Here is a 44,676-nt window from a genome sequence, read left to right as displayed (position 1 = left end):
CTGAGCTAACGAGACAATCAAAAAATGAAATTATGCCAAAAGAATATTTTTTTGTCAAGATCTAAAATAAAAATTTAAGCATATTCTTAAATATGCTTAAATTTAAACGATTAAGCTAAGTCCAATGACACTTTTCCATTTTTAATTTCTGCCACCTTAACCTTAACCTCGTTACCAATTTCTAACTTTTCCTTGAATTTAGAATTATGCAATAAACCATCTACGCCATCTCTAAGTTCTACAAAAACTCCAAATTCTACAACTTTTTGAACTTTTCCTATAAATTCTTCTCCGATATCAAATTTAGGCACTTCTTTTCTATCGCGCTTTTTATTAGAACCTTTAGAATGAACTAAATTTAATATATATTCTTTGCTTTGAGAAATAAAATCATGATTAATTCCTGCTATTTTAACCTCACCTTTATCTCTATCTAAGTCAATATTAACTTCAAATTTTTCTATAATCTCTTTTATAGTTTTACCACCTTGGCCAATAATATCAGGGATTTTACTTGGATCTACATTAAAAATTTCAATCTTTGGTAAAATTGTTTCATTAACAACTATGTTTTGATTAGCCTCTTCCATTAATTGTAAAATGTGCTCCCTAGCTTCTTTTGCTTGATATAAAGCCTCTTTTAAAACTTGTTGCTCTATACCGCCAAGTTTTATATCCATCTGCAAAGCAGTGATTCCCTCGTAACTCCCTGCTACTTTAAAATCCATATCTCCATCATGATCCTCAAGACCCATAATATCTGTTAAAATAGCATATTTTTCATCTTCAAAAACAAGTCCCATTGCCACACCTGCCACTAGTTTTTCACTTTTTACCCCTGCGGCTCTTAAAGCCAAAGCACCACCACAAACAGTAGCCATGGAACTAGAACCGTTGCTTTCTAAAATTTCAGACACTAAACGAATAGTATGAATATAATCCGTATCAATACTAGGATGTAAAGCTCTTTTTGCTAAATTTCCATGCCCTAACTCTCTTCTACCTGGAGCTTTTATAGGAGTAGCCTCACCTACAGAAAAACCTGGAAAATTATAATTTACCATAAATTTTTCGCATATTGGATTTTTCTCTGTTAACAAATCTGACATTTGCGCATCATTATCACTTCCCAAAGTAGCTATAACTAAAGCTTGAGTTTGTCCTCTAGTAAAAAGACACGATCCATGTGCATTTGGCAGAATATTTGTCTCTATATCTATCTTTCTAACATCTTTAAAACCTCTACCATCTGCCCTTTTATTTTCATTAAGAATTTGACTTCTAACAAGCTCTCTTTTGCACAAATATAAAGCTTTCTCAATATCTTCAATTTTCCATTCATTTTCAATAGCACTAGCTTCATTTTCAATCTCTTTTGCTATTTGTGAGATTTCACTTGCTCTTTCACTTTTCGCCATTTGGTTAATTGCAATTTTAAGCTTTGAGATATAAGAATTTTTAATAAAATCAACAATTTTACCACCATCTGTTTCTATTTTAAATTCAAGTTTGGAATTTTTTCTATAAGCAGCAAAAACTCTTTCATATTCATTAGAGCCACGCAAAATCGCATTACCTGCAAATTCCAAAGCCTTTAAAACATCATCCTCATTAAGCTCATTCATATAATGTTGACCATTTTGTTTGTTTGCTAAAGCTCTCATTTCTATCATTAAAAGCTCATCTTTAACACCCGCCACATAAAGGTCTAAGGTGCTATTTTTTAATTCACTATTGCTTGGATTTAAAACAAATTCATTATTCATACGACCTATTCTTACACCACAAACTGGCGCTTTTATAGGAATATCACTTAAATATAAAGCAATGCTTGCGGCATTTAAACTCATCACTTGCAGATCTACTTCAGGATCAGCAGAAAGAACCATTACTACAATTTGAGTTGGATAGGCATAGCCTTTTGGGAAAAGAGGTCTTAAACTTCTATCTATAATCCTTGCACTTAAAGTTTCATTATCACCTGGTTTAGTTTCTCTTTTTACATAACCACCTGGAATTCTTCCTGCTGCATAAGCTTTTTCTATATATTGTACCGTAAGAGGTAAAAAATCCTCTTCTACCATTTTTTCTTCTCTAGCAACAGTTGCCAAAACTACAGCATTTTTTTCTTGCATTAAAACTGCACCTGCTGCTTGTTTTGCAACCTTATTAGTCTCAAATATTTCAAGATGATTATTAATATTTATTTCATGTCGCATGATTTTTCCTTTAATATTTTCATCATAGGCAAAAACCAAATAAGCTTTTTAAATTTTAAAAATTAAAACTTAAAAAGCCTGTTTTTGTTTTGCCTATAAATTTATATCTAAACAACCGATTGTTTAGATATAAATTTATCTCTTTAATGGAAGATAATATTTACTTTCTTCTAAAATATCTAAAATTTCATGAGCTTGCAAAATCGTTTTATTTTTAAAATAAAACTCAATATTCACAAAATGATCAATTTTTTGCACACAATAAACCTCATCTACAAAAACACCGATATATTCATATACATCACTTGGCATTAAAGCAGTAGCATAAACAATACTATTTACTTCTTCTTTTAACAAACTTTTAATACATGAAGAAGCAGTAATTCCACTTTCGCAACCTTCATGCAATATTAAAATATTTCTCCCTTTTAAATCCTTTAAAAGATTTCCTTTTCTATAACGATACACATTTTTTAAAATTTTTTCTTCGTAGGTTCTATTGGCTTCACCATAAATATAATCTAAACTTATATCAAAAGCTTTAATTAAAGCCTCATTATAAACCAACTCCTTTGTTTCACTAATCATAGCTATTTGACATTCATCATTATTAGGAGCTTTAATTTGTTCTGTAAATAAAAAATCATATGGAATTTCTAATTTTTGTGCTAGTGTATCAACAAAAACTATCGATTTTAAAGAAGGTGTAATAATAATATAATCTTTTAGTTTGTTTAATGGTAATATATCATATAATTTCTCAAGTGCATCTTTTTCATCTTCAAAAAATATCATATCGACCTTTCATTTTCCTCTAAAGAAAAATCATAAGATACTCCGCCTAATGGATAAAAATTAAACATAAAATATACACCACTTTGATCTTTAGCACTAATACCACCACTTGTAAGTTTAGGTGAAATATCTTTGCGATACATCAAAGAATAATTCCAACATTTTCTTTGATAAGTATAACCTATCTCCCATTTTTCAGGATCTTTGTTCAAATCAAACCACAATCCACCAAAAATTTGATAATTAGTATTTATATCATATTGGGCTTTAGTCCCTATAAAATTATATTTTTCATTCTCATACATTCTATAAGCATGGTTTAAACTAATCTTCCATTCACCATAATCAAACAAAGCTTCACTAAAAACCTTATCAAAACGATTATCAGCTCCAGAATATTCAGCTTCATTTCTTAAACTTATATAATCATTGTAAAAATATTCTACAACATTATCAAAAGCACCAAAGCTACCTTCTTTAGTAAAGTATTTAACCTTCAAGTTATGATATAATTTTTTTTTGCCTAAAGTATTATAAAAATACTGATACATTGAAAAATTAAGTTGCTCAGGATCATTTTTTAACTCTACAAAATCTTCAGTGATTTCACCCGATTTAGCTCCAGGTAGAAAATAATTAACCCCTAAATATAGAGTATGATAAAAATTTTCATATGGCTTTGAAAGATCTGTATATAAAGAAAAATTATGAGAATTTCTAAATAAATGTTCTTGATTTTTAACATCTGTATTAGAATAATCTACAAAATTTGCATATATCCTTTCTGTGAAAGCAAAATTTAAAAAATCATCAAAAAAACTCGTATGATAAATTAAAGGTAAATCAAAATCTAAAGTTTTAGCATAAATACCCGTATGTCTATAATACCTATGAAAAGAAGCATCCAAGCTATATTGTATATAATTATCAAAAAATCCATTTAAATATCTATGATATTGAAAAGATGGATATTCTTGTAAAGTATCTTTATTGCTAATTTTAGAAGTGTCTATATAATACTTTGCATAAGCACCATAATAATTATCATCATCTGATAAAAAATAATTTATTTTAGAAGTAACTAAAGAAGCTTCGGTTTTTGTACTAGAACTTAAATTCATATAATCAACATCATTTAAATAAGTAGCATCAACCCATAAACCCTCTTGAAATTCTTCACCTAAAAGACTTTTAAATAAAGATTCATTGGAATATTTAACCCCTAAACCATAGTGTTCTTTATTTTTTAAATTTTCTTCTCTTTTATAACTTGATTTTTCACCAAAAATACCACCGCTAATTTCACCTTGAGAATAAGGGGTATCAATAAATCTTAAAGTTGAGTATAAGCCATAACCTCTTTTTGTTCTAATCTGAGGTTCAAATTGAATGTCCACATTATCATCAATAACATAATAAATTGGCTGATTATAATATAGCCCCTCACTTTGTTTTAAAACTACTTGGGGAATTAACAATCCGCTTTTTCTTTTAGTGTCTACACTAAAACCAAAATAAGGTAAATACATTACCGGAACATTTTTTACATATAATCTTGCATTATAAAGATGTAAAAAATTACTCTCTTTGTTTAATTTGCCTTCATCAAAACGAATTTCCCAATCAGGATTTTCAACATTACAACTAGATACAACAGACTTTTTACTCATTACAAATTTGTCATCAATTTTAGCTTGATGACATTGTAGCCAAACCTCCAAATCATTATTTGAAAAAAATAAATTTTTAAAAGCTGTAGTGTTATCTTTTAAGTTAATCTTCGTATAAGTAGAATTAGTTCTTTCTTTTTGCCCCCTTAAGATATTAACATCTCCAAAAAGCTCCAAATCTTTTGTTGTTTCATTAAATTTAGCCTCGCTTGCAGTTATCAAATAAAAATCAGATACTACAACTACATTATTTTTTGCCTCTATGATATCATTTTTTTTGACAACATCCAAAGCATAAATATCTACTTTGGAAGCATATAAACTTCCTATGCAAGCCAAAGAAAGTAATATTTTACGCAAGATCTATCACCACTGTTTTGGCCGCATAATCATGCCAAGTTTTTAAAACGATATTACTTAAAGCCCAAGCAAAACCCAAACCATACAACATATCACTAATTTGCCTTACACCTGCTCTTAAAGCACTTTGAATGAAATTTGGTTTATCTAATAAGTTTTGATCAATAACCATAATCTTCAAAAGCATTTTTCCTAAAGTTGCGCCATATAAATATGTAAATAAACTATGATATGTAAATTGCAAAATTAAAGTTCCACCAGCAAAACGTATTAAAAGATTGTGAATTTCATCATAAGTTTGCATAGAACTAATCTTATCAAATAAAATAATACTCACAATAGCTAAAATCACAAAACTATCAACAATATAAGCTAAAAATCTTTTTTTAAAACTTGCTATTTTTAGCTCTTCTTTTTCTAGTTTGTCAAATAATTCTTGATTTGCACTCATTTAAGAACCTGAAAAGCAATATCTTTTCTATGTTGTTTTCCTTTAAAATGAACATTATCACAAAGCATATAAGCGTTTTTTTGCGCTTCTTCAATACTTTTTCCAATTCCTACACAAACTAATACACGACCACCACTAGCATATAGTTTGTTATTTTCTAAAATTACTCCAGCATAAGAAATATGAGAATTTTGCGGAATTTCTCCTATATCAATTAATGCTTTTGGAGAATCTTTATAAGGATAGTTTTTACTTGCACAAACCACACCTACTGCAAATTCATCTTTGATTTTTATACGAGTATTTGCAAGATTTTTATTCACACATGCTAAAAATAAATCCAAAGGATTTTCTATCAAAGGCATCAAAACTTCACACTCAGGATCACCAAAACGCACATTGTATTCTAAAACATAAGGTTTATTATTTACAACCATCAAACCTATAAACAATACTCCAACAAATTCAGCACCCTCTTCTTTCATACCTTTAAGAGTTGGTACTACTATATCTTTTTTTACTTGCTCTAATAAATTTTCACTTGCTAAAATACTTGGAGCATATGCACCCATTCCTCCTGTGTTTGGTCCCTTATCATTATCCAGTAATCTTTTATGATCTTGTGCAGCAGGTAACAATATAAAATCATCTCCATCACAAACTGCAAATACACTTAATTCAAATCCGTTGAGATATTCTTCTATAACAACAATCTTACCAGCTTCACCAAAACTCTCTCCGCTAAGCATATTTTTAGTAGCCTCTAAAGCTTCTTCATGGCTTTGAGCAATAATCACACCTTTGCCCGCACACAAACCATCTGCTTTTACCACTATAGGAGGAGTTAAACTCATAATAAATTTCTTAGCTTTCTCATAATCTGTTGTATTTAAAAATTTAGCTGTTTTAATTTTATATTTTTTTAAAAAACTCTTCATATAAGATTTTGAAGCTTCAAGCATAGCAGCAGCTTTAGTAGGACCAAAAATAGCAATATTATTTTCTTTAAAAAGATCTACTATACCCTCTGCTAGAAAATTTTCACTTCCAACTATGCAAAGATCAATCTCAGATGCCTTTGCATAAGCTGTAATAACCTTAGGATCTTTCATATTAAGATTTGTTCCTATTTTAGCGGTAGCACCATTTCCTGGTGCAAAATAAAATTCCAAATTATCATTTGTTTTTTGAAGAGCCAAAGCGATAGAATATTCCCTAGCACCGCTTCCTAATATTAAAATTTTCATTATTTTCCTTAAAATATCAAAACCCAAATGGCCGGAGTATAAGTGTCTGACCCTCAAAAAGTCAAAGTATGCCATTAGGTGATTTTTAAAGGCTGCAGCTTCTCGCTTTTTTCAAAACTCAAACGAAGTCACAGAACACGGTAAATCACACATCACAGCTTATAATTAATGTGTTGGATCCTCTTTAATACCATATCGAACCATTTAGGCATTCTAATTATAACTAAGAAAACTTAAAAATAGGGTTTAAAAGGATTTTTATAAAATTTTGAATTTAGTTTTAGAGTCCTTTTTTAAAAAATACTTTCCCTCTAAAATAACATCAGCAACAGATGCCCAAATAGTTTTTTCATCTACATAAACTATATCAAATTCAGTATTTTTCATCAATCCTTGATAATTTACTTTTTTAGGTGCATGCTTAACAACATAATAAGGATTCATTGCAAAAATTTGGATTTTCATATTAACATATAAATCAGGATTGGAAGTAACTATTAAAAAACTTTTTTCACATTCTTTTCTTACTTTTTTAACATAAGAAAGCAATAATTGATCATTTGGATTTAGTGCATGTTTATTTAATCTATTTAAATAAAGTTCAGCAAAAGAAAGAGTGCAGAAAGAAATTTCGCTTGCAGTTTTAAAATAAGAATTTTTTATACTTGTTGATTTTAAAGATTTTTTCCAAATTTCTATATCTAATTTTGTAGCACATATATTTAAACCTTGTTTAATTTTCTCAAAAAGTTTCTCTCTAGCCATATTAAAACTATTATTAAAAATGGTAAGGTTTTTTTCATAGAAAGACTTTCTCATTGCCTCTAATTTTTCAATGCTTTTTGTAAAATAATCTACTTCATTTTTTATTTCAACAAGCTTTTGTTTTTTACTTTGTATCATTTCTTCAAATTCTTGTCGTTTTTTGCCACTTTCTGTTTCTATTCTCGCTTGTTTTGATTTAATATCTGTAATCAAAGTACTCATTTGGCGATCAAGTGCTAATTTTCTATTTTTCCTATTGTCGATCGAAGCAAGAAGGGCTTGATAATGACATTGATGAGACAAAAAGACCTCATCATACAAACGCTCCATGTTGATATGTTTTTGTTTATCTTTCATATCTTTATAAGCCATTTCAAGATGTACTATAATATTTTTCATAGCAGAAAAGTCAGCTTGGTTAATGGTATTATCTGAAAAAAGCAAAGTATCCAAAGCTTTATGTAAAAAACGCTTCATAGCAAAAAAATCTATAATATATGGCACCTCATCTGTATTAATATCTTTCACAGCATTGATTGATAGTGTTTCATTATAAAAATACCTTTGAATGGCTTGTGGGATAGTCAAATTTAGAGTAATCTTATCAAGATTATCATAATCAGTTTCTCTATAAAGCTCTTGAACATAAGCATCACGCCTTGTTAGTCTTAAATCCTCCAATTCATCATCACTATCTGTTTTCCAAAAATCTCTTTCTTTGATAAAATCATTATCTCCAAATTCTTGAAATTTAGAAGGTCTTAAATCTGTAATATGCTTTCCATCGGATCTAAACTCAACAAACATACCAACCGTTGGCATGCTTCTTTTATCGTGCCAAGCATGTTTGTTAAATTCAAAAAATGTTTTTGCAAGATTAATTACTGTTCCTCTTCCAGTACCATCCACATAAACCATTATTTTTCCATGCATATCCAAATCCTTGATCTAAAGAAAAATTAAATTCTTATTTTAACTTTGTTTTCATAAATTTACAATAATATTTTAAAATTTATTAAAAATAACTATCTTAGGTATTTAATCTATGTTTTTATATCAATACTTTAAAAATCCAAAGCAAACAGGAGCATTTTGTGCAAGCTCAAAAAAACTAAGCAAACTCATAACCTCTCATGTCCAACATGCAAAAAATATTATTGAAATAGGACCTGGAACAGGAAGTTTTACCAAATATATCCTTAAGCAAAAAAATCATGATGCAAGATTTTTTGCAGTTGAAATTAATCCACATATGGCAAAAAAACTACAACAAAATATAAAAAATATAGATTTAGAAATTAGATCAGCGGAATTTCTACCTGATATGTTAGAAAAAAGAGCAATCAACAACGCGGACTTAATTATTTCTGGAATTCCTTGGGCTTTATTAAATTCCAAAGAACAAGATTTATTATTAAAGTCCATTCATGAAGTTTTAGAGGAAAATGGTTGCTTTGCAACATTTGCATATATACTGCCCACGCCAAAAGGAAGAGCTTTTAAGAAAAAACTTTTTACTACTTTTAGCAAGGTAGAAATTTCACCTATCATTTGGCAAAATCTCCCTCCTGCTTTTGTTTATTTTTGCACTAAATAACTATTCCCATTCAATAGTCGCTGGCGGCTTACTAGAAATATCATACACCACACGATTAATTCCTTCTACTTCATTAATAATACGGCGTGAAATATTTTCTAGTAACTCATAAGGTAAATGAGAAAAAGTAGCTGTCATACCATCACTTGCATTCACCACACGCACACAAACTGCATTATCATAAGTCCTATTATCTCCCATTACGCCAACACTTTGCACATTTAAAAGCACGCAAAAAGCCTGCCATGTTTTATCATACCAACCACTGCTTTTTAATTCTTCAATCAAAATCACATCAGCTTTTCTCAAAAGCTCCAAACTAGGCTCATTTACTTCACCCATAATGCGTATAGCAAGCCCTGGACCTGGAAAAGGATGACGATAAACTACATCTTTACTCAAGCCAAGTTCTATTCCTAAAGCTCTTACCTCATCTTTAAAAATTTCTTTTAGAGGTTCAATAAGTTTTAAATTCATCTTTTCAGGTAACCCACCCACATTATGATGAGATTTTATGGTTTTACTAGCTCCTACAACCGAACTTTCAATAATATCAGTATATAAAGTTCCTTGTGCTAAATATTTTACATCTTTATGTTTTTTAGCTTCTTCTTCAAAAACTTCTATAAAGGTATTTCCTATAATTTTTCTCTTTTGTTCAGGATCCCTAACACCTGCTAAGCGACTTAAAAAAATCTCCCTAGCATCAATACTAATTAGATCAATACCTAAAGTATGTCTAAACATATATTCAACTTGCTCTTTTTCACCGCTTCTTAAAAGACCATTATCAACAAATACTACTACCACTTGATCTTTTATCGCACTTGCTAGTAATGCAGCCACTACACTGCTATCAACCCCACCACTAACAGCACATAATACCTTATCATTACCTACTTCTTCTTTAATTTTTTGCGCTTGAGTTTTTGCAAAAGATCCCATATTCCATATACTATCACAATTACATGCATACTTAGCGAAATTTTTTAAGATGCTTTTTCCAAACTCACTATGTTGAACTTCAGGGTGAAATTGTAAAGCAAAAAATTTACGCTTTTCATCTCCAAATACACAAAAAGGACTATTTTCGCTTGTTGCTAAAACCTCAAAACCTTGTGGTAAATTTTCTACCTTATCAGAATGACTCATCCATACTGTTTGTTTTTTAGGTAAATTTTTAAACAAGTCACTATCATTTTGAATATCTATAGTTGCTTTGCCATATTCTTTATGACCTGCTGGAGCTACATTTGCACCAAAATGATGTGCCATAAGTTGCATACCATAACAAATTCCTAAAACTGGTATATTTAAATCAAAAACACCTTTATCACAAAAATAAGCATCATTTGCATATACACTAGCCGGTCCACCGCTTAAAATAATACCCTTAGGCTCTTTAATTTTAATTTCATCTAAACTTACATTAAAAGGTAAAATTTCTGCATATACGCCCTGCTCTCTTAATCTTCTTGCAATGAGCTGTGTATATTGCGAACCAAAGTCCAAAACCAAAATATCTGCTTTTTTCATCTAACTCCTTTATAAATTTAACAATTGAAATTGTATATACCAAACTATAATAGATACTATATATCCAACTAAAATCGTCCATGCATATTTTAAATGAGAATTAAAAGTATAAATTCCTTTCATTTTTCCCATTACCCCCACACCAGCTGCTGAGCCAAAGCTTATTAATGATCCTCCAATTCCTGCTGTAAGAGTTACTAAAAGCCATTGAGTATCATCCATACTTGGATTAGCTTTTAATACCGCACTCATAACTGGAACATTATCTACAATAGCAGATAAAAATCCTACGCTTATATTAATACTAGTAGCTCCAAATTTTGTATAAAGATCGGAAGCATAAGCAAGCCATCCAACAAAATGTAAAGCGCCCACAGCAGATAAAATTCCAAAGAAAAATAATAAAGTATCCATTTCAATACGCGTCATATAATGAAAAATATTCAAATCTTTTTTACCTTGTTTTCTATTGAAAAAATACATATATAAGCTGAGCAAAGAAAGACCAAAAATCATACCCCACATTGCAGGCAAATCGCAAATACTATGGATAAAAACTGCTAAAGCGATAGTTAAAAAACCAAGCACAATAAATACTTTACCACCTGGCTTAATTTCAACTTTTTCTAGATTATCTTTATGAAAATTTGGCTCAACATCAGGCACATAACGCGATAGCAAATAAGCCGTAAGAAACCATCCAATAAAAGAAGCAGGAAAAAGAGCAAAAAATTCAAAAAAAGTAGCTTTTTTTGCCGTCCAAACCATCAAAGTAGTAATATCACCAAATGGCGACCAAGCTCCGCCAGCATTAGCTGCTACTACAATATTTATAGCGCCTGGGATTAAAAATTCTTTATTATGTTTATCTATAGTTAAAAGCACAGTGGATAAAATCAAAGCCGTTGTAAGATTATCTGCAATCGGAGAGATAAAAAAAGCCAAAATTCCTGTTAGCCAAAATAATTTTCTATAAGTATAACCCTTGCTTACAAGCTTATATTTTAAAGTTTCAAAAACCGATCTTTCTATTAATGCTTCTATAAAAGTCATTGCTGCTATTAAGAAAAACACAATTTGTGCGATTTCCAAGATAAGATGATTAACGCTTTCTTCAAGTATTTGCGTGTCTAAATCATTTACTACCATATATATACCAATGACAATAAAAGAAAATGTTCCTATAAATAAAGCAGGTTTAGTTTTATTGATATGATATTTTTCTTCCGCTGCTATAAAATAATACCCCAATACAAAAATTATTAAAACACTTACACCTAAAACACTAAAAGCTAAATTTAATTCATGATTTTGATTTGCTAGTAAAAAACTAGCACCAAAACAAAGTAAAAAAAATATTCTGTTCATATTTCACTCTCCAAAGATTGGAATTTTTTTATTTCCTTTACACTGCCATTATTATCTTTTATCTCATAAAATGGAGCAGCTTTATAACCACATGCACTTAAAAATATTAATAAAAAAAATGTTACAATAATTAAATGGAAGTTAAAAATGATATTAAAACAAGTCGTGATGTTATTGATATATTTGCTAATTCTGAAAAATATAAACATTATAGACCTTTAAAAGCACTTTTGCAATATAAAGAGTTTTTAAAACTATTTAACCATAATCACCAACAAATGATTACTAAACTCTTTATAAAAAATAATACTTTGATTATTTTAGTTAAACACCACATTGCATATATGGAGCTTAATCACGATAATACCAAAAAAATGATTAAAAGTCTCATAAAAAACTATATTTTAGCTAAGCCAATGAGTAATTTTGCAAAAGTGGAAAATATAAAAATACTTAGCGACAAAAACTTTATATCCAAAAACAATACTTTTAGCGCACATAAAAAAACTCATCTAGAACTTTCTAATGGAAATTTTAAAAACCATTTTGAAAATCCTATTTTATATAATAAATTTGAAGAACTACGAAAGCTTATAAAAAATGCTTGAAAATGAACTCAAAACCTTACCTAATTTACCTGGCGTGTATCAGTATTTTGATATACAAGGTAAGCTTTTATATGTAGGTAAAGCCAAGAATTTAAAAAACCGCGTTAGAAGTTATTTTAATTTCACTCCAAAACTTTGCCCAAATCCTAGCAATAGTTTAAGAATTCAAAAGATGATTAGCCAAACACATCATTTAGAATTTATTACCACAAAAAGCGAGGCTGATGCTTTAATACTAGAAAATTCTTTTATAAAACAATTACACCCAAAATACAATATATTATTAAGAGATGATAAAACCTACCCTTATATTTATATAGACTTAAATGAAGATTTTCCAAGATTTGAAATTACAAGAAAAATCATCAAAAAAAATAAAATAAAATACTTTGGTCCATTTTTTAAAGGCGCAAAAGAGCTTTTAAATGCTTTATATTTATCTTTTGAGCTAAGACAAAAGAAATCTTGCAAAGAACTTTGTCTTTTTTATCAGATTAAGCGTTGCAAAGGTCCGTGCGAGCAAAAAATCTCTAAACAAGAATATGAAAAAATTATCCAAAAAGCCACACAAGCTCTTTTAAATCCCTTATCTTTAACAAAAAATTTAGAAAATAAAATGCTTGAATACGCAAAGAGTGAAAACTACGAAGAAGCAGCTCTTATAAGGGATCAAATTAAAACAATTGAAGATTTAAGTGTAAAAATACAAATAGACCTTGCAAAATTAGAAGATTTTGATATTTATGCTATTTATTGCGAAGAAAACATACTCTCCATGGTGCGTTTTGTAATAAATAATGGTAAAATCATTAGTTCAAACCATAAAATACTAGCTCTTAATAATCAAAACGAATTTGACTTAAATGCAATTTATAAACAATATATTCTAGAAAATTACACACAAGAATCTCCAATAAAATCAACTCGTATTTATACACACAAAGATTTTGAAGACATGAAGCTACTGCAAGATCTACTCAGCGAGAGATTTTCTAGAAGATTTTACCTTAAATCGCCAAAACTTGGTGAAAAAAAATCCCTGTGTGAGCTTGCTCTAGAAAATGCAAAAATAAACATACAAAAGCATTTAAAAAATGAAAATTATTTATTTTTAAAAGAATTAAAAGATTTTTTCAATCTGCAAAATTATCCCAATCATATAGAAATTTTTGATAATTCTCATATGCAAGGTGATGCAATTGTAGGTGCTTTAGTAACCTTCAAAGATGGGAAATTTGATAAAAGCTCTTATAGACACTATCATTTATCTTATAAAAATGATTATGATCAAATGCTTCAAATCCTTAGTAAAAGAGCTTTATCCTTTGATAAAAATCCACCGCCTGATTTATGGCTGATTGATGGTGGGAATGCCTTATTGAAACTAGCAAATGATATTATTAAAAGTTCTGGAGCAAATGTGGATATTTTAGCTATATCTAAAGAAAAAATAGATGCTAAAGCTTATAGAGCAAAAGGAAGTGCAAAAGATAAAATTTATACTCAAGAAGGAAAAATTCAACTTTCTACCGATGATAAAAAATTGCAATTTTTACAAAAATTACGCGATGAGGCACATCGCTTCGCAATTAGTTTTCACCAAAAAACAAAAAGAAAACAGGACCTACAAAGCTCTAAGCTGATACAACTTGGAATCTCTCAAGGTTATATTAAAAAATTTTTAGATTATTATGGTAGTTTTGATAAAATCAGTAAAGCCGATTTTAATGAATTAAAATCACTTTCTAATATAAAAATAGCCAAAATAATTAAGGAAAATTTATGATATTTTTTATTAGTTCTTTAACTTTGATTTTATGTTTTTTCAATTATTATTTTTTATATCCAATTGATCAAAAATTATTCTATATTTATACCTCTATTAGTATTTTAATATTTATCGCTACATGTATTTATTTAATCATAAAAAATCAAAAACTTAAAAAAGATAATATCATTATTCAAGAAATAGAAAAATTTTTAAAAATATCAAGTTCAACCTCTTTAATAGATCTAAAAGAAAAATTAAAAACATCATTTGAGCTAACGCAAAAACAATTGCAAGATCAAAAAATACAAAACAAACTTTTACAAAAAAACTTGCAATATCTTATTCAAAGTTTTAACTATATGGGATTAGAAAATTCCATTGCACTAAAACCGATTTTAAAAAAATATCAAATAAATACAAAAACAAAAAATATTATTTTTAAGAATATCCACGCATGCATTGTAAATGATGATATGATTGAAAATTTTTTATTACAATGTATTTTATTAGATATAGGCATTAGTAGTGAAATTTTTGATGATTTTCAAAAAGTAGAAAAAAAATATTCCTTTATTATTTCAAAGAAGAAAATAAAAAATACGCTAAACTACACATTTGTAGATGTCAATGTCAAAGATCTTATCAATTTTTTAAGTACAAATTTTAAAGAAGAAAGTTATCAAATAGCAAATTTATACAATGTATTGATTTTTAAATCTTCTAGTTTTGAAAATAATCTAATTTTAAATATAACCAATCAATTTTGCTCAAATAATCAAATCGTAGATAGCCTAAGTGATTTTAAGAACGCTTTAAAATTAAATTTTAGATTAATTTTGGTTGATTATGAAGTCATAAAGTTCGATATTTTACATTTTACTCAAATACTACATGAGTATAAAATACAAAATTCACAAAATAAAATTTTACTTTTTACCAAAAATAGAGTTAAAAATTGCGATTTTGCCGATGAAATTATAAATGACATTAGCAAAAATGAATGGATAATTTTACTTAAAAAATATATCAATCAAGTTTAGTTCTATGATTAATAGCCTTATGTAAAGATATAAAATCGACATTTTCCAAACTAACACCGCTTGGAATACCTTGGGCTATTTGGGAAAAACTCAAATTTAAATCCTTTAATTTTTCCTCTATAAAAAAAATTACAGCGTCTGAATTTAAGCCTTGAGTAAAAGCGAAAAAAATTTCTTTAGTATTTTTATTTTCAATCATTACTCTTAATTTAGTAATATTTTCTTCGTTGGTATTTTCTAGTACAAAATAAAGCCCATCATAGCTTTTACTATCTTCTAAAATTAATACATCTTTAGGATCTTGCACTATACAAATAATATTATTATTTCTTTCTATATCAGAACAAACTTCACATAATTCATTTTCACTTAAAGCCCCGCATTGTATACATTTTTTAATCCCTCTAATGGATTCTTCAATACTATAAGCAAGTTTAGAACCTAGCAAAGGATCTTTTATACAAACATGATAAGCAAGTCTTAATGCAGACTTTTTACCGATAGTAGGCAATGCAGAAAATGCATTTACCAATTCATTAAATTTTTCTAAATCTTTCAAGTCATTTTAACCTTGAAAAAACAATCTTAAAAATATGATAACCATCTTCATAACTATAAGTTAAATTATAACCATGAAGATTGCAAATATTATTGATAATATAAAGCCCCAATCCCATACCTTCAACTTGAGTATTTTGTTCTCTTACAAAAGGTTTCAAATAATAATCAAAAGTTTTTTTAAGTTGAACCCCTTTATTTCTAACAATTACATAGTCCCCTGAACATATAATCTCACAAGCTTTATCGTCAGAATATTTAATAGCATTATCAATCAAATTTTTAAGCATTAAGGAAAAAAGTTCTAAATCAGCAACAATCATAGTATCTTCTTTGTAAGAAATCTTAACTTTTTGATAAAAATCATCTCTCATGAGATAATCTTCAGCCTGCTCTAAAATTAAGCTCAAATGATAAGTTTGCAAATTTAGTTGGCAATTTCTAGATAAAACTTTTTCAATTTTACCAAATTCATCAATCAATAATTCAAGTCTTTCAAAAATCGCTACTAAGCGGTCTTTTTGTTTTTGATTGTCTAGCATCTCACAAACTATCCTACCTTTTCCAATAGGTGTTTTAAGTTCATGCATAATCATTCTTAAAAAAAATTGTCTTGATTTTACTAATTCTTGTATTTTATTAATAGCATGATCAAATTCAAAAGAAATTTCTGAAATCTCATCATTAATTTGTGAATATTCGGATAAAGGTTCTATTTTTCCAGCACTAATATTTTTAATTTTCTTTTTTAAAATTTTTAAAGGCATTAAAGATCTTAAAACAGAAAAATATAAAAATATAATCAAAATCAAACTAAAAAAGAAACTTAGTAAAAACAAATACTCTAAACGCGTAGATGCATTTAGCTCATAAAGCTGCTTTAAATTAACTTGTTCAACATAAAAAAAAATTTGATTATGGTAAATAATAGAAGAAAAACTACCGTAAGCAGAATTAACCTTAAGCACCTTTTCACCTTTTGCAACTATATGTTTTGCACTGCGTTCATTTTCAACTATTTTAAAAGACTTAGAAAGAAGATAATCATGAATTGAAAAACCTTCTTTTCTTTCTAAATTATATATAATTTTTTCTACAATTTCTTTTTGTCTATTTTGCTCATTGGTTAAATAAGAATCAACCTGAACCTTACCCAAGAGCACAAACAAAGCACAAACAAACAAAAAAGCCGTTGCAAAAAGAACGGTAATCTTAAGATTAATAGTTACTTTCATCCTATTAATTTATATCCTATCCCTCTAACTGAAAAAATATGCTTTGGTGCCTTCGAACTATCGCCGATCTTAGTTCTAAGCCTACCAATAATTACATCTAAACTTTTAGAATCTTTATCTTTTAAGCTTTTGCAGTGATACACAAGCTGCTCTCTGCTAACTGAAAATCCATGTTGTCTTATCATATAACTTAAAATTTCATATTCAGCAGGAGTTAAAATTAAAACCTCTTCATTGTAACTAATCTCATGTCTTTTTTCATCAATTTTAAAAGCTGAATTGATTATTTTTTCAGGAGTTTCATTTACGCGTTTTGAACGACGGATTAAACTCATAATTCTTGCATGCATTTCTTTAGGATCGTAAGGCTTTGGCAAATAATCATCCGCACCTATTTGAAGTCCTACAATTTTATCACTTAAATCGCTTCTAGCTGAAGAAATAATAATAGGAATACTATATTTTTCTCTTATTTCGCGACAAACTTCAAGACCATCAAGTCCAGGTAAAGTTAAATCAAGAATTAAACAATCATAATTTTTTATACCAGCACTCATTCCCAAATACGGATCTTCATAATTAGTAACTTTGATATTAAATTGGGCCAAATATTCTGCTAAAAACTCTGCAAAATCTGGATCATCTTCGATCATTAAAACATTAATCATCTCTACCCCTTATTAGTGAAAATATGTTACAAACTTAATATTATAACACATAATTTAACTATTCATTTATTTTTTTGCTAAAATTATAATATTAATTTTTCAAGAGAGGAAAAAAGTGGAACTTAATTATTATGAAATATTAGAAATTTCTCAAACTTCAGATAAAGAAACTATAAAAAAAGCTTATAGAAAAATGGCATTAAAATATCATCCTGATAGAAATCAAGGAGATAAAGAAGCTGAAGAAAAATTTAAACTTGTCAATGAAGCTTATGAAGTACTTAGCAATGATGAAAAGCGAAGTATATATGATAGATACGGCAAAGAAGGATTAAAAGGACAAACCGGTGGTTTTGGTGGTTTTGGAGATGTTGATTTAGGGGATATATTTTCAAGTTTTTTTGGAGATGGATTTGGTTTTGGAAACTCAACGCGTAAAAAAGAAAGAGGAAATAAATATCCACATGATTTAAAAATAGCGGTAAAGATTAGCTTCAAAGAGGCTGTTTTTGGCTGCAAAAAAGAAATTGATTTTACCTATAAAACATTTTGTAAAATATGCAATGGTAGTGGATCAGAAAATGGAAAAGAAGATATTTGTTCTCATTGTGGAGGAAAAGGACAAGTTGGTGTTAGACAAGGTTTTATGACTTTTGTACAAACTTGTGATCATTGTAAGGGCAGTGGGAAAATAATAAAAAATAAGTGTAAGACATGCCATGGAAATGGTTATGAAGAAATAAAAGATCATATAGAACTTGATATACCAGAAGGTATTGATAGTGGTATGAGTCTTAGAGTGCAAAACAAAGCAAATAAGCTTCCAAATTCTTCTCAAAGAGGTGATTTGTATATCAAAATCGTTGTAGAAGATGATAATAAATTTATTAGACATGATGATGATATATATACCATAGTACCTGTATTTTTTACCCAAGCTGCTCTTGGAAAGACAATTAAAATTTCCACCATAAGAGGAGAAGCTGATCTTAAACTTCCAGTGGGTGCAAAAGATAAACAAAAATTTGAATTAGCTAATGAAGGTGTTAAAAATATTCACAATGGAAAACTTGGTTCGCATATTGTACAAATTGAAATAAAATTTCCAAAAACACTTACTGATGAACAAAAAAATCTACTATTGCAACTTGAAAAAAGCTTTGGCTTAGAAAATGAGGAAGCTTTTATAGAACAAGAAAGCTTGTTTGACAAAATCAAATCTTGGTTTAGTCACTAAGGAAGTTTTAAAGCCATCTCCATGGCTTTATAAATTTCTTCTGTTTTTTGACACTCTAAAAATAGCTCAAAAGCAAAAACACCTTGCCATAAAAGCATTTGCGTGCCATCTTTTATTTTTAATCCATTTTCTCGTGCCAACTTTAAAAAAGATGTTTCTCTACTATAAATAACATCAAAAGCATACTTAGCTTTTTGAAAAATATTTTTTAAAATCCTTTCTTCACAAGGTAAACTTTCATCATGTAAACCCACACTAGTCGTATTTATTATCAAATCAAATTGTGTATTTAAATCAAGTTGATCATATAAAAAACATGGATAATTATTTAAATTTTTAAATCTAACACTAGAGCGATTTGCTATTGCAACTTCAATATTTATAGATTTTAAAGCATGAGCTAAAGCTTTAGCGGTGCCACCAGCACCTAAAATCAAAGCATTTTTAATAGAAAAAAAATTTTCAATTGCTTTTAAAAATCCCAAATAATCTGTATTGCAAGCATAAATTTTACCATCTTTGTTTATTAAAGTATTGGCAGATCCTATTTGCTTAACACTTTCATCACAAAAATCTGCAATTTTATACGCTTCTTCTTTAAAAGGTATAGTAATATTTGCTCCATCAAATTTTTGAACAATTTCTTTTAATTTTGCTTTATTTTTTAAATGGTATCTTGTATATATTGCGTCTTTTTTAAGAACTTGTAAAGCATTATTGTGCATTCTTGGAGATTTAGAATGCACAATAGGATCACCTATAACTGTGAAAATTTTCATTTTACTCTAAAAGTAAAAGCACCTTTTGCGATTTTAGAACGCACCTTTTCCAATTCAGCTTTTAATTCGCTTTCTTTATAAGGCCCAACTAAAACTTTTGTAAGTTCTTTGCCATTTACTGTTGTTTTGTAAATTTTATATTCATATCCATTTTCTTTAAGTATATTTAATTCTTTTGATTTAGGATCAAGACTATTTAAAGAAAAAACTTGAATATAAGCACCTGCAGGAAGTTGTGTTTGAATACTTGGGGTTTTTATACTCTCAAACAATTCATTTGCATTGCTTTGCTCTGGGGTTTTTGGCTTTTCAACAACATTAGTTTTTGATTTTTCAGAAGGTTTTTGAATTGGTTTTTCTATAGATTTTTCTACAGGCTTAATCTCTTCTTGTTTTTCTTCCACCTTAGCTGGTTCTTCTTTTGGTTCTGTTGATGTAATTTGATCTAATACACTATTGCTTGGAACTTCTTGCTTTTCCTCTATGGTATTATTTGCATCAGCCAATGAACTTTCTTCTTTCAGTTTTCTAGCTAAAGCTTCAAATTCATCCTCTTCTTTAGTATTATCTGTAATAGGCAAAGAATTAAAATTATTTTCATAAGAAGCTTGCTCTTGCGGCTCTGATGGCATTTGTAGTGATTTTTCCTCGCCTGGATCATTAATTAACTTCATTGCTATCATTACTACCAAAAACACAATAATTAAAATAATCGATCTGAGTAAAATTTTTTTAAGTTTTTCACTTTTATTGCTTTTTTGCAAGATAATATCATCAAATTCATTTTTGTTGTTTTCTTCCATTTTTCATCCTTTCAAAAATTACATATGTTTAGACCAAGAAGCGCCACGCTCTTTTTGATAAACCTCATAAGGTAAAGTTAAAATATTAAATTCCTTAGGTATATCCATACTAGGAAAAACTTTCCACTCTACAGGCATTTTTTGAGAAAAAAGCAAAGATAATTTTGATCCCAAAGAGCATGCTTCATTAAAAGTAGTATGTCCTTTATGGATATACAAATGCAAATGATTATTAGTTCTTGTTTTATAGGCAGTAAAATTTATAAAACCTTCTTCCCTTAAAACAAGCTGTGCTCTATGCCAAAAACGCTCTGCGTTAAAACCATTGTAATCAAATACAATATTTTCAACCTTATCAAAACTATTAATCAAAGAGTGTGCTACAATAATCTTTTTTTCCATATGTTCTTGTATAACATTAGCTGTCAAAGGAGCATTTACTTTTTCGAATTTATCAAAAAAAATTCTACCTTTATGCTCATATTTGTTAATTATAGCATTACGCTTAATATAATAATGGCTTGTAACCATTTTAATTAAAGCCAAATCCATAGTTGTAATCAAAATAAAGCCCTTTCATAAATAATAAAATTACTTGCCAAATTTTTCAGTTTAACTTTAATCTCTTCTTGTAGTTTTGTATTTTGTATATCATCTAAAATATCAGCTATATAATTTGCAACAATAGCAATTTGCTCCTCTTTAAAACCTCTTGCTGTTAAAGCTGCTGTTCCAAGTCTTAAACCACTCGTTACAAATGGACTTCTAGTTTCCCCTGGAACCGTATTTTTATTTGCTGTAATACCTGCTCTTTCTAAAGCTAAATCCGCATCTTTACCACTAAAATCTTTATTTAAAAAGCTTAATAAAATTAAATGATTATCAGTACCACCGCTAACTAAATCATATTTTCTATCTATTAGAACTTGAGCCAAGGTAGCAGTATTTTTAATGATTTGCTTAGCATAAATTTTCCACTCATCACTTAAGTTATATTTAAATCCAACAGCTTTGGCGGCAATTACATGCATTAATGGACCACCTTGAATACCCGGAAAAATTGCAGAATTGATTTTTTTGGCAATTTCTTCATCGTTACTCATAATAATCCCACCTCTTGGACCTCTTAAAGTTTTATGTGTTGTAGAGCTTACAACATGAGCATAGGGAAACGGGCTAGGATGCTCACCTGCTACAACCAATCCTGCAATATGCGCAACATCAGCAAATAAATATGCGCCAACCTCATCTGCTATTTCTCTAAATTTAGCAAAATCAATCACTCTAGGATAAGCACTAGCACCACAAACAATAAGTTTTGGCTTAACTTCTTTTGCTATCTCTCTAACTTTATCATAATTAATTCTCCCATCAAGCTCTACCCCATAAAAAAAACTTTCATAAACTTTTCCAGAAGAACTTACTTTAGAACCGTGAGTTAAATGTCCTCCGTGACTTAAATCCATACCCAAAATTCTATCACCAGGATTTAACAATGCCATATATACACCTTGATTTGCTTGAGAACCTGAATTAGGCTGTACATTGGCAAAATTACAATTAAAAAGTTTTTTACATCTTTCTATAGCAATTGTCTCAATTTCATCAACAAATTCGCATCCACCATAATATCTTTTACCAGGATAGCCTTCTGCATATTTATTTGTTAAAATACTCCCCATTACTTCCATTACTTCTGGTATAGTGAAATTCTCACTCGCTATCATTTCAAGACCATCACATTGTCTTGCTAGCTCCTTTTGGGTTAAATCAAAAATTTCTTTATCAAAATTTTCCAACATTTACTCTCCTTTTACCTCATTTTTAAGTGGCCTCATAGCTGGGAAAAGCACTACATCACGAATTGATTTTTTATTAATTAAAAGCATAACTAGCCTATCTATTCCTATGCCTTGACCTGCAGTTGGTGCCATAGCATAGCCCAATGCATTAACAAAATCTTCATCCATTTCACATGCTTCCTCATCACCTGCATTTTTAGCTTCAATTTGCTTTAAGAATCTCTCATATTGATCTAGCGGATCATTAAGTTCATTAAATCCATTAGCAATCTCTCTACCCGCGATAAACAATTCAAATCTTTCAGCAATATCCTTATCCTTATCACTCCTTCTAGACAAAGGACTTATAGAAATAGGAAAATCTATTACAAAAGTGGGATTAATCAACTTATCTTCAACATAATTATCAAAAAGTTCAGCTTGTAAATGACCTAATTCTAATTTTTCATTGGCTTCAAAACCATCTTTTTTTAATTTTTCTAAGATTAATTCTTTATTATTAATAAGCTCATCATCTAAACCGCCATATTTTTTCAAAGCATCTTTATAAGTAATTCTTTCAAATGGTTTGGAAAAATCAATTATTTTTTCATCAAATTCGAGCTTTTTACCTAAATTTAATTTATCCAAAAGCATAGCAAAAAGCTCTTCTGTTAAGTCCATTAAATCATGATAATTGTGATAAGCCCAATAAAACTCGATTGTAGTAAATTCAGGATTATGCGTTAAATCCATTCCTTCATTTCTAAAACACCTATTAATCTCATAAACTGCCTCAAAACCACCTACAATCAAACGCTTTAGATATAATTCTGGAGCAATTCTTAAAAATCTTTCCACGCCTAAAGCATTATGATAAGTCACAAAAGGCTTTGCATTTGCTCCTCCTGCAATAGGATGCATCATTGGTGTTTCAACCTCTAAAAATCCTTTATTATCAAAAAAAGATCTAATGTAAGAAACAATTTTAGAACGCAAAATAAAATCTTTTCTTACTTCACTATTCATAATCATATCAAGATATCTTTTTCTATATCTTTGCTCAATATCTGTCAGTCCATGATATTTTTCCGGTAAAGGCACTATGGCTTTTGTAGCTATTTGAATTTGCTCTACATGAAGACTAAATTCTCCTGTTTTAGTCATAAAAGGAAAACCTTTAACCAAAACAATATCTCCTACTTCAAGATATTTTTTTAAAATAGCAAAATATTCTTCTCCTAAAATATTTTGATTAAAATAAATTTGAATATTATCTTGCTCATCTTCTATATTAGCAAATACCGATTTACCAGCTATTCTAAGAAGTTTTAATCTTCCTGCTAACACTCCATATACTTTTTCATCACGCTGATTTTCCGTATCTTTAATGTATGTAAATTTATTTTTATATTCAACTATACTCATTTCTTTTTTCAAAAAATGTGGATATGGATTAATTCCTAGCTTTTTTAATTCTTGTGCTTTTTGAATTTTTTGTTGTTCTAAAATATTATCAAACATTAAATATACCTTTATTTTTTACTACATTGCGGACATAACCCATAAAGTTGCATTAAATGCCCTGTTAATTTAAAATTATATTCTTTTGCTATTAACATTTGTTGCTGCTCAATAATAGAATTTTCAAATTCAACTATTTCTCCACAACTTTTACAAATTAAATGATCATGATGGGGTTTATTTGCAAGTTCAAATTTCTTCCCTGAAGCTCCAAAAGATATAGAAGTAGCCATGCCCGATTCTTCTAATAAATTTAAAGTTCTATAAACTGTAGCAATTCCTACATTTAATTCAGGATTTTTTTGCTTGATTTCCACATACAAACTTTCTGGGGTATAATGCATATCACTATTATATAAAGTTTTCAAAAGCACTTCTCTTTGTTTGGTATATTTTAAGCCATTATCCTTAAGTGTCTTCTTAAAGCGCTCAAGTAAAACATCATATTCTATATTTTCAATTTGCATTATTTACCTCCGAATTTAGACTTATATTAGAATCTTTAATTCTTTCTTCTATTTTTTCTAAACTATTTTGAGTAAAATCAGTATTCATTATAAATTCACCTGTTTTTCTAAGTAAATTTAAAGTATGACTATTGTTTGCATATTTTTCTAAACTTGAATTTAAAAATTCTATATTATTAATACAAGCAACTAAAATTGCAAAAATTAAAAATATTTTAGCACTTCCAAATAAAAATCCACCTATACGATCTATAAAACCAAGACCACTCATGCTAAACATTTTTGATAATATATTTCCCAAGGCCATACATGCTATCCATATCACGATTAACAAAACTAAAAAACCTGCAAAAATAGCAAGATTTTCATTTTCAATTACATAAAAATTATTATTGATAATCTCTGCTATCTCTTTAGCATATCTTGAAGCAAGTAAAACCCCACCAACTATACCCAATAAACCAAAAATTTCTTTAAATAAGCCACTCACCAAGCCTTTTAAGCCTAAAATTACAGTCAAACCTAAAACAAAAACATCAAACCACGAAAAATTTTCCATCTACGCTAAACTCCAAATATTTTATTCAATTATTTTAGGGACTATAAAAAATCCATCTTGAGAATTTGGAGCATGCTTGCTTATCGTATCTATCACATCAGATTTTTTACTCTCATCATTTCTCAATAAGGTTCCACCATTTGTTGTGCTAGTCATGGCTTCTATATCATCAAGTTTTAATTCATCTAATTTTTCCACAAAATTAACAATTTGGCTTAATTGCTCTTCTAGTTCTTGTCTTTTTTCATCTGCTATTTTTAGAGCACTTAGCTTTTCAAGTTTAGTTAATAATTTATCATCAATTTGCATCATTTACCTTAATTTTAATTTTATAAAACTCTTTGGTTTAGATTGAAAATTATAACATAAAATAATTTATTTTTTCATTTTTATATGTTACAATTATAGACTTTAAAATTACAAAATAACATTTTTTATATTAATAAAGGAAAAATATGGCTTTAAAAGAAAATTTGAAAGCAGTAAAAGAAGAATTAAGCTCTCAAGAGCAAATGATGGAAAATTTTATCAAATCAGAACGCTTTATAAGAAAATACAAATATTATTTTATTGCTCTTATTGCTCTTTTAGTTCTTTATTTTAGTGGAAGTTATATTTATAATATAAAACAAGAAAAAAATATCCAAGAAAGTAATATCATTTTTAATAATCTGTTAAAAAATCCTTCAGATCAAAAATTAATTGAGGAATTAAAGCAAAAAAATGCAAATTTATACACCATATATATTATGGGTCAAAATAATCAAGATCTTAATCAAACCTTGAGTCTTAATATAGATCCTTTGTTAAAACAAATAGTACTTGCCCAAAATAATCAAAAATCAGATTTTCTAAAAGATTATAATACTCTATTAATAGGTTTTGAATTTTTAAAACAAAATGATTTTAAAAACGCAGATGTTGAATTTAATAAAATACCTATAAATTCTCCTTTATGGCAAATCATCACAAGCTTAAAACACTATCAAGGAATAAAATGAAGCATTTTTATTTATTTATTATTACTTTAATATTTTTTAGTGCTTGTGGCACTAAAAGGGAATACTATCAACCAACACAACTAGAACAACTTCCTTATAATTCTAAAAATATTAATGGAAAAATAGTTAATTTTAACAACAACATTGCTCAGTTAAACAATAATACTTTCATAGACAATAAAGGAAATATTACTGCTTTAAAAATAGATAAAAACTATAATATTTTAAATATCCGTCAAGAAGAAATTCTTATAGCTGATAATGATGGGAATTTTAAAATTTTAAATTTACAAGGTGAAGAATTATTTTCTCATAAATTTAACGAAAGTGTAGTAAGTGCTAATGTAGATGGGGATGATATAGCTTTGATTTTAGCAAGTAATACTTTAGTGTATGCTAATAAAAATCTTGGTATAAGAATGCTACAAAATTTAGGCACTGCTTATGCTCAAGATAGTCGCTATGCTAATCCTTATTTTTTAAATACCATTATCATATACCCTATGCTTAATGGAAAATTAGCCATACTTAACAAAAGTACACTAAAAGTTAGTAAAGAAATTTTAGTAAGTAGTGAAGAATTTTTTAATAATATCATCTATCTTCATGTTAAAAACGATACAATGGTTGCCGCAACAGCACAAAAAATCATCGTTGTAACACCAAATAGAACTTTATACTTAAACGAAAACATTAAAGAAGTAAATATTAACGATAAAGAAATTTTTATATTAACAAAAGATGGAAGAGTTATCAAAAATGATTATAATCTTAGAAAAATTAATGAAATAAAATTTCAATTTGCTTTATTTTCCAAAAGCACATTATATAATGATTCTTTGTATATATTTGAAAAAACTGGCTATTTAATTAAATTAAATACAAATCTGAAAGATTTTACCGTATATAAATTAAATGAAGCTATTGATAAAAAAAGTTTTATGGCTAATGGTAAATTTTTCTATCACAATAAAGTTTTACAATTAAATTAAGATGAATCAAGAACTTAGCGATATTCTTATTAAACATGGAATTATTTTAAAAAATATTAATTCTTTGGATATCCATGCTTTTAGCAAAAAGAAAAAACTAATTTGCTTTTATGGAGAAAATACAAAAAAACAATATTGTTTATTTTTATTTTCTTTTGCAAAAAGTAAGATTTTAAAAAAAGAGGGTTTAGAATTTGAAAATATTTTTCAAAATATAAGTCAAATTTTAAATTTAAAATTTAAAAATCATTTTATTTTTCATCAATCTCTAATTTGCTCAAAAGCAAAAGAATATTTATTCACCAAAGGAATTCAAAGTTATGCTTTTGTGTGATATTGGTAATACAACTGCAAGTTTTTTAAATGAGCAAAAATTTCATTCTATGAGCATAGAACAATTTTTACAGTATGAGCCGACACAAAAAGTGTTTTACATCAATGTTAATCCAAATTTAGAGCAAAGATTAAAGCAAAATCCTTTATTTATTAACCTTGCTCCATATTTTAATTTTGATACTATTTATAAGAATTTAGGAGTTGATAGAATAGCAGCTTGCTATACCATAGAAGATGGGGTAGTAGTTGATGCTGGCTCTGCAATAACTGTGGATATTGTTTCAAATTCAATCCATCTTGGAGGATTTATCCTGCCTGGTATTGAAAGCTACAAAAAATCTTTTGCTAGTATTTCTTCTCGCTTAAAACACGAACTTAACACTCAAATAAACTTTGATGCCTTTCCCCAAAGAACTATTGATGCCTTAAGTTATGGAGTTTTTAAAAGTATATATTTACTTATAAAAGATAGTGCATATGATAAAAAGTTATATTTTACAGGTGGCGATGGGCAATTTCTTGCAAATTTTTTTGATTATGCAATTTATGATAAATTTTTGATTTTTAGAGGTATGAAAAAAGCTGTTTGTGAAAATTTTATACTTTAAAAGATTAACCATATCTTTGGCTTTTCAATTATAAGCTTTATTTAAACTCAAAACAACTATATTTTGATATTATTAGCAAAATCAAACATACACAAAAGGAATTGATGATAATGGATCGAAAACACTTTGATGCCGTGGTGATTGGCGGTGGGATTTCTGGTGCTGCAGCATTTTACGAATTAGCAAGATATACTGATATTAAAAGTATTGCATTATTAGAAAAATACAATAACGCTGCAACATTAAATAGTCACAGCACAAGTAATTCACAAACCATCCACTGCGGTGATATAGAAACTAACTATACCTTGGAAAAAGCAAAAAAAGTTAAAAAAACAGCAGATATGATTGTAAAATATGGGCTCTTGCAAAAAGCACAAAATAAATTCATGTATTCACACCAAAAACTTGCACTTGCAGTTGGGGAAAAAGAATGTGAATATATGAAAAATAGATATGAAGAATTTAAAGAATTATATCCTTATATTAAATTTTACACAAAAAATGAAATCAAACAAATAGAACCAAATGTTGTTTTAGGTGAAGATGGTGTCAATGATAGGGCGGATAATATAGTAGCTATGGGTGTAGAAGAAGATGAAATTTATACCACAGTAGATTTTGGACTTATGAGTCAAAATCTCATAGAGCAAGCTTGCAAACAAGGTAAAGATACTCATGTTGCTTACAATCAAGAAGTTGTGTTTATAGAAAAAAAAGATGATATTTTTTATATAAAAACAAGAGATTTTAAAGAATATAGCGCGAAATCTATTATTGTCAATGCAGGCGCACACTCGTTATTTTTAGCACATAAAATGGGTATAGGTTTAGACAAATCTTGCTTTCCTGTTGCAGGAAGTTTTTACATGGCAAAAAGAAAAATTTTAAATGGTAAGGTTTATATGGTGCAAAATCCAAAACTCCCATTTGCTGCATTACATGGCGATCCTGATTTACTAGCTAACATGAACACCCGTTTTGGTCCTACTGCTTTAGTTATTCCTATGCTAGAAAGATACCATGGCTTTAAATCTTTACCTGAATTTTTTAAAACACTTAATCTTGATATGAATGTAATTAAAATTTGTTTTAATCTTTTTAAAGATTCTACTATTAGAAATTATATTCTTTATAATTATTTATTTGAAATTCCTTATATCAACAAAAAACTTTTTGTAAAAGATGCTAAAAAAATAGTTCCTAGTTTAAAAACAGATGATATTTACTATGCTAAAAATTTTGGAGGAGTGCGACCTCAAGTGCTTGATAAAAAAGCAGGAGAATTAATGCTTGGAGAGGCTAGCATCACTGAAATTCCGGGTATAATTTTTAATATGACACCAAGCCCAGGTGCTACGAGTTGTCTTGGTAATGGTTATAGAGATGCAAAACTTATTTGTCAATACTTGGGTGCTAATTTTAATGAAGATTTATTTACTAGCGAACTGCTATAAAAAGGATAGGAAATGTTAAAAAAAACAAAAATAGTCGCAACAATTGGGCCAGCAAGTGAAAATGAAACTACAATAAGACAAATGATTATTAATGGAGTGAATGTTTTTCGCTTAAATTTCTCACATGGAACTCATGAATATCATAGTCAAAATCTAGCCACCATTAGAAAAGTAGCAGCTGAACTTAATGCAAGGATTGGAATTTTACAAGATATTAGCGGGCCAAAAATTAGAACCTTAAAAATTCCAGAAGCTTTTGAGTTAAAAAGTGGAGATAGACTAGACTTCTACAAAGATACTTTTGAAGGCGAAAAACTTTCTAATGAACATTATAAAGTCTGTATTAATCATCCTGAAATTCTTTCTATGCTAAAAGTGGGAGAATACATCTATCTTTGTGATGGCTCTATTAAAACTAAAGTTATACAAGTTGAAAAAGATTTTATCCAAACCCAAGTAGAAAATAACGGGGTGCTTAGTTCAAATAAAGGAATTAATTTTCCAAATACAAAAATCAATATCGATGTTATAACTCAAAAAGATAAAGACGATCTTGCATGGGGCATTAAAAACGATGTTGATTTTTTAGCTATATCTTTTGTGCAAAATGCTCATGATATTGATGAAGTTAAAAAAATACTTGATGAAAATAATGCCAAAATTGCTATTTTTGCAAAAATAGAAAAATTTGATGCTGTTGAAAATATCGATGAAATTATAAATAGCAGCGATGGTATAATGGTAGCAAGAGGAGATTTAGGCATTGAAGTGCCTTATTATAGAGTGCCAAATATACAAAAACTCATCATTAAAAAAGCTAATGAAGCCAATAAACCTGTAATCACTGCCACTCAAATGCTTTTTTCGCTTGCAAAATCCAAAACTGCCACAAGAGCTGAAATTTCAGATGTTGCTAATGCTGTACTTGATGGCACTGATGCGGTTATGCTTAGCGAAGAAAGTGCGGTGGGGATTGATCCGGCAAATGCAGTTGATATTATGACTCAAACTATCATTGAAACAGAAAAAAACTATCCTTATGAAAAATTTGAAAATTTTAAATGCTTTAACGAAACTGATATCATTGCCAAATCAAGCACACAATTAGCTACTGATTTAAATGCAAATGCAATTTTTACCATTACAAGCAGTGGTGCTTCTGCGGTTAAAACAGCAAGGTATCGTCCAAAAATGGATATCATAGCTATTACTCATTCTAAAAAAGCTTTAAATTTTTTAAGTATAGTCTGGGGAGTTCAACCTGCTATATTGATAGAAAAGCATGAAAATTTAACAGAACTTTTAAGCAATTCTGTAAAACTTGGAGTTGAAAAAGGCCTTATGAAAAAAGATGGGGTTTACACTCTTACTGCAGGATTTCCAGTAGGTGTTGCAGGAAGTACAAATTTAATTAGAATTTTACAAAAAGATCAAATTGAATATTATTTAAGTTTGGGAAAATAACCCAAACTTAATATTCTTCTTCTATTAGATCACACAAGCAGTGTATGATTAAAATATGCATTTCTTGAATTCTGGCCGTATCATCACTTGGGACGACTATATTATGCTCACATAATGCATTCATCGCTCCACCACCTTTTCCACTAAGCCCTATACATTTAGTGCCAATTTCTTTGGCCTTTTCAAAAGCTTTGATCACATTTGGGCTTTTTCCACTAGTAGAAATTCCAATCAATACATCATTATTGCTAGCTAAAGCTTCAACTTGTCTTGAAAAAACAAATTCAAAACCATAGTCATTTCCTATAGCACTTAAAGCAGAAGTATCAGTGCTTAGAGCAATAGCAGCTAAAGCCTTTCTTTCTTTTTTATATCTTCCACTAAGTTCAGCTGCAAAATGTTGGCTATCTGCAGCACTTCCACCATTTCCACAAATTAAAATTTTCCCACCACTTTTCAAGCACACTTTTAATTCTTGAGCAACCGTAGCAATTTGCTCTTTTAAATTCAAACTTTGCTCTAGAGTTTTTTGATGTTGAATAAATTCCTTTTCAATTTTATTTATCATTTGCAATCCTATTAATTATATTAGTAGTACTAAATCCATCTTCAAAGTCAATTAATTCTACTTTTTTTACTAAATTTGAACCCACTACTTCCTTGCCTTTATAATCAGCTCCTTTAACTAGCACATCAGGCTTTAAAAACTCTATCAGTTCATAAGGAGTATCATCATTAAAAATCACTACATAATCTACAAAATACATACTCGCAAGCATACATGCGCGTTGGAATTCTAAATTTATAGGTCTTGAGTTTCCTTTTAGTCTTTTTACGCTTTCATCTGAATTTAAACCTACAACTAAGATATCTCCTAGTTTTTTAGCTTTTTCAAGGTATTTTATATGACCATAATGCATAATATCAAAACATCCATTGGTAAAAACTACTTTTTGATTTTGTATCAACTTCACAAGCTCTTCTTTGCTTTTAATTTTATCTTCAAAAGAAGCTTTTTTTAGATTTTTAATCTCTTCTAAACTTACACTCACACTTCCTACTTTTGCTACCACAACAGCTGCTGCATCATTTGCTAACTCACATGCTTTTACGATATCAACTTTTAAGGCTAAAGCATAAGCAAGCATAGCTATAACACTATCTCCAGCTCCTGTTACATCATAAACTTCCAAAGCTTTTGCGGGAATAATATGTAATTTCTCATCAAAAAGTGCTATTCCTTCTTCAGATAAAGTTATAATAGAATAAGCTAAATTTAAATCATCTTTTAATTTTTTCAAAGCTTTTTCTAAATTATCAATTTTTTCTACACCCAAAGCTTGAATAGCTTCTTTTTTATTTGGAGTTAGCAAGGTTGCATTTTGATATTTGCTAAAATCACTTCCTTTTGGATCAATCAAAATAGGTAAATTTAAAGTATTTGCATGCTCTATCAAAGCTTTTGTTACTTTTGAAGTTAAAACTCCTTTAGCATAATCACTCAAAATAATTGCATCATAATCTTTTGCGATTGTTTTATACTCTTGGATAATTTCATCTTCTAATTTAGTATCAAAATCATTCTCATCATCAAGTCTTAAAACTTGCTGAGAATGTGATAAAACTCTACTCTTAAGAGGGGTTTTTCTATCTTTTTCTACTAATAATTTTGCATTTAAATTCTCTTTTAAAAACCTCCCACTCTCATCATCACCCACAAGTCCTAGAGCAAAAACCTCAGCACCAAGACTTTTTAAATTTGCATATACATTACCAGCTCCACCTAGTCTTTTATCTTCTTTTTGTGATTTCATCACCATTACAGGAGCTTCTGGAGAAATTCTAGTGCAATCACACCATATATAATGATCCACCATAAAATCCCCGACAACTAAAATTTTTGGCTTTTTAGAACTTAAAAAATCAAACATTTACTTCCTTTTCATAAAGCCTTTTGATCTCATCTAAATAATCTTTTACACCCTCTTCAAGACTAAATTTAGCTTTATATGAAAAACTCTCATCTAATTTTGCTTGAGTATGGAATTGATAAGCATTTTTGTAAGGATTAGGAATATACTCACAAGGATAATTAGTGTTTAATTCTTTTTGCAAAATATCTACTATATCTTGAAAAGTTCTTGCTTTACCTGTAGCTACATTATAAATTCCACTTTTTGCTTCTAAAGCTTGTAAATTTGCACTTACAACATCTTTAATATACACAAAATCACGATAAATTTGATCACTTCCTTCAAACAAACGCGGACTTTTACCCGCTAAAATTTGATGTCCAAATTGCAAAATCATAGAAGCAGTGCTATTTTTAAAAAATTCTCCCTTGCCATATACATTAAAATATCTAAGCCCAACTATATGCATTTTATCAAAATATTTTTTTGCTAATTTATCCATCATTAATTTTGAAAATGCATAAGGGTTTTTAGGGGCTTCACTTAAATTTACAGTTTGCGGGCTTGGAGCATCTCCATAAACTGAGGCTGAACTTGCATAGATTAATTTTGCATTAAGTTCCAAAGCAAGTTCTATAAAATCTTTAAAAGTGTTTAAATTGGTCTTTAAAACTTTGTTTTGATCATAAACAGTTGTATCTGAAATTGCGGCCTTATGAAAGATCACATCAGGTTTAAAAGCTTTTATAACTTTTAAAGTTTTTTCATCATTAATATCGCCCACATAAAGCTCACCTTCAAAATCTAAAATATTCTTAAAATGACCAAAACTTTCTAAATTTCCATTTTCAAAAGTAGCACTTGATCGCATTTTATCCACAATCAAAACCTCATGTTTATCCTGAAGTTCTAGAGCAAGAGCAGAGCCTATAAAACCTGCTCCACCTGTTATCACAATTTTCATTTCCTATCCTTTAAATAATACAAAAGTTCTTTTAAATTTTTAAAGACCTTATAGTTTTTATTATCATTATAATTTTCATTAATCAAAAATAGATTTTTTATACCAGCATTGATTCCAGCTTGCATATCACTTAAATTATCCCCTATAAAAAAAGATTGTGAAAAATCTATATAAAATTCTTTTTGTGCTTTTAAAAGCATGCCAGGTTTTGGCTTACGACATTCACAATTTTCTAAATGTGGGCAGTGATAAATTTTTTCTATTTTAATGCCTTTTTTCAAAAACTCACCTAGCATATACGAGCTTAAAATTTCAAAATCTTTTTCACTATAATAAGCCCTTGCAATACCTGATTGATTAGTAGCTACAAAAATTAAAAAATTTTGCTTTTGAAAAAATTCACAAAGTTCAAAAATACCATCACAAAATTCAAAATCACTAATCTTATGAACATATTTTTTATCTATATTAACAATCCCATCTCTATCTAAAAATAACGCCTTTGTTTTCATGAAAAAATTATAATGAATTTTTTTTAAGATTTTATAATTTATCAAGTAAAAAAGTTTTTTAAGCGACTTTAAATAAAAAAAGCATATAATTAAAAACATTTTATTTTCAATTTATATAGGAGTGATACAATGAAAAAGCTACTTGTTTTATCAGCTTTGGCATGTCTTAGTGTTTCAGCTTTTGCTGCGGATGGTGCTACACTTTATAAAAAATGTGCAGTATGTCATGGTGCTAAAGCAGATAAAGTTTATCTTAATAAAGTTCCTGCTTTAAATACTTTAACTGCAGCTGAAAGATTACAATACATGAAAGATTATGCAGCAGGTAAAAGAAATGCTTATGGCCAAGGTGCAATCATGAAGATTAACCTTAAAGGTTTAACAGAAGCAGATTTTAAAGCAATTGAAGAATACATCGAGAGCTTAAAAAAATAATTTGACAGCCTTTATGGCTGTTTTTCTTGATTTTTCTTTTCCAAAGCTTCTTTTTTTCTTTTTTCCAAAATCACTGCATCGTTTAAAGCTTCTTCGCTATCATTTAAAATAGTAAATTTATAATCATCGTCAAATTGCTTATTTTTGATCCCCCAAAGTAAAGCACAAATTGCCAAAAATAAAGCAACCATAGAAACACCTATCATCATTATTAAAACACCATTCATTTTTTAATCCTTAAAGCATTTAAAATCACTATTATACTACTAAAAGACATTGACAAAGCTGCAATTAAAGGATTAATCAAACCAAAAAAAGCTAAAGGCATGCTCAAGGCATTATAAAATAAAGAAAAAGCTAAATTTTGTTTAATAATTTGATAAGTTTTTTTAGCTATTTGTATAGCCTTTTGCAAGCTTTTTAAGTCGTTTTTTAACAATATAATATCACTATTTTCCATAGCAAGCTCAGAACCTTCTTTTAAAGAAACCCCAACACCTGCATAAGAAAGTGCTAAAGCATCATTTACCCCATCTCCTACCATTAAAACCTTACCTGTTTGATTTAAGTTAGCTATTATTTGCATTTTATCTTCTGGCATACATGAAGCTTTGAAATGATTTATTTTTAATTTTTCAGCTACCTTACTCACAGCAGATAAATTATCACCACTTAACATATAAATTTGCATTTTGCATTCTTTCATAAATTCGATCAACTCTTCAGAGCTTTCTCTCATACTATCTTCTAATTCAAAAACTGCTAATATAGTTTTATTTTTAGCAAATATAAAATGCGTAGTTTGAAATTCTTGTACTTGCATATGATTTTCTTTGAAAAATTTCTCATTTCCTCCCAAAAATTCATCTTTACCCAAAAAGGCTTTATAACCTCTTGCTTGAAAATTTTGAACTTTTTCAAATTCTATTCTGCTATCAATTTTTTCATCTAAAAATTTCAAAATGCTTTTAGCCACTGGGTGGTTAGTCAGGTGTAAGAAATTTAATAACTCATTTTTATCTAACCTCTCATCCAAAAAGCTTTTTTTAACTTCTAAACTAGCCTTTGTTAAAACCCCTGTTTTATCAAATACAGCCACATTACACTTACTCAAATCCTCCACAACACCTGCTTCTTTGAATAAAATTTTTTCTTTCAAACCAGCACTAATTGCTACTAAAGAACTCACCGGAGTAGCCAAAGCCAAAGCGCATGGACAAGCTATGATTAGCACAGAAACCATGCGTATCATAGCCTCTTCAAAACCCAAATTTAGTACAAAAAAAGTAAAAGCAAAGCAAAGCAAAGCACAAGTTAAGATAATAGGTGAAAAATACTTACTTACTTGCTGTACCATTTTTTCTATTTTGGCTTTTTTTGAACTAGAGTTTTCAAGTAAATTAATAATCCTAGCTAATTTAGAATCCTTATAAAGTGTGTTTGCTTTATATAAAGCATTCCCGCTTAAAACCAAAGAAGCAGAATAAATCATATCATCTTTTTGCACATCAAGTGGTAAGCTCTCTCCGCTTAAACTAGACATATCTAAACTAATATTACCACTAATACACACTCCATCTATTAAAACCCTATCACCTTCTTTTAACTCTATAATATCTCCTATTTGCACCTCTTCTACATCAATATTTTCTATTTTTTCATTTTTTAATACCCTTACTTCATTACCTAAAAATGATCTCAAATGATCGAGCGTATCAAGGGCTTTTTTCTTACTTAAAAGCTCTAAATACTTTCCTATAAAAACAAAACAAATAATCATCGCCACAGAGTCAAAATATACCTGTGAAGCTCTTGAAAACATTGCCCACACTGAATATATATAAGCTAAACTTGCTCCACTAATTACCAAAGTGTCCATATTAACACTTTTAAATTTCAAAGCATAATAGGCATTTTTATAAAAAATCGAGCCTGTGTAAAAAAGTACAGGAGTACAAAGTAAAAATTCAGCAAAATGTAAAATATCTTTAATATCAGCTTCCATACCACTAAAAAACCCAGCATATTTAGCTACAGATATCCACATAATATTCATTACGCAAGCTATAGCAACTATTAATTTCGCATAAAAATCTCTTTTGGTTTGAGTTGCTCTTTGTTCATTTTTTGTAGGTAAATACACACTAGCCTTATAGCCTATACTTTCTATATTTTGGATAATTTTTACTAGATTAATACTTTTTTCATCAAAAACAATTCTAGCTTTATGGGTAATAGAATTAATATCAACCTCTATCACTCCTTCGCTTTTAATGAGAATTTTTTCATTAAGCCAAACACAGGCTGCACAATGAATTTCTTCTATTAGCAAAAAAACCTCACTAAAACCTTCTTTTGTTTTTTGTATGTATTTTTCATAGTCTTTAATACTATATTCTATTGTTACTGGGGTTAAAGTTTGATTACCAAGTTTTTCATAAAATTCCTCCAAATTATTCTCTTGTAAAATTTCATATACACTTTCACAGCCTTTACAACAAAAATAATTTCCATTTTTTTCTATCATTTGTTCTTGTTTAAAGCTTAATTGGCAATGCTTACATCTCATTTTATACTTTCTTTATAAGTTTTTACAATATTTTATCATTTTTTCAAACTTTCAATTTTAAAAATTATTTACAAAGCTATATTATAATTTCCAAAATTTGACAAAAAAGTATTTTTTTTAATAAAATCTTTTTTGAATAAACTAAAACAAAAACTACATTTTCTACATTTTATGAGGATATATGGAAAATACAAAAGAAAAGAAACAACACCAAAGAACACACATTCCTGTTGAAGGTTATAAAATAGAAGATTTAAAGTTGCTTGATTTAGAAAGCTTAGTAAAAATAGCAAATGAAGCAGAAATAGAAAATCCAAGAGAATTTAGAAGACAAGATCTTATTTTTGAAATTCTAAAAGCACAAACCAAAAAAGGTGGCTTTATACTCTTTACAGGAATTTTAGAAATTTCGCCTGAAGGTTATGGATTCTTGCGTGGAATGGACTCAAATTTAAGCGATAGTGTAAATGATGCTTATGTATCAAACTCACAAATTCGCAAATTTGCTCTGCGTGTAGGAGATATAGTTACTGGTCAAGTTAGAGAGCCAAAAGATCAAGAAAAATACTATGCTTTATTAAAAATTGAAGCAATCAACTATCTTCCATTAAAAGAAGCTAGAGAAAGACCTTTATTTGACAATCTTACTCCAATTTTTCCAACTGAAAAAATCAAATTAGAATATGATCCTTTAAAATTAACAGGCAGAATGCTTGATTTATTTGCCCCTATAGGAAAAGGTCAAAGAAGCTTAATAGTAGCACCTCCAAGAACTGGTAAAACTGAGTTAATGAAAGAACTAGCTACCGCTATTGCTAAAAATCATCCGGAGGCTCATTTGATTGTACTTTTAGTAGATGAGCGCCCTGAAGAAGTTACAGATATGCAAAGATGTGTTAAAGGCGAGGTTTTTAGCTCTACTTTTGACTTACCCGCTTATAATCATGTTAGAGTGGCTGAGCTTGTTATAGAAAAAGCAAAAAGGATGGTAGAAACAGGTAAAGATGTTATTATATTACTTGATTCTATTACAAGATTAGCAAGAGCTTATAACACTGCTACACCAAGCAGTGGTAAAGTTTTAAGTGGTGGGGTTGATGCAAATGCCTTGCATAAGCCAAAACGCTTTTTTGGTGCAGCTAGAAATATAGAGCATGGTGGCTCATTAACCATTATAGCAACTGCTTTGATAGAAACAGGCTCAAGAATGGATGAAGTGATTTTTGAAGAATTTAAAGGAACAGGAAATAGCGAAATCGTTCTTGATAGAAATATTTCAGACAGAAGAATTTACCCTGCAATTAACATCATAAAATCAGGCACTAGAAAAGAAGAATTACTCCAAGGTGTTGAAAAACTTCAAAAAATTTGGGCGATTAGATCAGCTATTTCACAAATGGATGATATAGAAGCTTTAAAATTCTTATACTCTAAAATGCTAAAAACCAAAAGCAATGAAGAGTTGTTATCCATCATGAATGAGTAGTAATGCTCCAAGCTCTTGCTGTTAAATACAGACCAAAAAATTTCAATGAGCTTGTAGGACAAAATACTGTTTCTACAAGCTTAAAATATGCTCTTGAAAATAACCGCTTAGCACATGCTTATTTATTTTCAGGATTACGCGGAAGTGGAAAAACTTCAAGTGCAAGAATTTTTTCAAGAGCCCTAGTATGCGAAAAAGGACCAAGTGCTAACCCTTGTGGAGAATGTTCTCAATGTTTATCTTCACTCAGTGGCTCTAATATAGACATTATAGAAATGGATGCTGCAAGCCATAGAAGCTTAGAAGACATTCAAGAGCTTATCGAGCAAGTTAAGTACGCTCCATCTTTAGCTAGGTTTAAAATTTTTATTATCGATGAAGTGCATATGCTTACCCCACAAGCAGCAAATGCCTTGCTTAAAACCTTGGAAGAACCACCAAGCTATGTAAAATTTATACTAGCAACAACTGACCCTTTAAAACTTCCTGCTACGGTTCTTTCAAGAACGCAGCATTTTAGATTTAAGCAAATTTCTATCCACGATATCTTAAATCATCTTGAGTGGATTTTAGAAAAAGAAAATATCAATTATGAAAAAGAAGCTTTAAAACTCATAGCAAGAAGTGGAAACGGATCTTTAAGAGATACTCTAACTTTATTAGATCAAGCCATAGTATATTGTCAAAATCATATACAAACACAAAAAATTACTGCGATGCTAGGCTTTTTAGATCCATCTAAAATTGAAGAATTTTATCAAGCCATTTTAGCTAGCGATAAAGATAAAGTTCTTGAGTTTTTAAAAGAATTTGAAGATTACGAGGCAAGCAATGTCATCGATGAGATGATATTTTTTTTAAAAGAAGCATTTTTTGCTAAAAACAATCTTTTTTCTATGTTAATTTACGAAAGATTTTTTAGAATTCTTTCGCGTGCTAAGACTATGTTAAATTCTAGCGATGATGATAGTTTTGTACTTTGTGTTATGGCTTTCATGCTTATAGAAGCAACTTATCTAAAAAGTATTGATGAGGCTATTTACAGTAAAAGCCCAAAACAAGATAACACACCAAGCCCAAAACAACAAGAAATTCTTTCTACACAAACAATTAAAGAAGAAAAACTTAATCCTTATGAAAGTTTGTTAAAAGCTATTTACAAAAGAGATTATGATTTAGCTGAAGTTTTCAAAAAAACCACGCAGTTTATTTCCTTTGAAGATGATATTTTAAGTATTAGCTCACATGCTAAAGATGGTGATAGAAAAACCCTAAACAATGGCTTTAAATTAATCAAAGTCTTGCTTCATGAGCTTTTTGGAGAAAAAACACAAATTAAAATTCAAAAAATAGAAACTATAGATACCCAAAAATTACAAGATATATTCAAAACTCCTATAAAACAAGAAATAAAAAGTACTCCGAATTTAAATGAACATTTTGAAAATTTTAAAAAAGATGCTAAAAAATACGATCCTAAAGACGAAACCAAAGAAGCTCTCAATAAGCTCTTTGGCTCCCCAACTATACAAAATTAAAAACTGCCGTTGATTGAAATATAAATTCTTCTTCCTTCTTCTATGCGATTATAAGTATTTACCCAAGTATCTTCACCTTTGTTTTTATAAGACTCCCAATCATTTGTAAAACTTTTATCAAAAAGATTATAAATTGCCGCATTAATATTCCATTTTTTATTAATATCATAACGCACACCCATAGAAGCTAAAAAGACATCTTGATAATACTCTCTATTAATATTTGTATCACCCATATAACGATCTATTTGCCATTCGCCTTTTATCCATGGAGTGAATTTACTAAAGATATTATAACTTGCTTTTAGCATGATATTGTGTTTTAGACTATCAATTTCTGGTTTTCCTATCATGGTTTTATCTTGCGCATCTTTAATTTCACTATCAAGATAAGTATAAGCTAGATCTAAATTTAAATGCTCTATAGGAGTAATCCCAGCTCCAAGTTCTATGCCTCTATACTCAACCTTGCCATGATTAATCGCCTGATAGCATGTATCAGCTTCACATTTTCCAATACCCAAAATCATACTTTCTTTACTAAATTTTTGACTAGAAATTTTATCTTTAAAATTTGTCAAAAACCCAGTAGCTGAAATATAAAATAAGTCATTATTATAAACAGCAGCTAATTCATAATTAAGCGATGTTTCTTCTTTTAAATTCGGATTTCCATACATAGGATATTTACCTTGTCCACTATAATTATAAGCACCAGCTATCAATCTATTAGCATATGGAGTTCTAAAGCCCGTTGAAACACCACCTTTTAAAGTAAGCTCACTAGTAGGATTATAAACCAAATAAGCCCTTGGTGAAATATTATTTCCAAAAATTTCATGATAATTATATCTTGCACCAAAAGTAAATCTTAAATCATCTCTTATACTATACTCATCTTCTGCAAAAAGAGCTAATAAATACTGATCAAAATTCGTAGGATTAGCGATTTTATCTTGCATTTTTTCAAGTCTATATTCACCACCCACGCTTAAAATATGACTTTGACCTAAAGGAATAACTGATCTTGTATCTACGATAATATCTTCAGCAACTATATCTCTATTTTGCCCTAAAAATGACTGATTTGCCTGGCCAACCACCTCACGCCCATCGTTACTTACACGGTTATACTGCAAGGTAGAAGTAATCGAAAAATCTTCATACACACCCTCATGACTTAAATAAGTTGCCAACTTATCCACTTGCATAGTGTCTGTATAACCACCTGTTAAAGAGCCATCATTTTTATCTGTTGGTTTTGTTAATGTGCCTAGTTGGCCTTTTTTATTATCATAGTGATTTCTTGAAAAATCAATATCAAATATCAAGGTATTATAATCATCTACTAAGTAATTTAACCTAGTTCCTAAACTAAAATTATTAGCTTTTGTAGGACTTTGAGCCTGATCACCTTGCACTCTTTGTCCACTTCCATTACTAAATTCAACATTAGATTGTTCCCTATAAAACTCTCTAAAACGTAAGGTTAATCCTAGACGATCATTCATCAATGGGCCACTTGAATATATACTTGTGCCATAAGTATTGCCCCATTCTTTATGTGCATTAAAAATACTATCTAAACTAACTGATGTTTCCCATTTATCGCTTACTTTTTTTGTGATGATATTTACAACACCACCTAAAGCTTCAGAACCATATAAAGTACTCATTGGTCCTTTTATCACTTCTATTCTTTCTATGCTAGAAATTGGAGGTAAAAATGAATTTGAAATCTCATTAAAACCATTAGGTCCTACTTCTCCACCTATCCCTTGACGGCGCCCATCGATTAAAATTAAAGTGTATCCGGTAATACCTCTCATGGTGATATTATAAGATCCAGTTTTTCCCTTACTAGCAAATAAATCTATACCAGGAATATCAGCAATAGCTTCAGCAACATCTCTATAAGGCTTACTCTCTAAATCTTTTTTACCAATCACATTTATAGTAGCAGGAGCTTCTTTAATATCTTGAGAAAATCCCGAAGCACTCACTATAGAGCTATCTAATAAAACCTCTTGTGATAAGGCATTACAGACCAAAAGACTAGCAACACAAACTGACAAGCAATAATTTTTCATTATTTCCTTTCTTAAATAAACAAAATTTTCAAAGTTGGAATATTATGATAATAATTATTAATTTAAAATAAATTTATTATATCAATTATGATAATTGTTATTAATAAATAATTTAATTTTCAGTAATATAATCACAAAAATTTTTAAAGCGAGGATGTATGGAATTTTTAAAAACTTATATTGACTTAATTATATTTATTGTTTTAGGGTTAATGGCATTTATTGCTATATGGTGCACTATAGAACGCATCTTATTTTTTAGAAAAATTAAACTAAATGATTATCAATGCCAAGAAAAATTTGATGATGCAATTAGTGAAAATATCACTATGCTTTATATTATTTATACTAACGCTCCTTATGTAGGACTTTTAGGAACTGTAGTAGGGATTATGATTACATTTTACGACATGGGAGCAAGTGGAAATATTGATATAAAATCTATTGTTATTGGCTTATCGCTGGCTTTAAAGGCTACTGCTTTGGGAATTTTAGTTGCCATCCCTTCTTTGATGGCTTATAATGGGTTGCTTAGAAAAATATCAACTTTGAGTAATGCATATCGTATTTTTAAGGATAAAAATGCTTAAATTGCCAAAAAATGAAGGTTTAAATATTATTCCTTTTATAGATATAATGCTTGTTTTACTAGCCATTGTTTTAAGTATATCCACTTTTATCGCACATGGTGAAATCAAAATCAATCTACCTCAAAGTGAAAATTCAAATTCCATAAGTGAAAATAAAGACAAAATAAGCATCTTAATCGATAAAGAAAATGAATTTTATATCGATGGAAAAACAGTTTCGATAGAAGAAATAAAAGAAAATTTTGACACTATAAATTCTAAAACCTTAGTAGAGTTAAAAAGCGATAAAGAAGCAAAATTTGAAAGCTTTGTAAAAATTATTGATATTTTAAAAAATAAAAATCATGAAAATTTTCAAATTTTAACAGAGCAAAAAAGATGAAGACTTTTATAAGTAATCATAAAAATCAATCATTTTTCATTACTTTATTTATCTTTTTACCTTTACTTTTTGTTTTTCTTTATACTAAGAATTTTTTATATATACAACATAACACTGCAAAGGAAGAAAAATTTAATATAGCTATAAAACAATTTTTACAAGATTCTCCTAAAGTAAAAAACGAACAATCTAAACAAGAAAAAATAAAAAAAATAGAACAAGTAAAAGAAAAACCTATCGTTCAACCTAAAAAAATAAATACTTCAACCGATACTAAAGCAACAAATCGATTAAAAGAGGAAATAAAATCTCAAAAAATAACATCTCAAGAAAAAAACATCCTGATAAATTCTCAAGAAAGTATATCTTTAACTAATAACAATGAACTTTTAAAAGAAGTTAAGCAAGCTATAGATAAAGCTTTAATTTATCCTAGGCAAGCTAGAAAAATGCGGATGAGTGGTGAAATTTTAGTAGAATTCACATGGACTAAGGATAAAAACTTATTAAACTTAAAAATATTAAAACCATCAAAATATAAACTATTAAATGATAGTGCCTTAGAAACTATACGCATAGCATCTAAGAATTTTCCACAATATGAAAAAACTTTTCATATAAGAATACCTTTAATATACAAAATAAACTAAGCAATTTTACTTAGTTTGTCTTGATTAAATTATGTCCTTTATAGATCCCATAAATTTTATAATCTCCATTTTTAAGCATCAAAACTACAGGATATTCTTCTTCATAACCTTGTTCCATTCCAGGACTTCCTTGAGGCATACCAGGAGCAGAAATACCTATAACATCCTCAGGTTTATTTTCCAAAAGCCAAGCAACTGCATCTTCAGGAACATGCCCTTCTATAGCATAGTCATCAATCACGCCAGTATGACAGCTTTGATACATAGGCTGAATATTCATTTTTTCTTTTATTTTTAAAAAATCTTCACTTTTGTGTATTTGTACTTTATAGCCTTTATCTTTCATATAATTAGCCCAAAGATCGCAACATCCACAAGTGGGACTTTCGTAAATATTTAATATTTTTTCATTAGCCAATAAGCTTGTAAAACCAAGCGTTAAAGTTAAAAATAATTTTTTCATATATCCTCCAAAAATAAAAAAGATACAATACATTACAAAAATTAATATTTTATATCAAAAACCAAAAATATCAACTATGGCTAATTAAAAATATTAAATTAAAGTATTACTACTAAATAAAATTTCTAAATAGCTTTTCTGATTTTCTACCACTTAATAAATACTAAAACCTTCTTTTTATTTTGTAA

Annotated in this window: 44 protein-coding genes; 17 read left to right on the top strand and 27 right to left on the bottom strand. The window is 28.8% G+C overall.

Annotated features, from left to right (window positions below):
• Positions 1-110 precede the first annotated feature (110 nt).
• The 6 genes from L8W69_RS07730 to L8W69_RS07705 all read right to left on the bottom strand — a co-directional run bounded on the left by L8W69_RS07730 (position 111) and on the right by L8W69_RS07705 (position 8,440).
• Positions 111-2,219, bottom strand: a complete 2,109-nt coding sequence (locus tag L8W69_RS07730) for a polyribonucleotide nucleotidyltransferase (RefSeq protein WP_263666825.1) — start codon at positions 2,217-2,219, stop codon at positions 111-113.
• Between the two features lie 135 nt (positions 2,220-2,354).
• Complete coding sequence (locus L8W69_RS07725) at positions 2,355-3,014, bottom strand: phosphoribosyltransferase (RefSeq protein ID WP_259443367.1); 660 nt, start codon at positions 3,012-3,014, stop codon at positions 2,355-2,357.
• Entirely contained in the window at positions 3,011-5,047 is a 2,037-nt protein-coding gene (locus tag L8W69_RS07720; RefSeq protein ID WP_263666826.1) for an LPS-assembly protein LptD, read from the bottom strand. Before L8W69_RS07720 ends, L8W69_RS07725 begins: the two co-directional genes overlap by 4 nt.
• Positions 5,037-5,495, bottom strand: a complete 459-nt coding sequence (locus tag L8W69_RS07715) for an RDD family protein (protein WP_133319881.1) — start codon at positions 5,493-5,495, stop codon at positions 5,037-5,039. The genes L8W69_RS07720 and L8W69_RS07715 overlap by 11 nt, the downstream gene beginning before the upstream one ends.
• Complete coding sequence (gene purD / locus L8W69_RS07710; RefSeq protein ID WP_263660749.1) at positions 5,492-6,742, bottom strand: phosphoribosylamine--glycine ligase; 1,251 nt, start codon at positions 6,740-6,742, stop codon at positions 5,492-5,494. Before purD ends, L8W69_RS07715 begins: the two co-directional genes overlap by 4 nt.
• Positions 6,743-7,000: 258 nt before the next feature.
• Positions 7,001-8,440: a hypothetical protein gene (locus tag L8W69_RS07705; protein ID WP_133319879.1), complete on the bottom strand. Its 1,440-nt coding sequence runs from the start codon at positions 8,438-8,440 to the stop codon at positions 7,001-7,003.
• A gap of 112 nt (positions 8,441-8,552) precedes the next feature.
• Between L8W69_RS07705 and L8W69_RS07700 the strand changes: the two genes are divergently transcribed.
• Positions 8,553-9,104: a class I SAM-dependent methyltransferase gene (locus tag L8W69_RS07700; RefSeq protein WP_133319878.1), complete on the top strand. Its 552-nt coding sequence runs from the start codon at positions 8,553-8,555 to the stop codon at positions 9,102-9,104.
• Here the strand turns inward: L8W69_RS07700 and guaA are convergent, their stop codons facing one another.
• A complete protein-coding gene (guaA, locus tag L8W69_RS07695; protein ID WP_220567179.1) occupies positions 9,105-10,640 on the bottom strand; it encodes a glutamine-hydrolyzing GMP synthase in 1,536 nt (511 codons plus the stop codon).
• A gap of 9 nt (positions 10,641-10,649) precedes the next feature.
• Entirely contained in the window at positions 10,650-12,008 is a 1,359-nt protein-coding gene (nhaD, locus tag L8W69_RS07690) for a sodium:proton antiporter NhaD (protein ID WP_263666824.1), read from the bottom strand.
• Between the two features lie 134 nt (positions 12,009-12,142).
• Between nhaD and L8W69_RS07685 the strand changes: the two genes are divergently transcribed.
• The 3 genes from L8W69_RS07685 to L8W69_RS07675 are packed head-to-tail and all read left to right on the top strand — an operon-like array spanning position 12,143 to position 15,427.
• On the top strand, positions 12,143-12,616 hold the full coding sequence (locus L8W69_RS07685) for a hypothetical protein (RefSeq protein ID WP_263659807.1): 474 nt from the start codon (positions 12,143-12,145) through the stop codon (positions 12,614-12,616).
• Positions 12,609-14,402, top strand: a complete 1,794-nt coding sequence (gene uvrC, locus L8W69_RS07680; protein ID WP_263661658.1) for an excinuclease ABC subunit UvrC — start codon at positions 12,609-12,611, stop codon at positions 14,400-14,402. Before L8W69_RS07685 ends, uvrC begins: the two co-directional genes overlap by 8 nt.
• Positions 14,399-15,427 (top strand): hypothetical protein, encoded by a 1,029-nt coding sequence (locus L8W69_RS07675; protein ID WP_263661659.1) that lies wholly within the window; start codon positions 14,399-14,401, stop codon positions 15,425-15,427. Before uvrC ends, L8W69_RS07675 begins: the two co-directional genes overlap by 4 nt.
• Here the strand turns inward: L8W69_RS07675 and recR are convergent.
• From recR to L8W69_RS07660, 3 genes are read right to left on the bottom strand one after another with little or no spacing between them, the layout of a single operon-like run.
• Complete coding sequence (recR, locus tag L8W69_RS07670; RefSeq protein ID WP_263661660.1) at positions 15,414-15,986, bottom strand: recombination mediator RecR; 573 nt, start codon at positions 15,984-15,986, stop codon at positions 15,414-15,416. The genes L8W69_RS07675 and recR overlap by 14 nt on opposite strands.
• Before the next feature lies 1 nt (position 15,987).
• The gene (locus L8W69_RS07665) at positions 15,988-17,220 is read right to left on the bottom strand and encodes an ArsS family sensor histidine kinase (RefSeq protein ID WP_220567174.1); all 1,233 of its coding nucleotides are present in this window, start codon (positions 17,218-17,220) and stop codon (positions 15,988-15,990) included.
• Positions 17,217-17,888 carry a response regulator transcription factor gene (locus tag L8W69_RS07660; RefSeq protein WP_066006696.1) on the bottom strand — a complete coding sequence of 224 codons (672 nt, stop codon included), beginning with the start codon at positions 17,886-17,888 and terminating at the stop codon, positions 17,217-17,219. Before L8W69_RS07660 ends, L8W69_RS07665 begins: the two co-directional genes overlap by 4 nt.
• 115 nt (positions 17,889-18,003) lie before the next feature.
• On the opposite strand from L8W69_RS07660, the gene dnaJ reads away from it, so the two are divergent.
• Positions 18,004-19,125, top strand: coding sequence for a molecular chaperone DnaJ (dnaJ, locus tag L8W69_RS07655; RefSeq protein ID WP_263661661.1), 1,122 nt, complete (start codon positions 18,004-18,006; stop codon positions 19,123-19,125).
• Here dnaJ and L8W69_RS07650 read toward each other — a convergent pair.
• The 8 genes from L8W69_RS07650 to gatC are packed head-to-tail and all read right to left on the bottom strand — an operon-like array spanning position 19,122 to position 25,347.
• A complete protein-coding gene (locus tag L8W69_RS07650) occupies positions 19,122-19,904 on the bottom strand; it encodes a shikimate dehydrogenase (RefSeq protein ID WP_263661662.1) in 783 nt (260 codons plus the stop codon). The genes dnaJ and L8W69_RS07650 overlap by 4 nt on opposite strands.
• Positions 19,901-20,707: an SPOR domain-containing protein gene (locus L8W69_RS07645; protein ID WP_263666823.1), complete on the bottom strand. Its 807-nt coding sequence runs from the start codon at positions 20,705-20,707 to the stop codon at positions 19,901-19,903. The genes L8W69_RS07650 and L8W69_RS07645 overlap by 4 nt, the downstream gene beginning before the upstream one ends.
• A gap of 18 nt (positions 20,708-20,725) precedes the next feature.
• On the bottom strand, positions 20,726-21,271 hold the full coding sequence (locus tag L8W69_RS07640; RefSeq protein ID WP_133319866.1) for a DUF1882 domain-containing protein: 546 nt from the start codon (positions 21,269-21,271) through the stop codon (positions 20,726-20,728).
• Complete coding sequence (locus L8W69_RS07635) at positions 21,268-22,509, bottom strand: serine hydroxymethyltransferase (RefSeq protein WP_133319865.1); 1,242 nt, start codon at positions 22,507-22,509, stop codon at positions 21,268-21,270. The genes L8W69_RS07640 and L8W69_RS07635 overlap by 4 nt, the downstream gene beginning before the upstream one ends.
• Complete coding sequence (lysS, locus tag L8W69_RS07630) at positions 22,510-24,012, bottom strand: lysine--tRNA ligase (RefSeq protein WP_263666822.1); 1,503 nt, start codon at positions 24,010-24,012, stop codon at positions 22,510-22,512. It lies immediately after the preceding gene.
• A gap of 11 nt (positions 24,013-24,023) precedes the next feature.
• The gene (locus L8W69_RS07625; protein ID WP_043019516.1) at positions 24,024-24,479 is read right to left on the bottom strand and encodes a Fur family transcriptional regulator; all 456 of its coding nucleotides are present in this window, start codon (positions 24,477-24,479) and stop codon (positions 24,024-24,026) included.
• A complete protein-coding gene (locus L8W69_RS07620; RefSeq protein ID WP_263666821.1) occupies positions 24,469-25,038 on the bottom strand; it encodes a CvpA family protein in 570 nt (189 codons plus the stop codon). The genes L8W69_RS07625 and L8W69_RS07620 overlap by 11 nt, the downstream gene beginning before the upstream one ends.
• 21 nt (positions 25,039-25,059) lie before the next feature.
• The gene (gene gatC, locus L8W69_RS07615; RefSeq protein WP_133319862.1) at positions 25,060-25,347 is read right to left on the bottom strand and encodes an Asp-tRNA(Asn)/Glu-tRNA(Gln) amidotransferase subunit GatC; all 288 of its coding nucleotides are present in this window, start codon (positions 25,345-25,347) and stop codon (positions 25,060-25,062) included.
• 146 nt (positions 25,348-25,493) lie between these two features.
• Between gatC and L8W69_RS07610 the strand changes: the two genes are divergently transcribed.
• From L8W69_RS07610 to pyk, 6 genes are all read left to right on the top strand, one after another.
• Positions 25,494-26,039: a hypothetical protein gene (locus tag L8W69_RS07610; protein ID WP_133319861.1), complete on the top strand. Its 546-nt coding sequence runs from the start codon at positions 25,494-25,496 to the stop codon at positions 26,037-26,039.
• Positions 26,036-27,031: a hypothetical protein gene (locus tag L8W69_RS07605; RefSeq protein ID WP_263666820.1), complete on the top strand. Its 996-nt coding sequence runs from the start codon at positions 26,036-26,038 to the stop codon at positions 27,029-27,031. The genes L8W69_RS07610 and L8W69_RS07605 overlap by 4 nt, the downstream gene beginning before the upstream one ends.
• 1 nt (position 27,032) lies before the next feature.
• Positions 27,033-27,365, top strand: a complete 333-nt coding sequence (locus L8W69_RS07600) for a hypothetical protein (protein ID WP_263659799.1) — start codon at positions 27,033-27,035, stop codon at positions 27,363-27,365.
• Positions 27,352-27,975 (top strand): type III pantothenate kinase, encoded by a 624-nt coding sequence (locus L8W69_RS07595; RefSeq protein ID WP_133319858.1) that lies wholly within the window; start codon positions 27,352-27,354, stop codon positions 27,973-27,975. Before L8W69_RS07600 ends, L8W69_RS07595 begins: the two co-directional genes overlap by 14 nt.
• 110 nt (positions 27,976-28,085) lie before the next feature.
• Positions 28,086-29,432: an FAD-dependent oxidoreductase gene (locus L8W69_RS07590; protein ID WP_263666819.1), complete on the top strand. Its 1,347-nt coding sequence runs from the start codon at positions 28,086-28,088 to the stop codon at positions 29,430-29,432.
• 12 nt (positions 29,433-29,444) lie between these two features.
• Entirely contained in the window at positions 29,445-30,896 is a 1,452-nt protein-coding gene (gene pyk / locus L8W69_RS07585; protein ID WP_263666818.1) for a pyruvate kinase, read from the top strand.
• 7 nt (positions 30,897-30,903) lie between these two features.
• On the opposite strand, the gene gmhA is transcribed toward pyk, so the two are convergent.
• Genes gmhA through L8W69_RS07565 form a run of 4 tightly spaced genes read right to left on the bottom strand, consistent with a single transcriptional unit; the run spans position 30,904 to position 34,384 of the window.
• A complete protein-coding gene (gmhA, locus tag L8W69_RS07580; protein ID WP_263665890.1) occupies positions 30,904-31,464 on the bottom strand; it encodes a D-sedoheptulose 7-phosphate isomerase in 561 nt (186 codons plus the stop codon).
• Positions 31,454-32,827, bottom strand: a complete 1,374-nt coding sequence (rfaE1, locus tag L8W69_RS07575) for a D-glycero-beta-D-manno-heptose-7-phosphate kinase (RefSeq protein WP_263666817.1) — start codon at positions 32,825-32,827, stop codon at positions 31,454-31,456. The genes gmhA and rfaE1 overlap by 11 nt, the downstream gene beginning before the upstream one ends.
• Entirely contained in the window at positions 32,820-33,773 is a 954-nt protein-coding gene (gene rfaD / locus L8W69_RS07570) for an ADP-glyceromanno-heptose 6-epimerase (RefSeq protein ID WP_263666816.1), read from the bottom strand. The genes rfaE1 and rfaD overlap by 8 nt, the downstream gene beginning before the upstream one ends.
• On the bottom strand, positions 33,770-34,384 hold the full coding sequence (locus L8W69_RS07565; RefSeq protein WP_412175475.1) for a D-glycero-alpha-D-manno-heptose-1,7-bisphosphate 7-phosphatase: 615 nt from the start codon (positions 34,382-34,384) through the stop codon (positions 33,770-33,772). The genes rfaD and L8W69_RS07565 overlap by 4 nt, the downstream gene beginning before the upstream one ends.
• 30 nt (positions 34,385-34,414) lie before the next feature.
• Here L8W69_RS07565 and L8W69_RS07560 point away from each other — a divergent pair, with 30 nt between their 5' ends.
• Positions 34,415-34,720 carry a c-type cytochrome gene (locus tag L8W69_RS07560; protein WP_133319851.1) on the top strand — a complete coding sequence of 102 codons (306 nt, stop codon included), beginning with the start codon at positions 34,415-34,417 and terminating at the stop codon, positions 34,718-34,720.
• 11 nt (positions 34,721-34,731) lie between these two features.
• On the opposite strand, the gene ccoS is transcribed toward L8W69_RS07560, so the two are convergent.
• Both ccoS and L8W69_RS07550 read right to left on the bottom strand, forming a co-directional pair.
• Positions 34,732-34,947, bottom strand: coding sequence for a cbb3-type cytochrome oxidase assembly protein CcoS (gene ccoS, locus L8W69_RS07555; RefSeq protein ID WP_263666814.1), 216 nt, complete (start codon positions 34,945-34,947; stop codon positions 34,732-34,734).
• Positions 34,944-37,289, bottom strand: a complete 2,346-nt coding sequence (locus L8W69_RS07550; protein ID WP_263666813.1) for a heavy metal translocating P-type ATPase — start codon at positions 37,287-37,289, stop codon at positions 34,944-34,946. Before L8W69_RS07550 ends, ccoS begins: the two co-directional genes overlap by 4 nt.
• A 181-nt stretch (positions 37,290-37,470) precedes the next feature.
• On the opposite strand from L8W69_RS07550, the gene rho reads away from it, so the two are divergent.
• Both rho and L8W69_RS07540 read left to right on the top strand, forming a co-directional pair.
• A complete protein-coding gene (gene rho, locus L8W69_RS07545) occupies positions 37,471-38,775 on the top strand; it encodes a transcription termination factor Rho (protein WP_039617780.1) in 1,305 nt (434 codons plus the stop codon).
• A gap of 2 nt (positions 38,776-38,777) precedes the next feature.
• A complete protein-coding gene (locus L8W69_RS07540) occupies positions 38,778-40,313 on the top strand; it encodes a DNA polymerase III subunit gamma/tau (protein WP_263666812.1) in 1,536 nt (511 codons plus the stop codon).
• Here the strand turns inward: L8W69_RS07540 and L8W69_RS07535 are convergent.
• On the bottom strand, positions 40,310-42,403 hold the full coding sequence (locus L8W69_RS07535) for a TonB-dependent receptor domain-containing protein (RefSeq protein WP_263666811.1): 2,094 nt from the start codon (positions 42,401-42,403) through the stop codon (positions 40,310-40,312). The genes L8W69_RS07540 and L8W69_RS07535 overlap by 4 nt on opposite strands.
• Before the next feature lie 158 nt (positions 42,404-42,561).
• Between L8W69_RS07535 and exbB the strand changes: the two genes are divergently transcribed.
• Genes exbB through L8W69_RS07520 form a run of 3 tightly spaced genes read left to right on the top strand, consistent with a single transcriptional unit; the run spans position 42,562 to position 44,025 of the window.
• A complete protein-coding gene (gene exbB, locus L8W69_RS07530) occupies positions 42,562-42,993 on the top strand; it encodes a TonB-system energizer ExbB (RefSeq protein ID WP_263666810.1) in 432 nt (143 codons plus the stop codon).
• Positions 42,986-43,375 (top strand): TonB system transport protein ExbD, encoded by a 390-nt coding sequence (exbD, locus tag L8W69_RS07525; RefSeq protein WP_263666809.1) that lies wholly within the window; start codon positions 42,986-42,988, stop codon positions 43,373-43,375. The genes exbB and exbD overlap by 8 nt, the downstream gene beginning before the upstream one ends.
• Positions 43,372-44,025, top strand: a complete 654-nt coding sequence (locus L8W69_RS07520) for an energy transducer TonB (RefSeq protein WP_263666808.1) — start codon at positions 43,372-43,374, stop codon at positions 44,023-44,025. The genes exbD and L8W69_RS07520 overlap by 4 nt, the downstream gene beginning before the upstream one ends.
• A gap of 10 nt (positions 44,026-44,035) precedes the next feature.
• On the opposite strand, the gene L8W69_RS07515 is transcribed toward L8W69_RS07520, so the two are convergent.
• Positions 44,036-44,488 (bottom strand): DUF411 domain-containing protein, encoded by a 453-nt coding sequence (locus L8W69_RS07515; protein ID WP_220567152.1) that lies wholly within the window; start codon positions 44,486-44,488, stop codon positions 44,036-44,038.
• Between the last annotated feature and the right edge of the window lie 188 nt (positions 44,489-44,676).

The sequence above is a fragment of the Campylobacter sp. CNRCH_2016_3089 genome (assembly GCF_025772505.1).
In the GTDB taxonomy this organism is placed as follows: domain Bacteria; phylum Campylobacterota; class Campylobacteria; order Campylobacterales; family Campylobacteraceae; genus Campylobacter_D; species Campylobacter_D lari_D.
This window is presented reverse-complemented; position numbering and strand designations above follow the sequence as displayed.

Coding starts and splice junctions, on each gene's coding strand:
- L8W69_RS07730 (WP_263666825.1), bottom strand. CDS start 2,219: ATGCGACATGAAATAAATATTAATAATCATCTTGAAATATTTGAGACT.
- L8W69_RS07725 (WP_259443367.1), bottom strand. CDS start 3,014: ATGATATTTTTTGAAGATGAAAAAGATGCACTTGAGAAATTATATGAT.
- L8W69_RS07715 (WP_133319881.1), bottom strand. CDS start 5,495: ATGAGTGCAAATCAAGAATTATTTGACAAACTAGAAAAAGAAGAGCTA.
- purD (WP_263660749.1), bottom strand. CDS start 6,742: ATGAAAATTTTAATATTAGGAAGCGGTGCTAGGGAATATTCTATCGCT.
- L8W69_RS07705 (WP_133319879.1), bottom strand. CDS start 8,440: ATGCATGGAAAAATAATGGTTTATGTGGATGGTACTGGAAGAGGAACA.
- L8W69_RS07700 (WP_133319878.1), top strand. CDS start 8,553: ATGTTTTTATATCAATACTTTAAAAATCCAAAGCAAACAGGAGCATTT.
- guaA (WP_220567179.1), bottom strand. CDS start 10,640: ATGAAAAAAGCAGATATTTTGGTTTTGGACTTTGGTTCGCAATATACA.
- nhaD (WP_263666824.1), bottom strand. CDS start 12,008: ATGAACAGAATATTTTTTTTACTTTGTTTTGGTGCTAGTTTTTTACTA.
- L8W69_RS07685 (WP_263659807.1), top strand. CDS start 12,143: ATGGAAGTTAAAAATGATATTAAAACAAGTCGTGATGTTATTGATATA.
- uvrC (WP_263661658.1), top strand. CDS start 12,609: ATGCTTGAAAATGAACTCAAAACCTTACCTAATTTACCTGGCGTGTAT.
- L8W69_RS07675 (WP_263661659.1), top strand. CDS start 14,399: ATGATATTTTTTATTAGTTCTTTAACTTTGATTTTATGTTTTTTCAAT.
- L8W69_RS07665 (WP_220567174.1), bottom strand. CDS start 17,220: ATGAAAGTAACTATTAATCTTAAGATTACCGTTCTTTTTGCAACGGCT.
- L8W69_RS07660 (WP_066006696.1), bottom strand. CDS start 17,888: ATGATTAATGTTTTAATGATCGAAGATGATCCAGATTTTGCAGAGTTT.
- L8W69_RS07650 (WP_263661662.1), bottom strand. CDS start 19,904: ATGAAAATTTTCACAGTTATAGGTGATCCTATTGTGCATTCTAAATCT.
- L8W69_RS07645 (WP_263666823.1), bottom strand. CDS start 20,707: ATGGAAGAAAACAACAAAAATGAATTTGATGATATTATCTTGCAAAAA.
- L8W69_RS07635 (WP_133319865.1), bottom strand. CDS start 22,509: ATGTTGGAAAATTTTGATAAAGAAATTTTTGATTTAACCCAAAAGGAG.
- lysS (WP_263666822.1), bottom strand. CDS start 24,012: ATGTTTGATAATATTTTAGAACAACAAAAAATTCAAAAAGCACAAGAA.
- L8W69_RS07625 (WP_043019516.1), bottom strand. CDS start 24,479: ATGCAAATTGAAAATATAGAATATGATGTTTTACTTGAGCGCTTTAAG.
- L8W69_RS07620 (WP_263666821.1), bottom strand. CDS start 25,038: ATGGAAAATTTTTCGTGGTTTGATGTTTTTGTTTTAGGTTTGACTGTA.
- gatC (WP_133319862.1), bottom strand. CDS start 25,347: ATGCAAATTGATGATAAATTATTAACTAAACTTGAAAAGCTAAGTGCT.
- L8W69_RS07610 (WP_133319861.1), top strand. CDS start 25,494: ATGGCTTTAAAAGAAAATTTGAAAGCAGTAAAAGAAGAATTAAGCTCT.
- L8W69_RS07605 (WP_263666820.1), top strand. CDS start 26,036: ATGAAGCATTTTTATTTATTTATTATTACTTTAATATTTTTTAGTGCT.
- L8W69_RS07600 (WP_263659799.1), top strand. CDS start 27,033: ATGAATCAAGAACTTAGCGATATTCTTATTAAACATGGAATTATTTTA.
- L8W69_RS07595 (WP_133319858.1), top strand. CDS start 27,352: ATGCTTTTGTGTGATATTGGTAATACAACTGCAAGTTTTTTAAATGAG.
- L8W69_RS07590 (WP_263666819.1), top strand. CDS start 28,086: ATGGATCGAAAACACTTTGATGCCGTGGTGATTGGCGGTGGGATTTCT.
- pyk (WP_263666818.1), top strand. CDS start 29,445: ATGTTAAAAAAAACAAAAATAGTCGCAACAATTGGGCCAGCAAGTGAA.
- gmhA (WP_263665890.1), bottom strand. CDS start 31,464: ATGATAAATAAAATTGAAAAGGAATTTATTCAACATCAAAAAACTCTA.
- rfaE1 (WP_263666817.1), bottom strand. CDS start 32,827: ATGTTTGATTTTTTAAGTTCTAAAAAGCCAAAAATTTTAGTTGTCGGG.
- rfaD (WP_263666816.1), bottom strand. CDS start 33,773: ATGAAAATTGTGATAACAGGTGGAGCAGGTTTTATAGGCTCTGCTCTT.
- L8W69_RS07565 (WP_412175475.1), bottom strand. CDS start 34,384: ATGTTTTTAATTATATGCTTTTTTTATTTAAAGTCGCTTAAAAAACTT.
- L8W69_RS07560 (WP_133319851.1), top strand. CDS start 34,415: ATGAAAAAGCTACTTGTTTTATCAGCTTTGGCATGTCTTAGTGTTTCA.
- ccoS (WP_263666814.1), bottom strand. CDS start 34,947: ATGAATGGTGTTTTAATAATGATGATAGGTGTTTCTATGGTTGCTTTA.
- L8W69_RS07550 (WP_263666813.1), bottom strand. CDS start 37,289: ATGAGATGTAAGCATTGCCAATTAAGCTTTAAACAAGAACAAATGATA.
- rho (WP_039617780.1), top strand. CDS start 37,471: ATGGAAAATACAAAAGAAAAGAAACAACACCAAAGAACACACATTCCT.
- L8W69_RS07540 (WP_263666812.1), top strand. CDS start 38,778: ATGCTCCAAGCTCTTGCTGTTAAATACAGACCAAAAAATTTCAATGAG.
- L8W69_RS07535 (WP_263666811.1), bottom strand. CDS start 42,403: ATGAAAAATTATTGCTTGTCAGTTTGTGTTGCTAGTCTTTTGGTCTGT.
- exbB (WP_263666810.1), top strand. CDS start 42,562: ATGGAATTTTTAAAAACTTATATTGACTTAATTATATTTATTGTTTTA.
- exbD (WP_263666809.1), top strand. CDS start 42,986: ATGCTTAAATTGCCAAAAAATGAAGGTTTAAATATTATTCCTTTTATA.
- L8W69_RS07520 (WP_263666808.1), top strand. CDS start 43,372: ATGAAGACTTTTATAAGTAATCATAAAAATCAATCATTTTTCATTACT.
- L8W69_RS07515 (WP_220567152.1), bottom strand. CDS start 44,488: ATGAAAAAATTATTTTTAACTTTAACGCTTGGTTTTACAAGCTTATTG.